Here is a 57,671-nt window from a genome sequence, read left to right as displayed (position 1 = left end):
CGTGGCAATTAGGCGTGTATGTTCTTCCAATACCGTGCTAGGGTCATACGAACCATTTTCTTCTTGGTCTAGCGCGTCTAAGTCATAGGCCATCCACCGCTCTTTTTCCAATTTGACGGTTTCTTTTGTCACATCAATCTTGTTACGAGCGTTGTTTTCATTTCGCTTATAATCAGCAGCAGTGAAACCCTTCATTTTATTGACACGAACTTCTTTTGCACCAACAAAGTCTGCAGGTGTAATATCCGCAGCTCCTTCTTTTAGTACTTCCCAGACTTGCGAATCTGCTGCGAAGTCTTTGTCTAACTGAGCTAAATCTTTACTGTCTAAAATAACTCCCATTTTTATTCACTCTCTTTCACTTTTTGATAGTTTTGACGTGCCCGGTCTCGCCATGATTTGCCTTCTGATTGAGATTCTTTAGGCTTGGGCGGTGTTTTATCTTTCATGACCTCACTTACAATAGAGTCACGATAAGATTTCATTACTTGTTGAAACTCATTGAACTTCTCTTGAGCCTGATCGTCTTTGGTGTCATAGACAAATTTGGCAAATGATTCCGGCAACTTCGCTTCACTAAGCATCTGGCGGGATTTATCAATCGCATCACGTTGCGTTACTGTTTTTTCCAGTTCTTCCAACTTAGCGATACGTTCTTTTTCTTTATCCTCAGCAGAAAGCTTAGCTACTCTGTCTTTTTCTTCTTGCTCAGACTGCCAGCGAGCGAAACGTTCATTGATGATTCGATCCATATCTGAATCAGAATATTTCTTATCATCAGGTTTTGGGTCTTCCTGATTAGGTGGCTTTTCCTCATCGAGTTTTGGATCAGCAGGTGGTGTTGGATCCTCAGCAAAAAATTGTAAGTGCATCGGCATAAAAAATAGTTTCTTCTTCATGTTTTGTTTCTCCTCCCATACCTTTTAGCGAGAATACATGCCTGCTCGTTCCCATAGCTTTTTATGTCATCAATGCTTAGACAAAATAAAAAACCCAGGTTGTTCTAGGCTTTTACTTCTTAATTTCGAAGCTTATCAAGTGCTTCTTTGCTACGTTTCAACTCATTTGCGGCATTATCAATTGCTTCTTGACTGATAACTGGTACCAATGTACACCTACAATTAGGATGAGCTGGAATGTCGGGCAAATTATCAATATCATATTCTTTCCCATTACGATGTTCACAAATGTCAGATGTGCGGTCATCCATTTTCGCTACCCATCGAAGTTTAGAATAACCCTTGGCTTTGTACGACTCTATCTGCCCTTGATTTAATGCGTGCATATATTCCGTTCGAACCAGACGTTGCGTTTGGCTACGGCCTACTTGTAAACGTGCATCCATCAAATTGGCCACCCGATAAATGGACTTTCCTTGTACAACACCGCTCGTTAATTCGGATTTCATACTTGCAATGAGCTGGGCTTTATTGCGCCAAATACGATTGGAGAAATTATCTCCAGACCAAGGTCGTTTTATCAGCTCATCAATCGTACGCTTATTTAAGGCTCCTGTATGCAAAACGGAATCTACGGTTTGACTACCAATTGTTAAGCCTTGCTTGATAGCAGCTGTCATATAGAGTTGTTCTTTCTTTCCAATGGAGAGAATAGAAGCTTCAATTTGCTTCTCAATTTTTTGTAGATGGTTATACAGATAAAAATCCGAAATAAGCGGCTCGGGTTTATTTATCTTTGTATACGCTACAAAAAGTTCAGCTTCAACTTCTTTCTTTGCCTCATCATAAAAACGAAGCCATCGACGTGTGGCTTCTTCATTTTCGTTATACGCTTGATTAAGTGGATTCTGGAGTCTTGCTTGCCAGTACGTTAATTTCATCTTCATTCACCTCAATTACTGGAGCTGGCGTAAATCCGTTTGCGCCTATACGTCGCTGTTCCTTTTCGATAGTGTCTAGTTCAACTTGAACATCTGGCACAATATCTTCTCCAAGTTGCGTAAGCATCGTGGCCTGAGAGGTAATCCCTTTTAACTGTTGGACAAACTGAGCGATTTCTTGCGAGTTCTGTGGAAGATTCGCCTTAAAAGTAATCCCAATTTCTAAAGGGTCGAAAGTATTTCCATGAGCATTTAAAAAAGACTGAATCATATTCAGCCTAGTTAGAAGTGCTTTGCGCATCCATTTAATTTTTTCTAACCTGAGTTGCTCCAGAGCCAATAACTTGTAACGAATGGCGACACCTGATGCATTGCTTGCAAATTGTTCGTCTGACATATCTGGAATAAAGGAAAGCTTGTGAATATCAGAATCCAAACGGTTCTTAATATTTTCTGAGTACCCATCATTGACGTTTTTAATCAGCCAACTAATATCTCCATCTGCCCCAACTTTAAATCCTCCTGCGGCTTTTGCGTCGTCAAAATCTTTCTTTGTAGTAGCAGATAGATTTTTAAACACCATCATAGCGTCCGTATTATCTGTTAAGTCATTCACGCTATTGGACACTGATAGGTTATAAGCATCTACTTGCGAGATAACAGGTTCAAAGTCTCCAATACACCAGCGATTATTTTTAATCTGGATAATAGGACAGCCACCCATTTTGTGAGGTGTTTCCTCTTCGTCCACTTCAAAAGAACCAACAGCGATTTCAGGTTTATTCCGATTGAATGCGCTATCAGCACGAATATAGGAATATACCTTTCGTGACGTTTTGTCGTAACAGCTCATGGTGACCTTTACCTTGTTCCCGGCTAGGTCATCTTCATCAAACACAACGGCATCCGTCACCGTCTCACGTAGCTTTCCATCTGTAATTACCATCACAGTCTGCGGGTCGAGTGCTTCAAAACAATAGTTGCCATTTTCGTCAAGCCACTCGATTTCATAAGCTTCACCAAAGATGGATAAGAATAGCAATAAATCACTATTTACCGATGACTCGCTATTGTAATCAAAAATGGACTTAAGTTCTTCACATTCTTCTAGTTTGGAATAATTCACATTCCCGGTATATCCTGTAGCGATAGTGGAAATATACCGAGGATAGCCATGCACGACCTTCGCATCTTTTTTCCCTTTGCGATTTTTTCGATTGATAATGTCATGCTTTCCCTCGTAATACCGCATGAGTCTTTTGAGTCGTGGCCGTCGGTTCATAATGTGCCCTTCGTATAAGTTCCGGGCTTGTTCAAATGTCAGCATTGGTTCAACTCCTATCTAAATCCTAATTCAGCAATATTTATGGCTTCAATTTTGCCTTGTTTTACCGTTTGACGAATCAACGAAGCTAGGCTATCCGGTGCATCATCATGATCCGCATTTTCCGTGTAGTCTAATATTTCATTAATGTAATCCATATCAGTGCCATCTATAAAAATAATCCTCGACCAATTAGACCGAAGATAGGTTGATATTTTGATGTATTTATTTTCTTTTTCATGGTAAGGATTAACTGGAATATGCAGGTCTTCTACTTTTTTTGCCACATAGCCTTTATCGCCGTTGGTTTCAATGTGCATGGTTCCTGCCCGAAAGTTTTTATGATGAGCATAAATCATAGGTAAACAATCGTCTACGTGTTTATTCCAACGTTTTCCAAACACAAACAAACTATTTTCTCTTTCTTTCAGAATAGTAAAAGCTGTTCCGTCTTCACCGCCATATGCAGGGTCAATGTGGGCAACTCCGTCAAATATTTGTTCTGTCAGTTGACCATCATCGATAACTGGACTTGCAAACATAGAATCTTCATCAGCTATGTGTTTCAATTCATAGTTTGCGGCGAAAAGCGAGGGCGTCATAGTCGCCCTCAATGCTTTCAACTGCTCTTTTGTAATTAGACCAGTCTGATAACAATCAAACCGTTTTACATTCGGCATCATAGAGATTGCGTCTTCTTTATGCCAAGGTGTACCAGTGTTGATGAACCGGCCACCACGATTTTTAACATTTTGCAACTCCTGATACTGTAGTTTAGTCCGTTCACGCTCGGCTTTACTTACTCGGTCATTTACATTCACAATGTCATCAGTCACCACTTTTACAGAGTGTTTACCAGTTATAGACGTTGTAATCCCTAGCCCAACCAATTGGGAAACACCTTTAACATCCGTATGTAAATTAGTATCAATTTCACTTCCTGTATCCTTAATCAGTAACAGGTCGACATTGTAGATGCTTTGAGCTAATAATTTCATCATTGGTGTCTGGAGTATTTTGCTGACTTGTTTGATAATTTCTGTAACTGCAGTATCTGTTTTTCTAAAGAAAAGAATATTTTCAAATGGCTCAATGACAATCATAATAGCTAATGCGATTGCCAGTGTGGTTGTCTTATATGAACCACGATGAGCTAATAGCGTCTGGTCTTCTTCTGCATATAAAAAGGACTTTAACCACTCATTATGCAAGTCGGTTAAGTCCTCAAAGCCAGCTTCTAACCCAAAGATTATCGGCTCGTTATTTAGCATGTCAGCTATTTCATCTAAAGTAAGCAGTTCATTAGCCATCTCGCTCACGCCTCTGTTTCATCCGGTCACGCAGGCTTTCAGCAGCCCCAGTGATATCGACATTGCCAGAGTGTTCAATTTCCTGTTTATCCCGCCACTCTTTTGATTTGCGATTCTTCAGCCAGAATATTTGAGCAGTAGTGTCTGGGACTTGCTGTTTAGTAACTATCTTAGTAATTCGAAGGCCGTCATCAGTTAACTCTTGAGTAGTTTCTTGATATTCATAGCCCAATGCTCTTTTTAGTAAAGCATTCTCAACTTGGCGATCGATTACTTCTTTACCTCTCTTTAAGGACTCCGAAATCTCCGAATATCTTTTTTTCCATTCATAAAGAGTAGAGGGAACAATTCCGATGTTCTCCGCAATTTGTTCGTCGGTGAGGCCATCACGTGCCCAGCCTTCAAGTTTTAATAACCCTTCATCGGTCAACCACCCTTCATATTTGCCTTTTGCCATGACCTCACCACCTTTCCAAAATAAAACAGCCACGAGGACTGCTAATTAATCGGCCAACGAAAATGTAGGTTTCTGGCCATAATAAAAAGACCGCCGAAGCGATCTATATGTAATGTCCCCGCTTGCCACATCATCGAGAGGTGTGCGGGTTCTATCCAATTTAAAGCACGATAAAGATCGAACGACCTCGGGCCATTGCCTTTAACATGCTAATAGCAACCTACACGGCTTATAACGCCTACCTTCACAAAGTGATCAACTTCGCTACCTAAATGTCCCGCTTTCCTCGGTTGCATAACGTGAGCGTCCGGAATCGAACCGGAATCTGAATTGTTTTCGGTGCACATCCTTATGGCAATTCTCCGTCTGCACGGTGCATTATCCATTATGCTACACTCACTAATGTCGCTGGCAAGGAATCGAACCTTGCACGATATAAGATAGGCGTGTGACGACGCCTCGTTTTACTTCCTGCTGAATCTATGGGAACTCATTCCATCCACCGTATCTCCGTCATAGAGGTAACGCACATTTGTGCCTGAAATATCAGGGAGAGTTTCTCGCTATCTCGTTCAGCCTACCCGTTACGCGGTCTCACCGAGACGGATCTCTTATATCTGATTAGCTTTACCCTTTCCGCCACAGCGACAACATACTGTCCTAGGTTAGCCCCTAGGCTTAGCAAACTCATTGAACTGTAGTTGTTTTTCATAATAAACCTACAGACCGCTAACAAAGCCTGCGTAAGGCAACCTGTCGTATGTCTAACAAGTCTATCAAGCATTATCGCCCTTGACTGGCTATGTAATGGAGATAGCTTAGATTAAAGACATTAAATGTTCTTGGACTATCTCCGACAGACTGTTTCCGCAGACTGTTTTGTTTTTTATAGTAACCAAAGTCGCTGATACGATTTCCGGCTACTGTAATCAGTTATCAGTCGCACTAACAGAATCTTTAACCGGTGTATAGTGTTGAGCTGTCGTGGCTGATAACTAATTTATGTACGTGAAACATTCATTTAATCAACACAGCCCGCAAGTCATTACGGGCTGAATTGTATTTCACATCGAAGCGAACTTTACGAGAAAGGAGACTTCCTCCCTTCAAATTTTAAGTTAAGCATCTACAGTGAAACTCTCCTTATATATAGGTTGCTGCCGTATGACAAAAACAGCGATTTTCGAGCGATTTCCGCTAAAATAGGCTAGTTTGCACACCAATCTTAAGATTTTCTTTAACTTTAGCTTCTCCACGCTTCAAATACTGTTGAACTGCTGCCTTAGAAACTTTCAAGTAGATAGCTGTTTGCGTATAAGAATTACCTTGGCCTTTAATTGAAAGATAGACTTCCTTTTCTCGAGGTGTTAACCGAGCTAGATAGTCATTTACTTTTGCCAATTCCTCTTTAGACAATTGGTTATATTGATACTTGAATTGGTTCATAAAAATTAACGCTTGGTCCACATCATAAACTGAAACTGTTCTTTTTTCATAAGGTAATTTACTTTCCCCGGAGTAGCTTTTCGGTTCGTGTCCCGTCTTCAGCCACTTTATAGAAAACTCACTACTTGAGATAATTGAACTAATCTGAGAAGCACGAAGCTCGTAATCTTGATAGTCACTTTCAAAATCAGCTGCAAGTTCCCATTCTTGATTCTCCTCGCATTCAGTTACTAGCTTAAGATAAATATCCCGCCTCGCTTTTAGGTGCTTCAAAATGGCTTTCAGCGGTTTCAAATCGTTTATGTATTCATTGGCTAATTCTTGGTCCATGTTTGTTACCCCCTTTAGAAAAGTAAAAAGCGGACACAAATCAACAGATAAGTCTGTCAATCCGTGTCCGCCAGTCGTCTGGTAGGACTTTATTGAAATAATGTTTCCTTTTCTTCTTTCACTCGTTTCACTTTATTATCTTTGCAGACGATGTTCACTGTTCCAAAATCAGGTAACTCAGCTACTTTCATTTGTCCGTTTGAAATAATTACTACAGCATTCTTACCTTCAAACTTTTCAAGTTCAGAAGGTTCAATATTTTTTAACTCCATTAGCGCCCTCCGTGGTATAATAAATTGACTGATTTATAATGCCGAGCGAGAGCTTGGCTTTTTTGTTACTTGTGCTATAATTTTGTTTGCGTGGATCACTTCAAGTCATAAAGGGATTTCTGATTTTAGGTTCGAATTACACCACGCTCTAACGTCTCTTTGGAGGCGTTTTTTTGTTACTCCCAATCGTTTTTCATATCCGACCACACCAATACTGTTTCACTCGAAACATCAATCAGTATCTTTTTACCAGTATGTCTGTCAGTCGCTGTAAATTGACCATCAGCGTGTTTATCAAATTCTTTTAACCCTTTATAGCCAAATCTCCTAGCGATTGCTCTAACGTGTTTATATGGGATATTTTTGTCAGTCATTTGTTCCGCTCCTTAATTTTATTTGCTGTATCTTTGAACTTCTCCACAGCATTTTCCAAATATGGCTCTAAATCATTTTGCATAATATTAAAAATCGATTCATCCAAAAAATCTAGTGCTGCAGCTAATGCTAACCATTCTACTGCTGTTAATTCGTTTTTCATTCATATCATCCTCTCTTAGTCTGTAAATGGGGTGGTTAATCTACTATGGTCTTGAACTTAAATAGTTCAGCATTAAAGACCTTCTTAAATTTTTTTATAGAATAAAAAAAGAAAACTCTTGCTATATAGTATACTTGAAAACATTTCGGCAATTATCTAATCGCAAGATTAGTAAATTAGCAGATTTTCATCTAGGGTATAAACATATTTAGTCAATATTGAATCGATTGATGATACCACCTCAACCTGGTTTTCCTATACGACTCAATTTGTCTATATATGACTTAGTCACCCATTCTTGGGTGGCTTTTTATATTCAAAAGCGTGAGTTAGTCTACTAACTCATAAGTGGCTGCGAAGATGTCAGGCTTGCAAGGATATATCTCACCTTGAACACCTCTGATAATAAAATCACCTGGAACAGCATAAATTGGACCTTCTAAAGTATTGATAGTTAATTTTCCAGGTATATCAAAAAATTCAATGCTTTTATCATCATAAATTGCTTTCTTTAGCCAGTCAGGGCGGTCATTAAAATTCTTTTTTTTTCCGTTAAACCCCATGAATTTTACTGCTTCAATAACAACAGGTTTTTTTCTATATTTCATTTAAAATACTCCTTTCTCAGTAGGTAAAACCTTCCTTTAGCCGACTCCCCATTGGTTCGCCATTGCAGCCGCTATTCCAGGGAATGTCCTACTTCGCTCTTTCCAGCGATCTTTACCTGGAGCCATTCTGTGAATCCTAGCTTCTCGGCCATCAACGATGTTTTCGGGTTGTAGTGGAGACAATCCTTTGAGCCAAAGGCAAGTCGCTTTTGTTTCCCCATGCCCAAACTGCCAAGGTTGGATAATCTGGTCTGGCTTTCTAATCTTGCTAGAAATTACTGATATAGGATTTTCAATAGCAATCTTTTCAACAGGCAACTCCATCAACCACCTTACAAAATCTAATGCTTCAGCTTGTTCTTGCTGCTTATCCTTAAACCATCTAGCACCACTCACGGCTAGATGAGTACAAGGCGGATGACAAATTGCCAAATCAAATTGCTTGAAGTAATCCGATCCTAAATCTTTAACATCTGCTGTTACATGCGGCCCTGGTCGCTCCGTTTCTAGAAGGTCAAAAGATACAGCCTCATGACCTACATCAATAAAGGAATCTCTCACAATTCCTGAGAACTCACATATTACTGCTACTTTCATATTTTCCTCCTTGAGTGGGCTAAACCCCACGTTAATATAGTACTTATATGTTTTTTTCTTCCTTCGTTAGCAATGCATCAATTTTTATGCGATAATTAAGTGAAATTTTAAGATCGGTAAATATGATTCTCGACATTATTTTTTTAATTGAAAGGGACTTTTATGAGGACTAAATGGAAAAAATATATAAGTAAAACTGGTACAATGTATTCTGTTAGCAACAAAGGAAAGATTCGTAAAGAAAACGATCGTGATTTAAAATCTAAGGGCGAAAACAAAAAGGGTTATGTTTACATAACTATGGGTAGTGAAAAAATGTTTGTTCATCGATTAGTAGCAGAACTATTCTGTAAAGGAAAAGACACAATCGATGAATATGGCGAAATTAGAAATCAAGTTGATCATATTGATTTTCAAAGACAAAATAATCGATCCTCAAATTTAAGATGGATGTCTGAATATGAAAATTCTCGAAGAAAAAAACACTGAATCCCTCAGTCCACTAAAGCCACAGTTTATCTACTCAATACTTTCGAACAGAATCGCATACTCATCTATTTCTAGCTTTTCAGCAATCTTCTATATTTTTTCAAGAGAGATATTCTGCTCGTGGTTTTGCGCACCTTTTGCAATACTTCCAACTAGGTTCGACCAGTTAATTTCTTTGTTCTGTCTGTGCCAATCTACATTTTCCCAAAACAGCTTAATGATTGAGTCACCGCTATATTTCTTCGGATTATCGCTAGGCATTCCGACTTCGAATAACATGTCGTAATCGCCGATATCTAAAATTCTTGCTATTTTTTCGATTCGTTCTAGAGTCGTATTCAGATATATCTCTTTGGATACATCTATATGCTGCCCTTGTATCAACGATTGCCACGATAATCCATTCACTGTTTTGTAATACTCTATGTTTTTCCAAAAAATCAGTTTAATGTTGTGGCTCGCTGACCCTAGACTTTTTTGACTTTTCCCCTCAATACGTTGTTTTGTAATCATATCTTCACATACCCCATTTCAATCAAAAATCCTTCTTTCTTCTCCAGCTTGTTAATCAGCATTCCTTTTCAACTTAGCAGCTTTCAGGGCTTCAAAATCAGATAAAATGCCCTCTAGATACGCTCTAGGATTGGCGCATTTTTCCCACATTTTTTCCAAAACAAATTCTTCACCCTTCTTTTCGGCCGCCTCCATGTAGTAAAGCCAAGAAAATCCCTTAAGATATTTATCTGGATTCTCAGTGAGAATGTTAGCTTTCAAGTCGTCAATTGGGCCTTGCAATCTGGATTGAATTGGTTCTTTCGTAAAGTTAGCTATCATAGTCATTAGCTCCAGCTCCGTTAGCAGCTTGACGCTCTCTGAGAATTCTGTTGGCTTCGTCATCACTCAGCATCTTCCTTTCTGGCGGCTTGCTTAGTTCTTTTGGTTCTACACGGCGTTTACCTCTAAAATTGCTTTTTTGATATCCGCCTTCCAAATGTTTCTGAACTTTTTCTACGGAGTCTAGCTTCTTATCCTCCCAAGATTTCAAAACCTTGTTCAAGTAGTTATAGCTCCTAGCTCTGTTTTTTAGCATTTCATCGATTGCCAAAATGACTAAAGCATCATTTCCGTTGAAATCTTCTACCCACATTGCAATACTTTCGAGAATGGTCGGTGCTTCTGCTGGGTTAACTTGGTTCAGCCAATAACTAACCGCTGTAGTATGATCTACACTAGAAGAAGAAGCATCTATTTGTTTAGTATTGTATTGTATTGTATTGTCTATTAATGTGTTCGGACTGTTAACCGTAGTGCTGTTCGGCCTGTTAACCGCCGTGTTAACCGTAGTGTTGTTCGGAGTGCCGTTCAATATGGTTATCACAAACTCATTTGTTAGCTCAGGTAGACAATATTTTGGTGCCCGATTTGAGCCTCTGTTTTTATAAATGACAATGCCTTTATCGACTAACTGTTTTCGCGCTCGTTGCATTCCGCTTTGAGAAAGCCCGGACAGACCTTGCAATTCAGAAGCTGTTACAGTAAAGAACTCTGACCAATAAAGAGAGTTGTTCTTTTGCAATAAGCTAAGATACAACATTCTTGATTGTGTTGTGAGTTCAAGACTCGCAGCGATTCTGAAAAAAGTGTTTGTCTCATTTATTAGGTTTTTCAAATTAGAGCGCTCCTTTCTACCTATTTAGTAAATCTTCTATCTCAATAAATCCCCTGAGTTGTTTATGACCTCGACAATACTCACATTTACCACACATCGTAGGCTTTTCTTCCCCATATTTCACCGATAATATTCGAGGTAACTCTTTTTCTAAAAGTGCTAGTTCAAATTCGAAGCGCGCCGGATGGATTTCTATTCCAGCTATATCAGGAGGTGATTCCTTAGTTACTGCAAAGATATAAGGCGTTACTTCTTTGTCGTATACTTGTTCCAACAAAGCCTTATACACGCCCATTTGCAAGACATAGCCGTATTCTTCTACGAACGAAACGTAGGATCTGTACTTTGTAGACCAATAACGTTGAGAAAGGCTTCGTGTCGTTTTCAAATCAACAAAATAACCTTTTGCTTCATTAAAACAATCAATACGAGCTTTCCAATCAGTGCCTAAAAATGAATCAGTCAGAATAAGCTCTTTTTGTCCTTGATACACAAAGTTAAAGAAATTATCATATTCGAGCGCTTCAATCATATCCGTTGCTTGAATAAATTCAGCCCGTTCACTTCCGTCTCTTTTTAAAATAGAATTACGATTCTCGCTGATAAATTCCTCGTGAGCTTCGTTTGATTCAAAATATGAATGAACATAATTTCCGACTAATAAAACTATGGGATTCGAAGTGGGTTGCCACTCTTCCTTTAGTTTTGCTAAAGCGGCGGCTTCGCACTTTTGAAAGTCTTTGAATTGACTGACTGACATGTACTGCCAGTCAGCTTCGTTACTATAGTAATTCTGTTTGTTTAGTTTCATCTGGCTCATCTACTTTCGACTTGACAGTTTTACTTCCAGCGGGCTTTTCCTCTTTTTTTGAGGCACTCTCAAATTCTTTTTCTAAGTCGTTAGATTCTGGCTGTTTCTTTGAAGAAGGTTCTTTGAAGAAATCAGCCACTTTACCTACCCCGTCTTTCAAACTGTTGTAAATGTTTCCCATTTCAATAATATTGCGCTCGGTAAACGAATCATATTTCCTTCCAAATCGTTCTTCTAGCATTTCTTGATTTACGTCAAAGTTTTCGAACAGTTGAAGGATTTTTGCTAATCGGTCTTGTAAAGGCTCGTTATTCTGATTATTCAAAGTCTTATCCGCTTCCTCTAACGCTTTTTCAAAGATGTCGGCTGGGATAACTTCCATAATTGCAGCTCTTAAACGTCTGGCCCCATAGTTAGCTACTAACTCATAAATATCTCGTGGATCGGTCACTTTATTAATTCTGTTTCCTTTTTTTCTGGTATGAGATACTTTGAAAGTTTTTTCAACGAACACGTTTGTTTCCAAATCCCACGCATAAGCTTGCGCTAATGATTCGCCTGGAGTCTGTTCCAATTCTCGAACGCCGTAAGTCATATTTCCCCAATTCTGAGCCACAATCTCAGCTAATCTAATAGAAGGGCCCGTTATTGTCATACCTCCACGTGGATAAGAATAGGCTGCTTGTTTCGCTGCTGTTGGACGTTTCATTGCATCAACAATGCGATTCATAGCTTGGAATTGATTCCGTGGGTACTGCTTCGCCATAAATATCTGGCCTTTTACACGTTCCATTTCTTTGCTAGATTCGCTAGAGGCAACTACGGAAGGTGCTATATTTTCTGATTGTTGCATTGCAAATTCATTTGCTAAATTATTTGTCATTTCAATTCCTCCATTTTCTATAACCCGTATTCTTTCAATCTTGCTTGGACAAACTCCTTGCCATATCCAATAAAGACAATATGAGTTAAGTCGCTTGCGCCGTAATTGTCTATGGCATCCATTAGGTCATAATCCGTGACCGTCACAGTGAAATCTTTATCAAATAGTTTTGAGAATGTTAATTCAAATACTCCTGACCTTTCTTCGATGAGAACATTAAAATCATCATGTGTTGCTTTATGATATAGATTATTTTGTATATCATTATTAAACTCGGAAATTTCATCTTCTTTAGGAGGTAGCTGCCTAGCTCCTAAAGAGTCAAATTCTGAAACGGGATAATGCATTGCAAAATCTCCCTTCTGCTGTTAAACTAAAATCAAATATTATTTCTTTTGGACACGATTTTGCTTGCTGGCTATCGTGTCTTTTTTTCTTCTTGCATCATTTTCAATCTGCGCTCATAAGATGCTAAAAACCAATCTCGTAATTCAACATAATGCTGTCTAGCTAAATCATATTCATTTCTAGTCAAGTCGCTATTCAACGTCTTGCCAAAAACATTGACTGCTAATTTTTTGATAGAATTATGAATCTCAGAATTATAGACTTTCGTGTAAGATGTCCCCCATCCATGCGGAAAGCTGATATTCGTTAAGATGCTTTTTTGATCACTCTCATCCAGTACATTAGTCACTTCGTATTTGCTATTAATCAGCTCTATTTCTCTATTATCAATACGAACATCGTTAAATAAGTTCTTAGCTGTCAAGGCATCCGACTTGCTTTCTAACGCTTCTTTAACCGCTGATTTTACAATCTGCTGTAACTGACTATCTGTTAAGCTGTGTATTTTTTCACTCATCAACAACCATTCCTTTCTTAATATGTTTGGCCATATTCCCATTCCAATAAAACATCATCGTCAATTAGTTTCACCTCTACGCCAGCATCCATCAGTTCATCCTCAAAGTCTGCGTCAAAACCAATTGCCGGGATTTTTATATGATGCTTTCTTTCAGCAGCGGCTTTCAAAATCAATCCTCGTATTTCTTCCTGATAACCTTCTTTCATAGTGCCTTGGATTAATTCATTCGTTAAAATCATTTATTAAAACTCCCTTCTTCTAACACAATCTGCTTGTACATTTTGAGCCATTCTCTATAAGCTTTTAGCATCTTTGCCCTCCGTGTCCTCAATGTCATAGGAAATCCACAAAATGCTTGCTAAAGCAGCTAACAGGGCAAGAATTACTCCAATAATCTGTAGTTTGAGAAATTGGCCTAGTGATAATCCAGATAAGATTAAAATCATAAATAGTGCTAGTTGCCGTTTTTCCATCCTTTCGTCCTCCTTATGTTGATTTTAAAAACTCGGTAGGACTGATTTTCTTCGACCTGTAGTTAACTGCATCTTTCCACATTAGATACCAAATGAAAATCTGGATATTAACCCAGGTAATGCTGTGAGAAGGTCTAAGCACACCTTGTTGAAATTCCTCATGTTCATCCATTTCTTTGAGGTAACCATTTAAGGTGCTTTTTTTCAGATTGTGAAATCGCAAATGCAAATCTACAGCACGATACCAATCTTCGGGATGAACCTCTCTCTCCATCTGCTCAATCAATTCTTTTAACGAGGGCTGCTTGATTGTCATTTACTTCACCTCGCTTTTAGATTCAAGTAACTTATCAATTGGAACTTCAAGATAATCAGCAACTTTTTTTAGACTTGATAAATTAGGATAATTTTTATCCCATCGATAGATTGCGTTTTCTCCGACGCCTGATTCTCTACCAATTTGTTTAACAGTCATTTCCTTTCCTTTTCCAATTCTTTTGATATTCTCTACAACTGAAACACCCATTAGCTACACCTCCAATCTTTTTTGATAATCCCCATTGACAAAGCTACCAAATGTGATACCATAAGTATAAAGAAATAAGCATATTAATCCGCCAAGATTTAATACTGCATTTTAGTTAAGTATTATTTTGCTTTTTTCTTAATTCCTGAATTGAGTATACTATCTAATTTGGTAGATGTCAACCGAAAACGGTACTTTTTATTTAGCATGCTCTTTTCTTTTTGAAAGGTGATAACAATGACCACTTTAGAAAGAATCAAATCGTTAGCAAAACAAAGAGATATCACTATTAAGGAACTAGCTTTTCAAATTGGCATTGGAGAAAATTCCATTTATAGATGGGATAAGACTAGTCCACAGTCCGATAAACTTCAAAAAGTGGCCGATTTCTTTGATGTATCTACTGATTACCTATTAGGCCGCACCAATACTAAGTATTATGAACTTTCCGACAAAGAAAAAAACGATATCGCTATTCAGGCGGAAAAGTTGATTGATGGACTCGAAAATGGGGAAAATCAGAATTACTATGGCGAGCCTGCTACCGAAGAACAAAGAGACCGCCTTTTGATAGCGATTCGAACCGCTATGGAAATGAATAAAGAGGAGGCAAAGAAAAAATTCACCCGAAAAGATTATCGAGGTTAATTTCGCTAGGAAGGGAGGCGTTGCTGATGTGAAGCTATTTAGATTACGAGTTTGAAAAGATAATTACAAAATACAGGTCGAATGATCCGTACGATTTAATAAAAGAAGCTCATGTAAAATTGCTATATGCTGATTTGGACGATGAGACTGGCGGATGTACTCAATCAAATAATCGTTGCCATACTATAATCGTGAACATCAACTGGCCAGAATGGTACCAACGTTTTGTTATCCTTCACGAATTTAGTCATCTTATGTTGCATAAAGGCACTAGCACCCCTTTTTTTCGAAGATTAGGTTTGAACACTCTTATATCAAAGATGGAATATGAAGCTAACGCGTTAGCAATGAAACTCCTTATTTCAATGCAAGAAGAAGATTTGGCAGGATTAACTAAATATCAAATTACTGACTATTTAGGACTCCCGCAAGAACTTTCTCAATTCATCTAGCCTAAATCGAAAGGTCTTATTATTTTTTAGAAAAATTAGAACATACGTTCTTTTGGAGGTGCATTATATTGTGGATTGAAGAACTAACAAATGGAAAATTTAAATTTTACGAACGATATAAAGAACCATATTCTGAAAAAACTAGAAAAGTTAGCGTAACATTGAGTTCAAATTCAAGCCGTGCGAAAAACCAAGCTATTAAAATTCTAAACGAAAAAATTAACGAAAAACTGACGACTAAGAATACTTCGGACGTGACTTTTGGCGAGTTATATTTAGAATGGTTTGCCTATTACAAACAGCACGTTAAGAGAACAAGCTGGACAAAAGTTCCTAAAATGATGAAACATATTAATTCGATTATACCCGCAGATGTATTAGTCAGAAATATTGATGAGAATTTAGTACAACAAATTGTCGAAAATATGTATACGTTTGGTTCTTTATCTTTAAACTATACAAAACAAACCAAGACGACTTTGTCTGTAATGTTGAATTACGCTCATGAGAAGAAGTATGTTGACTATAATCCCGCCTTAATAGTAAAAATCCACCCGAAGAAATCGGAGGAAGACAAAAAAAGAAAACAAATGGAGCAAAAATATCTGGAGAAAGAAGAGGTAGATTTAATACTAAAGAAATTATATTCATCTCAAAAGAGAAAAATTCATGGATTGATTTCTGAATTTTTGTATTTAACTGGGTTAAGATTTGGAGAGCTTCAGGCTCTTCAAGTTAGAGACTATAATAATAATCAAATTCATGTCAACGGAACACTGGATTACACATATACAACTATGAAAGAAGCAGTGAAAACACCGCCTAAGAATTCATCATCAAATCGCATTGTTGATCTGTCTGATAGGGCTCAAGAAATTATAGACCTAGTTATAGCAGATGACATTTTCAAATTCGGGAAATGCTCTCCAAATGATTATATTTTTATCTCTAATAGGGGAACCCCATTATCTTTACATTCATATAATGCAGTTTTGCATCGCCTGCAAGAAGAAATTGAGTTTCCTAAAAATTTAACTTCTCATATCTTTAGACATTCGCATGTATCATTATTATCAGAATTAAATATTCCTCTAAAAGCCATTATGGAAAGAGTAGGTCACTCTGACGCGAATACTACTTTATCAATATATAATCATGTAACAAAAAAAGCGAAACAGCAGGTCGTTGACAAGTTGAACGCTTTATAGTTTTGAATTTTTTTGCCCCTCGATTGCCCCTTTTCAGTTAATATAAAGATAAAACAAAAAAAGAACCTTGATTTAACAAGGTTCTTAATCTTTATTACATCATTCCTCCCATGCCCATTGATGGATCCATTGCAGGAGCCGCAGGAGCAGCTGGTTCTGGTTTATCAGCAACAACTGCTTCAGTGGTTAACAATAATGCAGCAACAGACGCGGCATTTTGTAAGGCTGAACGAGTTACTTTAGTTGGGTCAACAATCCCAGCGTCTAGCATGTTCACCCATTCGCCAGTCGCAGCGTTGAAACCAACGCCTAATTCAGCGCTTTTTAGTTTGTCGATAATCACTGAGCCTTCATAGCCAGCATTTTCAGCGATTTGACGAACTGGTTCTTCCAATGCACGTAATACAATTTTAACACCAGTTGCTTCGTCGCCTTCAGCAGCTACAGCCGCTACTTTATCAATAACGTTGACTAAAGCAGTTCCCCCACCGGAAACCATACCTTCTTCAACTGCTGCCCGCGTCGCATTCAAAGCATCTTCAATGCGTAATTTCAATTCTTTTAATTCAGTTTCAGTTGGCGCCCCAACTTTGATAACTGCTACACCGCCAGCTAATTTAGCTAAGCGTTCTTGTAATTTTTCCCGATCGAAATCAGAAGTTGTATCGGCAATTTGGTTTTTAATTAATTGCACACGAGCATCAATCGCCGCTTTTTCGCCGCCGCCTTCAACAACAGTAGTGTTGTCTTTATCAACAACCACTTTGCTGGCAACACCAAGATTTTCGATAGTAGCATCTTTTAATTCTAAACCTAAATCTTCAGTGATTACAGTACCGCCAGTTAATACAGCAATATCTTCTAACATTGCTTTACGGCGATCGCCAAAGCCAGGAGCTTTAACAGCGACAACATTGAAAGTTCCACGGATTTTGTTCAATACCAAAGTAGGTAAAGCTTCGCCGTCCACGTCATCAGCAATGATTAATAATGGTTTAGATTGTTGTAAAATTTGTTCTAACAATGGCAAGATATCTTGGATGTTAGAGATTTTTTTATCCGTGATTAAAATGTAAGGATTGTCTAGGACTGCTTCCATTTTATCATTGTCAGTTACCATGTATTGTGATAAGTAGCCGCGGTCAAATTGCATACCTTCCACAACATCTAATTCAGTTTCAATCCCTTTAGATTCTTCAATGGTGATAACACCGTCGTTACCAACTTTTTCCATAGCGTCAGCAATGTATTGGCCAACTTGTTCTGAACCAGAAGAAACAGAACCAACTTGAGCAATCGCTTCTTTTGAATCCACGATAGAAGAAATGCTGTGTAATTCTTCAACAGCAGCTTTAGTTGCCAATTCAATCCCACGGCGAATACCTAGAGGGTTCGCTCCAGCTGTAACGTTTTTCAAGCCTTCGTGAACGATAGCTTGCGTTAACAAAGTTGCTGTTGTTGTACCATCACCAGCGATATCGTTGGTTTTTGAAGCAACTTCAGAAACTAATTTAGCTCCCATGTTTTCAAAGTGATCTTCTAATTCGATTTCTTTAGCAATGGTCACACCATCATTGGTAATTAAAGGAGAACCGTAAGATTTTTCTAAAACAACGTTCCGTCCTTTTGGTCCTAATGTTACTTTTACTGTATCTGCTAATTTATCTACCCCGCGGAGCATTGCAGCACGAGCATCTTCAGCAAATTTAATTTCTTTAGCCATGATTAATTTCACCTCATAAATTTTTTAGTTCAATCTGTTTTTTATTCAACAATTGCGATGATGTCTTTACCAGACACAATCAAATATTCCGTACCTTCAAATTTCACTTCTGTACCGGCATACTTTTCAAACATCACAGTATCGCCAACTTTTACAGAGGCAGGAACTTTTTCGCCATTGTCTAATAAGCGGCCTTCACCAACAGCAATGACTGATCCAGTTTGAGGTTTTTCCTTCGCTGCAGAAGCGAGAACAATTCCCCCAACAGTTTTTTCTTCTTCACTTGCGACTTGAATAATGACGCGATCGCCTAAAGGTTTTAACACGATAAATCCCTCCATCAAAAATTAGTTTTTAGCACTCTTAACTATCGAGTGCTAACTCACAATTCATATGATACTCATTTCTTTAAAACTTTGCAAGTTTTTCGTTCGTTTTTTTAAGAAAATTTTTAAGCTCCAACTTTTAGCGCGGACTATGCTATAATTCTTCTTATTAAAAAAGTTTGCAGGAATCAAACGAAAAGGAGTTTCACTATGTCAATTCGCAAGTATGGCCTTTTAACCATTATATTGTGGTTTTTTGCTTTCACGTCATCCATCACCTTTTACTGGTTAGGAATTTTCCAATCAGGGAATCAGCCAATCAACGCTTTAACGGCTGTTTACTTGGGAATGGCTTTTGTTTTAATTGCCCTCTACCTTTACCAAAGAAAAAAAGGTTCGCCCTTAGACTTTGAAAAGAAACCGATGCATTGGGTGCTACTGGTTGCTATTGGCTTCTTAAGCATCTGGGGAGCGCTCTTTTTACAGCTGATAGTAAATTCGATTGAATCGGCTATCTCTGGAGAGCTGACGGTTTCAGAGAATACTCAAAATTTAGTAACCTTAATAAAAAGTGCCCCCATCTTCTTATTAGCTACAGCAGTTGGCGGACCGGTTATGGAGGAATTTGTTTTTCGCCGGGCGATTCCCGGCGTTATTGCCAGCTTCCCCTTTCGCTTCACTAATTTTTGGGTGGGAGCGGTCATTAGTTCGATTATCTTTGCCTTTGCCCACGGCGATGGCCATTTAGCTGTTTATTTTGTTTTAGGGATGTTCTTTTGCTTCCTTTATAAAAAAACCGGCAGCATTTGGACGCCGATTATTGCCCATGCGGGAATGAATGCCCTCGTTTTATTTGCTCAAATTCTGCTGCAAAATCTTACTTAAAGGAGTCTGCCATGTCTAGCCAACAAGCTTTATTAGTCATTGATTTACAAAATGGCGTCTGTTACGGCCAAAATGAATTATTTGGCCTTGAGCCGCTTTTAACAAAAGTCAATCAACGAATTGCTGATTACAGAAGGCAACGGCTGCCGATCATTTTTGTCCAGCATCAAGACGAAGAACTGGTGAAGGGCAGCGAATCTTGGCAGTTAGTTCCTCAATTGAATAATCGGCCGGAAGATTATTATGTCGGTAAAACCCACGCCAATAGTTTTTATCAAACGAATTTACAGGAGCTATTGCAAGAATTGGCAATCAAGAACTTAGAGATTGTAGGCGCTCAAACGCAGTATTGTGTCGATAGCACCATTAAGTTTGCCCACGGTTTAGGCTATACTCTTTTTCTGCAGCGAAACGGCACCTCTACCCTTGACAATCCCTTTATGACTGCGGCAACAACCATCGCCTTTTACGAAGATTTATGGGACCAACGCTTTGCAACATTTCTATAAAAATAAAAAAAACGCTGAATGACACAGCTCAACCGTTAGCATAACTAAGCTAATCGGTTGGCTGGCTAATCATTCAGCGTTTTTTAAATTGCAAAGAGACTTGTCGCTTCATCTGGATCGGTATCGTAAATCCGGAAATCATAATTGACTCCTAGACCTTTTTCAGTCAAGGTATTTTCCATTGTCAGATGAGCGAGTTCTTTCATATTGTTTTCTTTACTCAAGTGTCCCAAATAAATTCGTTTTGTGCGGTCCCCTAAAATATCCGTCATCACTAAGGCGCCATCTTCATTCGACAAATGGCCTTTGTCCCCTAAAATCCGCTGTTTCAAACTCCAAGGGTAGCCCCCCATCCGCAGCATTTCTAAATCGTGATTGCTTTCAACTAAATAAGCATCCGCATCCTTGACTACTCCCCGCAGATGGTCGCTGGCATAACCGGTATCCGTCAAAATTACAAAAGATTTACCATCTTTGTAAAAACGATAAAACTGTGGCGCTATCGCATCATGGGAGACACCAAAGCTCTCGATATCCATGTCACCAAGGGTCAGAACTTTGCCCATCTCAAAAATATTTTTTTGCTCTAACGGCACATTGCCAATCATGCCGTCCATCGCCTGCCAAGTTTTTTCATTGGCATAGATGTCCAGCTTATATTTGCGGGCTAAAACTCCGACGCCGTGAATGTGATCACGATGTTCATGGGTCACAAAAATGCCGTCTAAATCTTCGGGATTCCTGCCTACAGAAGCTAAGAGACTAGTAATTTTTTTGCCGCTTAAACCGGCATCTACTAAGAATTTTTTTTCGGCTGATTCAATATATAAGGAGTTGCCGGTACTGCCACTGGCTAAGACACTCACTTGAAAAGCTGCTGCTTGCTTCATGTTCAAAAAAACTTCCTTCCGCTTTGGTTCAGGACTCATTATACACGGCTTTCCCTTAACTTTCTACCACTGTTAAGCTGGAATTTGTAATGACTGAGTTGCTGATGGCATTGACACTCTCATATTGAATGCCCGTTTCACCGCTGCGACTGACCGCTACAAACCAGACCGGCACATAAACACTTTTTTCCCGCAATTGAATAATGCGGGAGTATGCTAATTTAGTCCATAAAATTTCGGAATCTTGCGGCAGTCGACTATTGGTGTATAAAGTCGCCACAGCCTCCCGCTCAGAAATCAATTCCATCCGCTCCCGCAAGGTTTCGATATTGCTGATATGAGTCACACGATAGCTGTCAATGCGATACGTTTCATTGTCACTGCTCTCCGTCAAAGTTAATTCCAGTTGAGCTGTCGGATCGCTACTATCAAAAAAAGAAATGCCTTCATAGCTTTGACTGGCAATCGCCGTATTCGTCTCATCACTAAAGGTTGAGAGGTCTTCTTGATAAGTATAGTCTGTTCCAAAGGGGACGAGATTTCTTTGGGCAATAAAAGCAACAATTCCGTCTGCCAATTCATCGGTGTTGACAATTTGTGGATTGGTCAACTGGTTGGTCAAGATATTGTCCGTCGTGCTGGTGCGGGTAAATAAATCAGTATTGCCACTTTCTTCCCGTAATTGTCTTAAAGCTTCAGGCCAACTAGTTTGTTCTCCACTGAGATAATAACCTTCCATTTTCTCCCGAGAAAAATCTCCTGAGTAGGTGATGTTATTCGTACTCAGTAAAGTCTCGATTGATTCTGTTTGCGGTGTGTTGGTGGCAGTTGCTAAGGCATTGGTATTGTTGCGATACAAAGCGAACAAAAATAAATTCAAGCCGATAAAAGCAATCACAAAAACAATCTCAATTCGTTTGAAATTCACTTAGTTCACCTCCGCATCTGCTAATGTATCCAGCAATTCCCGCATCGAGTACCACTTTTTATCATAGCGAATATACCATTCTGGTTTTAAATCCACCACCCGATCAACGTCACGAATTGCTTCCCAGGTATAGCCGATAATCACCGAAGTAGCTAACGGCAAATCGCCGCCTGCCGCTTGTATTTCACTGCGAACAGTTTCCGTGCTGGGCAAAATTTCCGTTTCATCTGTCGGAATTGGCACTTGAATCGTGCGGGTACTTGTATTGATGGAGACCGATAAATTATCCTCTAAAGGATTATCCTCCACCTCAACGCCCACCAAGCCCTGCCAATTTTGACCAAAAACCGGATAGCCTTCCACAAAAACTCGATAATTTAGCTGGTCATCCTCCCGATCAAAATAACGCAAATTGCCGACATTTGAACCTAGCTTAGAAATGTAAGCAAAGCTTTGATTAAATTCATCCGTTAATCCATCGGTAACCGGCAGTTCGCCATGAAATTCTGCTAGCTGTTGGTCACTGTCAATTTCTAGACGCTCCTGACCACTGATAAAGGTCGTGGCACTCTCATTGGTCACATCACTAGGGTCTTGGAAAAAAGCATTTCTAAATAACGTGGAAGACTGAGTGGATAAAATATAACTATAGTTGCTCAACTCAATCGTTTCACTACTGTTGTATTGCCCCGTCGTCGAAGTTTCATCCAAACTAACAGTTGTCCAATTCAAACTATTGCCGTCTAAAATCTGTTGATAGCTGCTCGCTGTACCTGAGAAAGCCATTTGCATATAGGCATTCTCCCCGTAGCTGATAAATTTCGCTACTTGATTGTCAAAATCTAGCTGGACTTTAGAAAAATAAAACCCTTCACTCTCTTCGCTGTTATCTGCTTCGATTTTAAAAGTTGCTAGATAATCGCTCAATAAATAGCTCCCTTGATAGCTGAATTCCAAGCCGTTTTGAATCATTTGATTGCTGGCAAAATTTTCATCTTCACTTGTTTCTAACGTCAGCTCGCCAAAAATATTCGTCGAGAGCAAATCATGAATTTGGCCAATGGCAGTCTCACTTTGACTGCCGCTAGCTACGCCGTCCACCAGCTGAATCATTTTCAAAGGTAGAAAGACATCATCGGCATTCCGGCTATTTTGGTTTTCTGTGTTGACCGCAGTATTCCGAGTCTCGCTACTAGTATTGGCTGGGCTGAGCCAAATATTATAGGACAAGAAAATGCTGAGGGCAATCAGCAGGACTAACGTCAAACGAATTAATTTATCTGAAAGTTTCATTCCCACCAATCCTCCTCATAAGGCTCATAAGGTAACGCAATGTAAAAGGTTGAGCCCCGATTTTCTTGGCTTTCTGCCCAGATGGAACCGCCGTGGGCTTTGACAACTTCTCTGGATATGGCTAATCCCAGACCGGTTCCCCCCTGAGCCCTCGCTCTTGCTTTATCTACCCGATAAAAACGATCAAAAACTCGTCCCAAATCCTTGCGGGGAATTCCCAAGCCCTGATCAGACACACTGAAAATAATATTGTTGTGGGTCTCGATTAAACGCACGGTAATCGTGCCGCCATCTGGCGAATACTTAATCGCATTGTTCATGATATTGTCGATGACTTGAATCATCTTATCAGTATCAATTTCCACCCATAAATTTCTTTGGGTGAATTCCCGCCGAATCACGTATTCCTTTTCTTGACTGCTGACCATCATATCAAAGCGATCCAAGACAAAATTGACCAACTCAGTGAAATTAACAAATTCTCGTTGCAGTGTCGTGTTGGTCCCCACGTCCATACGGGACAAATCCAGCAAATCGTTAATCATCCGAATCATCCGATCCGTCTCTTCTAAAGTGACCTTTAAAAATTGCGGGGCTACTTCTTCATCCTGCCAAGCACCTTCACTCAGCGCTTCAATATAACTGCGCATACTAGTTAACGGTGTCCGCAATTCATGAGACACATTTGAAACAAATTCGCGCCGCTCTTGTTCTGTCCGCTCTTGTTCGGTAACATCATGAATAACGGCAACCAAGCCGCTGATAAATCCAGATTCTCTACGGAGCATCGAAAAATTGACTTTTAAAATCAATTGGTTTTCCCGCCGGTCAGATTCCGAGCGGTCTAATAATAAGTCTTTGGTTTCTTCCAATAAACGCCGCAGACTGTAATCCTCTTGAATATTTAACAAGGTTAAAATGGATTCACCGACAGCTTCTTCACTGGTTATGCCTAATAATGACAAGGCCGTTTCATTAATCGTGATAACTGTGCCCCGACGATCAGTGGCGATAACCCCATCAGTCATGTGGGTCAAGACACTATCCAAACGATTGCGCTCGGCCTCCATAGAATCTTGAGTCTCTTCAATTCTTTCTGACAACTGATTAAAGCTTTCCCCTAACTGACTCAACTCATCTTTTCCATAAACTTGCACTCGACCAGAATAATCCCCATTGGCAACCCGCATTGCATGCAGCCGCATCTCTTCAATCGGCTGAGTAATCGAGCGGGAGACCCATAAGGCCACAATAATTGAAATCACCGCTGCAATTAAAGACGCACTAAAAAAAATAAAAGCTGTTTTGCTGATTTCAGCATACTGGCTTTCAACATTGCTTCGGATATAGACCGCCCCAAGATTACCGGCGTTAGACTGAATCGGGTAGACGTTAATGTAGACCCGTTCATTATTTTCATCCACCTGCTGTTCATTGAGGACATCAAAATCATTTAAGACGGCATAATCATTTTTCTGCCCGACTAAACTAGTCCCACTGGTTTCATTAGTGGCTAGAATCGTACTCTCGGCATTGATGACCCGTGCTTCAATGATATCGGTCATATTCATATTATTAATGACTTGCTGGACTTCGCTGCTTAAATCATCAAAATTTTCGCCGCTTTCACTGTTGTTTAAAACAGTGCCAACGTTGGATGCTAAAGCCGAAGTCCGCTGGTTCATGTCATTATAAAAAGATGTGATGGTGGTGTTTTCCAAATTACTGATAAAATAGGCCCCGATAATTTCGATTGAAATCACTAAAATCAAAATAAATGTCAGGGCAATTTTAAAGTTAACCGACTGAAAAAAACGCACTCTTTTTTGCATCGCCTACTCCTGTTCTGGACTCCGTAAATAATAACCAACGCCGCGGCGCGTCACTAGGTACGTCGGATGACTTGGATTGTCTTCAATTTTTTCTCTTAAACGACGGACGGTTACGTCAACTGTCCGCACGTCGCCAAAATAATCATAACCCCAAACAGTTTGCAATAAATGCTCCCGAGTCATCACTTGACCGATGTGCTTAGCCAAATAATGCAGCAATTCAAATTCCCTGTGGGTCAGCTCAATCGTGTCGCCGCGTTTGGTCACCATGTAAGCATCCGGTAAAATTGTCAAATCACCAATTGCCAACTCACCTTGACCATTGTCGACTTCTTTAGCAACTGCACCTCTCCGCAGATTCGCCTTCACTCGAGCAATTAATTCCCGATTAGAAAATGGTTTTGTGACATAATCATCCGCTCCTAATTCCAAGCCTAAAACTTTATCAATTTCGGAATCTTTAGCAGTTACCATAATGATTGGCATATCATAGGTTTTGCGAATTTCCCGCGCCACTTCTAAGCCGTCCATCTTCGGCAGCATCAAGTCCAACAAAACTAAATCCGGTTCTACTTCTTTGACTTTTTCTAATGCTTCTTCGCCATCATAAGCGGTGCTGACTTCAAAGCCTTCTTTAGTTAAATTAAATTTCACTATATCTGAAATTGGTTTTTCATCATCTACGACTAAAATCTTTTTCATAGTTGGGTCACCTCATATTTATTCTCAAATTCTGTCACGCTAGTTTTAATTATACCTTATTTTAGACTTTCTTTCATTAGTTCAAGAAATCTGTCGCCTGAGATAAATGAAATATTAAGAAGTCTGGCTCTTCAACTTAGTAACTTATAAAAAAATAGCAAAAAAAATTTTTTTATATCAGCAAACAAAACAACGCCACTTATTACAAATTAATAAACAAAATTTCAAAAAAACTTCAATTTTTTTCCGAAAAAATTACAATTTTATTCATTTTTCGTCATAAACTATTTAAAAAAATCACATATTTGGTTATTATTTAAAAGAGGATATTTTTCGAATATAATGCTTTATTTCAATTTAAGAAAGCATTCAAATCTTCTTAATAATAGCCCGACAGTCAATCAATTAGCATATATTAGTGTTTAGGAGGGTTCCTTATGAAAAAGCTTTTTCAATATTTCTTAATACTTATTCTTGTCCTACCACTATTCTTGAACTCTCTATTGGTTCACGCTCAGTCTGAACAAAATTTTGAAAACGCTATCGAATTTTCTCAACTAGAGGTGCTTTCGCTAACTGAACAATCTTTGCAAACTGAATTAACCTTTGAATATTCCACCGCTGCCAACGAGGAGTTGGTTCTTAATGTTTCAAGTAATCTTCAAGTTCCAGCTGGCGATTATCCGATTATCGATGTAACAATTGGTAACATTTTAGGAGAATTTCGAGCTCAAGGTCAACAGCTCTTTTTAACCTTCAATAGTCCGGATAACTCCAAATTGGCAAGATTGTCATTAAATGGTGAATACCAGCCAAATTCAGGTAATATTACGATTACTAGTTCAACTGATTCAATTGAAGGCATTATTGAAAATCAGCCTGCTCCAGTTGATGAGCTTGAAGTAACAGAAGAGACTAGTGAAGCAATTAATAATTTAGAAACCGACGACTCAGCACCAATAGCAACCGAAGTTTTGCCTGAAGAAGTGCCCCAAGAAACCGAAATTAATCAAGAGTTCTCTCTAGAAAATTTAGAATTCAGCGCAGAAATCGTTGAAACTGATATCACCGATGGAACGGAAAACTTTGATGAAGATGATACTGCCGGAAATGATTCTGGCAACAATAACGGCATTATTCGCTCCTTTGATACAATCACTTATCCTGTAAAAATTACTTTAAATGATGTCGCTGGAGGAACGATTCACAATATTAAAGTTAAAATCTCAGGCAGTTTACCTGATGGCTATGTAGCCGGCAGAGCAAATGCTGTCTTTGGTGAAAATTCACAGGAGGATGCACTTAATAACCGCATAACCTTTGAAACAGAATATACAATTCCTTCGACCGCTAATGCAGTAACATATCCTATTAATCTTAATGTTTTAGGTGCTGATAACGATTTAATCATAAAACCAGAGTTTAGTGTCCAATTATTGAGTATTGACGGAGTCGATATTTCTGGGCAGAACATTCGTCAAGACTTTGATACTATTCTCCCACGGACTGTTAGCAGCCAAGTTAGCATCGAACCAAAGATTTCTGTTGGAACGCCAAAGTTTGCTTCCCAAACCATTTTGACAACAGCTGCCTATCAAACAAACGATCGAACTGTTCCCATCGGTATTGAGCTAATGGCAGTACCTCTACCGGGGAAAAATGATATTAAAGGAGCTGCCTTCCCATCAGGCAAGTTAAATGTCAATTTATCAATGGATGGACGAGTTGTCTGGGATGATGGGCCGACGACAAATTTGGATTTTACAAACAAAAATCGACCGCCTTACATTATTGACTTTCATAATTACGTTGTGAATAGTGGTGCAACTAACTTAATCAGTTCTAATCCAAATACCCTAAGCAATACTCAGAATCTATCTTATAATCAAAAAGAATTTAATGACAGCCGCAATTATTGGGCTGGTTCAAGGATGACAGATAAAAATACCTATAATGCACTAAATTCTATCTGGGATAGCGGCACCTATCAATTAAACAATTTTGATTTAACAACTCCAGTAACCTTTGAGATTCAAGATTATCAGATTGGAGCTACCTATCCTATACGACGAGCTGATGGCTATACCGGCCGCACGATTTACACAGGAAATCAAAAGGCTTTTACCAATCAAAATGTAGATGTACTCGTTGCCAATGATTATGCTTACGGCGGCCTTTTGAATCCCGATAACACTGAAAATACAATTTATTATAAAGCTGCCCTTAGTTATACAGATACTCAGAGTGTTGAAAAAAAAGTTACCACTGAATTCTCTATTCGTAACGAAATGCCTGGTATACGAGGATATCTATCGGCGAATTTCAAAAATCCTGATACAAGAAGGCCGTTTGGCAAATATTCACTCAGCAATGATATCGATCCATACGGAGACGGTCAAACAGTAACTGGCGCCCGTGTTCTTATGGCCGGTGGTGGTAGCTTTGGTGATAGTCTCTGTAAGGGTGGTTATCAATTTTTACAAAAATGGAATACAGATGCCTTTGAGCTGACTCCACAAGATTTTGCGGAAAATGATAAGTTAATCCCTAACTTATCACCCTTTGGTGGGACTGGTCAGACAATTATTAGTCAAGGTTACTGGTATGGTATTAGTCAACTTTCAAATCCAAACTCATTAAATAATTTGGCTCAAGCAACAGTTGAAAACTACAGATGGTACACTCCGTCTGACTTACCGCCAGACCTGTACGCTTCAGTAGGAGCCGTTTTGATGGATGTACAAACTCCTATTGCACGTACATGGAAATATGGCGGAACTTATCTGACAGCAATATCTGAAAAAAATGGTTCTCAAACTGACCAAGGCACACCAAATATTTATGTAGCTGAAATGGCGATTTTCACTGATGAACAGCGAGCTTCCTTCAATCCTGGTTCCCCAGAAGATAGCCAAAAAGATGCGAGTCGTTATGATATAACCAAAAACTACTCAATTTTCACTGAAACTAAATACAATGATGAAAATAAATTACTCACTTTGCAAGAGCCGGTCAATGGTCACACCAAATTTGATACACTGGGTATTGTGCCCATTAAAGTATCAAACAGTTTGACTGCAGATAAAAGTACCTATCGTAGTACCGAAACCGTCAACTGGACAATTCAAGATAACAGCTTGCTTGCTAGTCAAAATTATCACGATTCCGATGAAATCAGCTGGAATGTTATTTTGCCCAAAGGAGTTTCCTATGTCTTAGACTCTGGAAAATATGGCGGCAATAGCTTGGTTCCCGAAGTTACGATAAATCCTGATGGTACTCAAAAACTTCTCTTTAGAGTAACAGCTGTCTCGACACCTGAAGTAACAGCAACTCTGAAAAATATCAATTTCGATACTCAATTTGATGATTTGAATATCAACTTTATCAATAACACGGCCAGTTTAACTGCGCAGTCAGTTATCAGTACCTCAAAGGATACTAGTGATGAAGCACTCCGACTAGCAACTGCAACAATCGTAGTCAACAGAATCGGTAGATTAGGTTTATATGAAAAATTGTCACCAAGTAAAGGAGAGATCAATCAAGAATATCAATTGTCACTTTCTCCTTACACCACTTCTCTTAAAGAACCAAATGTTCGTGGATTGGTTATTCTACCGAAAGATGGTGACCATTATGGATCTACTTTTAACGGCACAAGTCAATTATCAGCTATCACTACCCATTTAAATGATGAGCAAGAAGTCAAATTTTATTTGAATACTCAGCCAGTCACTTACGAAAATCCAAACAACATCAATGTAGCAGCTGATGGCTGGCAACTTTATACTGGACAATCTTTGACTGGAACACAAGCCGTTTTATATGAATTCCAAGAAACACTATCTCCAGGAGATTCAGCAGAGATTATTTTAACAATGGTGAATCGAGATAATCAGCCAGGAGATATTTATCGTCATCGAACTTTAGGAAATTCTGGCAGCAATTATCCGACAGCAATTTCTTCGAACATGGTGGAACATCGCATTTTTGGTCGGGAAATTAGTGGCGTCGTTTGGTTAGATGAGAATCAAGATGGGCAAATACAAAGCACTGAAAAAAAATTAGCAGTGTGCCAGCTAGCCTTTACAAAAAAACATCATCCGGTTATAAACTAATGACTGAAAATTTACGAGGAGAATCCTTGGAAGATATCAAAACAGCTGAAAATGGAGCATATCTCTTTGACTATTTACCGTCTGGCATCTATTCAGTAGCTTTTGACTATTCTTCAATTCCACTGGCTGATATGGAGGTTACTACTTATAATATCGGTGATGAAGCTACCAGTTCCAAAGTTGATTTAACTGAGCAACTACAAATTGATTATTTTTGGAATACAGTCGATACTCAAGAGCTTCCTGAACTGGCTGACTTAGTTAGTCCACTATATGAGCAAAACTACTTAAACTCAGGAGTATATCCAAAAAAGCCAGATTCAAGCGAGAGCGAAGAATCCACCACAACGGCTAGCTCTACTGATACAGAAACGACATCGACGACAAGCTCGAGTATCACAGAAGATACAACAACTAACACGACTACTACTTCTAGTTCAACTGACACTGAAAGCACTAGTTCGACTAACTCTAGTTCAACTGACACTGAAAGCACTAGTTCGACTAACTCTAGTTCCACTGACACTGAAGGCACTAGTTCAACTAACTCCACATCTAATTCCAGTGATACTGAAGATACTAACTCTGCTTCTAGTTCCAGTACCAGCGAAGAAACAAATGATTTAAATATTAGCTCAAGCACAAATCCACATGCTGCTAACGAAAACCCAAGTTCTGGAAATTCAGAGAATCCAGCTTTCTCTAATAATAATTCCAATAATAGCAATAAAAAACTGCCGCAGACAAATGATCGTTACAGTAGCTTAAGCCTATTAACAGGGATTTTGATTATTTTCTTCTTAATAATTGCTCAACTTTATAGAAGAGATCAGCGACAATAAATATCTAGTCAAAATTTTCAAATAATATTTTGCACAATATTTGCACAATAAAAGAGGCTAAGCATAAATAATTTTGCTAGCCTCTTTTTAGATTTCATAATAATCCAGATGATTTTCGATAGCTCTTTCAAAAGTACACTAAAATTAGAAAGAAGAAATTAGCTGCGTTAATCACTTTCCATTTAATAGTCTAGACTCTTGGCCTCTTTGATTCCCGTTCCAGCGCATCCTCAGCCAACAACAAACAGCCGATAATCCCACTTTCATTCGGCAAGCCCCAGTGAACAATATAGTCTTCCACTGCTGGCGTTTCCACGTAGCCTGCCATCTGAACGACAAAGGCTTGGCGAATTCTCATTAGCATATGCTCTTGATTCATTACGCCACCACCGAGAACAATTTTTTCCGGCGCAAGTGATAAAACGTAGGTCATCAAGGCTTGACCGATATAATAAGCTTGCAACTCCCAAATTAGGTGGTCCTCCGGTAAGTCTTGCCCTTTAATACCTGTTCTTGCCTCCAAAGCCGGACCTGCTGCCAGCCCCTCCAAACAGTCCTTATGATAGGGACAGGTTCCTTCATAATCATCATCGGGATGGCGCTTCACATGAATGTGCCCCAGCTCTGGATGCGTGATGCCAGAGAAAATTTTCCCATCCAATACGACGCCGCCGCCAATCCCAGTACCGACAGTTATATATAAGCAACTCTTTTTTCCTTGAGCGGCTCCCTGCTTCAATTCGCCAAAGGCTGCGGCATTGACATCTGTCGTCCAGACAATCGGAATCGAATAACGGGCTTTGATACTGCCTAAAAAATCAAAATCTCTCCAACCGGGCTTGGGGGTCGCTAAAACATAGCCGTAATTCTCCAGTTCAGGATTAATGCCGATTGGACCAAAGGAACCTATACCCATGGCCGCAAGCTGATACTGTTGAAAAAAAGCAAATACTTGCGCCAAGGTTTCCTCAGGCGTGGTTGTCGGAATACTCACTTTATCAATAATTTTCTGCTCTTTATCGCTGACAGCACAGATAAATTTGGTCCCGCCAGCTTCAATACCGCCAAAATACATCAGACTTACCCCTTTATCTCAATTGTTTTAATTTCATAGGGGCGCAAGTTTTCAGTGAAATCGCCCCACGGTTCCTCCAATAAATTCAATAGTTGAACAGCTGGGTGGCCATTTTTTTCAATTTTTACAGCAGCCTCTTGATCGCTTAAATTATAGCCCCGCAAAATTAAAGCCTGATCACTTTTCCGTCGTTTCAACGCCGTCACTTCAAATAAGTGGCCATCGATTTCCAAAAATTGCTCTGCAGTCGCTAAGTTTCCTCCATGAATTTCTGTTTGTGCCGTTACAAATGGCACTTGGACATTATGGGCCTGTTGATAGGTAGCGTAGCGGCTGGCCGGTTTTCCATGTAACTCAATCCCATAGCTGAAAGTCTGCTCGCCCAAACATTGAGCTTCCGGTGTTGGGAAATAACCCCAATCGCCTAATTCACCGACACAACGCAATAAAGTCACCGCAATTGTATCCTCGACAACCTCATATTCTGTCAGACCAAAGTTAGAAACTGTTACACCAAAATTTTCATCATGGAGATTAACAAAGGCGTGCTGATGTTGTGGATTAGTCGGATTCTCCCAATTTTTTGAAACTTGGTTGGGACGAGTGACGGTTTCGTAAATACTGTCTGCCTCATGGGTTTGCGTCTGAATCGTCGTTGGAAAAAGCACCCGCAGCCGATGATCTTTGGCTTGATTATTGACTTTAGTTTCAAAATTGATTCTCTTGCTGCCAGCTTCAAGGGTTATTTCAGTAGTTAAAGTAAACGGCATTAACTCCTGTGAACGCTGAGCCTTTCGATAACGAAAATCAACGACCATTTGCTGTTCTAAAGTCAGCAAATCTTCGGCGGATTTTGGAATTGCTAGCTCATGGGTCAAGCGGATTTTACCGTGTAAAGGCGTATCTTCAACTACTTCAATATGATGTTCAAAAGAAGTCGATAAAATGGCCTGATCATGTTTTGGTTGTTTAAAAATATACTCATTGGCAATATCACCAACATCTTCAAAAACCAGCAGATTTTCCAGTTTCCGATTCAACTGTTTATCCGTTAAGCTCACAGAACCATCTGCTTCAACAGTCAATTTTACTTGATCATTTTCTAAAACTCGGCCGCTTTCTTTAACGATAGCAGGGCGGGGCAGTTGGTTCTGTCCTTCTACTAAGGCAAAGGTTTCCCAGGAAAAAGCGTTCAATTCTGCTATTTCAATGGTCACAGTCACATATTTTTCCATGTAGGGAATTCTGAAACGATCTATTGGCAGATCGTAATCAAACCGAATCTGCGCTTCACTGATAACGGCCGGCACAACTTTTCCTTCAGCGTTGATTACTTGATAGCTGTTGTTCACTTCTTCGGCCAGTGTTTGATAGCCCTCAGACGGATATTGCTCCTTAAAGGTGATACGTTTTAATTCGATATCCACCTGAGCCGTGCCGTGCTTTTTAGAGCCGGCGGTATTGAACACAATAAATGGAAAACTGTCTTCAGGAAATTTGCTCGTATCAATGGCTCTAGCTAATTGCTCAGTGGCTTCTGTCGCTAAATATTTGCCAACTTCATTGGCTTTTTCAAAGCGAGGCAGCATTTCCCGATGAACTTCATCGACTGAACAGCCGCAAATGCTATCATGGGGATGATTTTGCATCAAAGTTTTCCAAGCGTAGTCCAGTTGGTCATGGGGATATTCACCTGTCACGCTATAGGCCATCGCCGCTAAGGGTTCCGTGATATTTTCTAATTGACGGCTGACTAAAGTATTCCACTGCTTTAAATAAATTCTTGCAGAAGCTGTATTGGCCAGAGTAAACCAGCCGTCGGTTTCTTGACTAGTTAATTCACCGCTAACTTGGCCAAGGTCTGCTGGTAAATCCTGTTGAGTAGCCGTTAGATAATCCGTAAAGTTTGAGTGAATAAACTCATAATCTGGATACAATTGATTAGCTAAAGCAATCGCTTTTGAAATATCCTTTTGAACCGGTTGATGATCAACACCATTCATCATCAACAGATGATTGGTGGAAGCATAGCGTTCTGCCTCTTTAAGTTTTTGGTCCCAGAAAATTTTAGCGGCTGTCGCTTCGGCGGGAATTTCATTGCCGTTACTGTACCAGTTGGCAAATAACAAACCAAAAATTTTACTACCATCAGGACCTTGCCAATCCATTTCAGAATATTGGGAAGTATAATTATCTGCTAGCACTTCATTGTCAAAGCCAATTGGTTTCACTCCCCGACCGAAAGCCGCTGCTTGTAAATTGGCCTGTTGCATCATTTGCGGAGTTTGACCCATATTACCAAAAGTATCTGGGAAATAGCCCAGCATCACTGGCGTCCCCCACTTTTTGCTTTCCTCCATACCAATCAGCATATTCCGCACGTTGGATTCAGCACTGATTAAAAAGTCATCCTGCAAAATATAAAAGGGGCCAATTTGTAATTTGCCGTTGTCAATTGCCCGCTGTACCTCAGCTCTTCTTTCAGGGCGAACTTCTAAATAATCATCTAAAATAATCGTTTGCCCGTCTAAATGAAAGCTGCTGAAATTTGGGTCCGTTTCAAATAAATCCAATAAGTCATCCATCAATTGGACTAAGCGCATATGATGCTGCTCATAGGCCATATACCATTCACGGTCCCAGTGGCTGTGGGAAATAATGTAAACTTTTTTCTTCATATCATAGCTCCTGCTGTCTTTAATTTTTTCTTATTTTTCAACGCGAATATCAAAATAATCCATTACCAATTCACAAAACATCATATTGGCCCAAGAGAACCATTCACGGGTGTATTGATTAGGGTCATTCACATCAAAGCCTTCATGCATCAAATGAGTTCCGCCATCGGTTGCTACCAACTGATTTAAAATGCGGACTTTTTCATTTTTATCTTTGGTAGTCATCCCCTCCATAGCTAAGGCAATCGGCCAGACATAATTTTCCGGTGTGTGGGAAGAACCGATTCCGCTGGCAAATTTGCCGCTATAAAAATAGGGATTTTCTGGACTCAATAAAGTTTTTCTGGTAGTCAGATAAGTCTCGTCATCGACTTGGCCATAGCCTAAGTAAGGGGCTGAAATTAAATTCGGCACATTGCTGTCGTCCATCACGGTAGCGTTCCCTTGTCCATCAACTTCATAGGCAAAAATCGCTTCACCCGCTTGATTTTTCGTGTGGCCAAATTTTTCAATGCCGGCTTGAATAGCTTCTTTCAATTTTCTTGCTCTAATCACCAACTCTTCATCAGGGATTAGCTGACTAAAAATTTCTTCTAAATAGCCCAAGATAACAACGGCAAACATATTGGAAGGCACTAAATAACCGTATTGACAGGCATCGTCACTTGGTCTAAAGCCAGACCAAGTCATCCCAGTGGGCACTACTTTAGCACCTCGGCCGTCATTGATTAAAGTATCCTCTTGGCGTGTGGTATCCCGTTCAAATACATAAGGTGATTGATTGTGATCTTGCTCCGTTTCAAATACGGTTAAGATTTTTTTTACTCCTTCAAGGAAATCTTCATTGAATTGGTCGGTTCTGCCAGTATTTTTATAAACAAGATAAGCTAGCTGCACAGGATAACAAAGGGAATCAATTTCATATTTCCGTTCCCAAATCCAATCGTTCATCTCTGTATCGTCGCTTTGGTGTCCAGCATGATTGGCCGTTTCATTAAAGGCGTTAGCGTAAGGATCGATATTGATATAGAAAAATTGTTTCTTCACTAGACCGGCAATCATTGCGGCTAATTCTTCATCTTCCTTGGCGACTACTAAATAGGGACGAACTTGAGCGGTTGAATCCCGCAGCCACATCGCTGGGATATCACCGGTTAATAAAAAAGTAGTGCCGTCTGTTTGACGCTTAACAGTGGTTAACAAGGTGTTGGCAAAGGCTGCATTAAAATTTTCTGCCCAATCGGCATGCTCTGTCCCACATTTTTCAGTAATTGTTTGCATAAAATTCTCAACTGATTTTGGTATATCTTTGTAAGCCATTTTAGTAAATCCTCCATAATTTGATATATCATTAATTCGTTTTTGATTATACGATATAAAAACCACTTTGTCTACGCTTTCAAAAAAGTTTTTTTGGGTATTTACAGGAAAAATAAATGTGATAAGATAGAAAATATGATATATCAAATAGGAGGAGTTATGGAACCTTTATATCAAACCATTTTAAATGATCTAAAAGAAAAAATTCTCAGTGGAACTTTACAGCCGGGTAGCCAAGTGCCCACCGAAAAAGAATTATCTGATAGCTATCAGGTTAGCCGCATTACTTCTAAGCGGGCGTTGACCGAACTGGAGCAGCTGGGGTTGATTGAACGGACTAGAGGCAAAGGTAGTTTCGTTAAAAAAACAACGCAAAAAAAAATAATCACCAAACGAATTTTATTTTTGCTGCCTTTTTCAAATGACCTTTCTTTAGGTAATTTTTCAGAAGGCCTACTGCCAATTGTTCAGGCAGAAAAATTCGAAGTAATGATGACCAATTTTGATTTTCTAATGAGCCATCATGCCAACGAAATTACCCAAGAATTCGACGGCTTGATTTATTATGCTGATGATGAAAATCAGCATTTAGATTTATTATTTGAACTGTCACTAAAACAATTTCCAACAATTATCTTGGATAAGCAGCTGCATGATTTAAATCTGCCGGCAATTTATTCTGATAACTTAGCCGGTGGGCAAGTCGCCTGCGATTACTTGATTGCATTAGGCCATCAAAAAATCGCTTATATCTTTGGCAATGACCGGCTACCCCAGTCAACCCGCCAGCGCTATCTCGGCTACATTCGCAGTACGAGTGAACATCAGCTGAGCTTCCATACAACTTTAGAAGATCAGCGGGCAACTTTGAACAATCTTTTGGAATATGTCACAACCAATCAGATTACCGCCCTAGTTTGTGAAAATGATTTGGTGGCCATTGAAGCGATGCGGATTTTAAAACAAGGGGGGCTTCAATTACCAGAGGAGCTGTCGGTGATTGGCTTTGATAATATTCAAGCTGCGGCCTTGGTTGATCCTAGTCTCACCACCATCTCGCAAAATTTTAAAGAAATCGGGGCGCTGGCTGGTCAAGCCCTCATTACTTGGATTACAACTAGTCAAGTACCAGTCAGTCAAAAAGTCGCCATTCATTTAATTACACGTCAATCGACAAAGGAGCTTATACATGATTGAAACAATTGATACCCGCCACGGAACAGCTAATCAGCACAGCTTTTCAAACGGAAATTGCCTGCCTTATACTGGCGTCCCCTTTGGCATGAATTATTTTGCAGCGCAAACGACGGATCAAAAAGGCAGTTGGTGGTTCCATCCCAATGACCGCATCTTTCAAGGCTTTCGCTTGACCCATCAGCCAAGTCCTTGGATGGGAGACTTTAGTCATTTTCTTATGACACCTTATAGTGGGGAGTTAAGCGAGCTCTCATTGTTTCACGCACAAAGTTCCTATCGTCCAGAAGAGGCGACCTTTGCTCCCTATCAACTTATTATTCAGCAGCTGCGTTACAATATTACCTCAACGCTAGTGCCGAGCATGTATGGTGCGGCTCTTGAAATTAATTATTCAGAAGAGCAAAATAATCTGCTCCTGACTTTTCCAGGCTTGAAAGACCTAAAACAAATTAATGATCATGAGTTGCGGGCTAGCGTGGTCAATTTTAGCGGCTGTGAAGACCCAGACTTTACTTTTTATTTGACCTTCCATTTTTCTGAACCGATTGTGGCGCTGACTAAAAAAAATCAAGAAGAACAAACTTTGGTTAGTTTGGCTTTTGGCACTATTCAAAAACAATCTATCCATTTAGCGACTTCTTTTATCAGTCAAGAGCAGGCTCAGCTCAGTCTTGAAAGGGAAAAAGAACTTACCTTAGCTGATTTCCGTCAAAGGAGCACAGAAGAATGGCAGTCTTACTTTAAGCGCATTGAAGTCGAGCATACTGATCCGGTCCATACAAAAACCTTCTATCACAATTTATACCGGACTTTCTTGTTTCCTCAGACTTTTTATGAGCTAGATGCAGACAACAAAAAAATCCACTATGATACAGTAGGCCGACAAGTCAGAGCCGGCAGTTTATACACCAACAATGGCTTTTGGGATACCTACAAAACGGTTTATCCCCTGTTTTCTTTAATTGCTCAAGAAAAATTCGCTGATATGCTGGAGGGTTTTTTAAATAGTTATCAAGAAACCGGCTTTTTACCAAAGTGGTTATCTCCGGATGAACGAGGACTAATGCCTGGTACTTTGATTGATGCCGTGATTGCTGATGCGGCTGTTAAAAAGATTCGCCCCGATTTAATGCCTCATTTTTTAGAAGCAATGAAAAAAGGTGCGACGGTGCAAAGCGACAACACTAATTATGGACGCCAAGGAACGTTGGATTACTTAAAATACGGATATGTGCCAAGCACTTATCATGAATCAGTTAACCATACTTTGGATTATGCCTACAGTGATTTTTGTATCAGCCAAGTGGCTCAAACTCTGCAGGAGACGGAGACCGCTCAAAAATATGCGGAGCAAGCCTTAAACTACCGCAATATTTTTGATCCGAAGGTCGGCTTGATGCGGGCCAAAGATCAAGCAGGAAACTTCAGAGCTGATTTTTCACCGATTCGTTGGGGCAAAGATTATGCTGAAGGCAGTGCATGGCAAAGCAGCTTTGCTGTTTACCAAGACTTTGCCGGTTTAGCCCAGCAAATGGGCGGTCCCTCTGCCTTTACTGAAAAATTAATTACCTTGTGCAATCAAGCGCCGAAATTTGATGTTGCCGGCTACGGTTTTGAAATTCACGAGATGAGTGAAATGGCCGCCATTGAATTTGGTCAGCTGGCGATTTCAAATCAGCCGAGCTTCCACTATCCTTATCTCTTTAGCTATGTGGGCCGTCCTGAAATGGCCCAGCCCTTAATCAAAAATTTACTAACAGAATGTTTTAGTGCGGGGATTGACGGCTATCCCGGTGACGAGGATAATGGCAGCACCTCAGCTTGGTACATCTTTAATTCGCTGGGCTTTTATCCCGTTACTCCTGGTACCGGTGAATATGTGATTGGCATGCCGCTAGTAAAAAAAGCGGTCATGCATTTATCTAACGGTCAAAAATTGACAATTAGTGCAACTCCCAATCAGCCGCAGCAACAATTTATCCACCAGGCACTGCGAAATAATCAGCCTTATCAAAAATTATTTTTCAGTCATGAGGACTTAATGGCCGGTGGCGACATCCAATATCAACTGGGAATTGTGCCAAATCCGCAGAATTATCAAGCGGAAGATTATCCCTTCTCCTTGACTCAAAATTAATATTTTTTGTAATAAAATAGCCGAGCACTTTAGCGACAGTTCCTGATTACAGAGGGCCTTTACATGGCCCTCTTGCGGAATTTGATAAAGTGTTCGGCTTTTTGATTTTTATAATGCTGCGCTTATATCAGATTCTTGTGACAAAATACAATGGGCTTGGCTCTCAATAGCTGACTATAGCACAGAAACTGACTGTAACACAGAACTTGTTTTCAAGAAAAATTTTCTTATCCCTAATGTCCTACCCGTTTCAAAAACTAAACAGCTTCCCTTCGCTTCAATCTAATGTTCCTTTCCAAGCTCTCCACGGAGTTTCACAACCATTTTCCCTCTTGTTTGACTTCAGAATAATCCGTTAGATATTGTTCTCTAAATTCCTTTGGCGTGATACCATTGAGTTTTTTAAACATTTTGGAAAAATAATTGGTATTGTTGTAGCCAATTGCCTCCGCAATTTCATTGATGTTTTGATTGCTGTAGAGTAATAGCTGTTGCGCCCGCTTAATTCGAACTTGGTTTAAATACTGGGCGAAGCTGCTATGAAGCTCTTTTTTAAAGAGCTGACCTAAATAAACTGCATTTAAGTGTAATTCATCTGCGACATTTTTTAAGTTGAGCTCTTGTTTATATTTTTTTCGAACGATTTCAATTACCTGCTGACTTACCTCAGACAGCTGCTTTTCCACCGGTTGTTCACTAACCAGCTGCAAAAGTTCTTCTAAGACCTTTTTAAGTTGATAAAGAGTCGTACTGCTGCGAATCTTTTGAATCGTCGCCTCATAGACCGCTTTAGTAATCACCGGATATTGACGAGAAATATCCGCAAATAATAAAAAGGCAATGTAGCGGGCATTTTCTGGCCGCAGATGCTGACTTTGCACCTCTGCAAAAATTTTATCCAACTCCTGTTGAATCGTCTTGGCATCGCCAATCATTAAGGACTTATTAAAACCGAAAAAGGAAAATTCCGGTTCGGTCATTTCCTCCAGCATGTCCAAATGCTGGCTTGGCAACAGCTCGGGATAAAACTGATTCAACTCTTCAATCTGCAGAACCTTTTCATAACTTTCATACACATTTTCCCAGTCTTGAACGGTCTCCCCTGGATAGATAATGATGTTTTCGTTGAAACGGCGTTTTAAATCCGCCAAAAAGAGCTTAAAGCTAGAGGTTGCCCCTTGAAAAATAATTGTCAGCTGTTGGTCTTGTTGAGGCCCGCTAGTAATCAAAAGCTTTTGCCCCTTGAGCTTTAATTCCTTCATCAAAAGCAGCAGCTCTTTTGCTGTTCCCGTTACCTTAACAGCTGTATAGGGACCGGTAGTTTTCAGCATTAAGTTATCCATTAGTTCAAAGAATTCATGCTCGCTGAGTTCATCATTTAACCAGCGGCTGATGGAACTTTCTGTATACAATTGTTCCTGTTCTTTACGATATTGTTTATCGTCTAGTTCCTGACGAATTTTTTTGACAATTTCCGTCAATTCCTCTTTGTCTACCGGCTTAACTAGATAGTCCTTCACTCCTAAGCGAATGCCTTCTTTGACGTATTCAAATTCTTGATAGCCTGAGAGAAACACCGCTGAAAAATCATAGCCTAAAGCGTAGGCTTCACTAATCATTTGAATGCCGCTTAATTCTGGCATCGTAATATCGCTGATTATTAAATCCACCGGTTGCTCTTTGAGATAATCTAACGCTTCACGACCGGTACGGGCAGTCTTAACAATCTCAAACCCCAAATCCTGCCAAGGAATAATCTGTTTAAGCCCTTCTAAAATCATGTATTCATCGTCAACTAGCATGGCTTTATACAAGCTGTTTCCCTCCTTTGATGCGAATGGTGATGGTTGTTCCCTGTCCCAATTTTGAATTGATGGTCATAGTAAAAGCCTCACCGAAAAAGTGCTGCAGCCGTTCATAGACATTTCTGAGGCCAATCGAAGTGGTGAGCGGTGCCTCTGTTGCCGCTAATTTTTCTTGTAGCTGGCTCAAAGCTGGCTGACTCATGCCTTTGCCGTTATCAATCACCTTGATGACAACATCCTCTTTTTCAAAAAAGCTCTTTAAACTAATAGCATTATCATTGCGGGTGTAGTCAATGCCATGAACAAAATAATTTTCCACTAAAGGCTGCAAACTAAATTTAGGAATAATTAATTCCTCTAGTTCCGGCGCAATCGTAAAACGGTAGGCTACACGATCAGGATAGCGCATCTGATAAAGATAAACATATTTTTCGCAAAAAGATGTTTCCTTCTTTAACGAGGTGGTTTTCTCCTGGGTAGTATTATTTCGCAATAATGCAGAAAAGGCGTAGACAACATCCGCCAGTTCATCTTGTTGCTTACTTAAGGCATACATTCTGACATATTCCAAGGTATTGTATAAAAAATGCGGGTTGATTTGCGATTGCAGCGCCCGCATGTGGGCATCCCGTTGCTTAATTTCCAGTTCATAATTGTCTTTGATGTATTGATCCAAGCTTGCAATCATGAAATTAATCGCTTCGGAGAGATCAAATAGCTCATCTTGAACTTGCCCGACATCAATGCGTTCAGCTAGATTTCCTTCGGCAACACTGTGGGTGATGCCGACAATCGTTTCAATTTGTTGAAAGTAGCGATTAAAAGTTCGTTTCAACGTATAGAGTAAAATCCCTGCTAACGCCGTCCCCAAGAGAATAATTAGACTAAAGATTTGCAGATTTTTTGTCCACAAAACTTTTTTACTAGCGGTTAAGACATAGGAATTATTTTTACTGGTTTCTTTTTCCAGTACGTAATATTTTTTCTTAAACGTTGCTGGAATCACATCTTCTTGAATGCCCGTCAGCAACGCTTGGTACTCATGTGCAGAAACCTGATGCTGTGAAGAAAACATCACTTGATCAGCAGCATCAAAGATATAAGCGTCAATTCCTTCTGTCACCATGGTCTCAGCAAAAGTTCCTAAAACAGCCTCCTCTGAAAAGACTCCGTAAATCTGCCCGACAATTTGTGAGGTGTATTGATCAATAATCGGTCGATTGACAATAAAACCACCGGAAGGGGCGATTTCCCCCTGTGCTTTGACGCCGTTGTGATTGATCCGGTCAGCCTTCAGATAATTTTGCGAATCCTCCAAAGTGACATACAGCTCGTCTAAATCCGGAAAGGCTGTAAACAAGCCGCTGACCGTTGAAGAGATGCTGGTATCTTTTTGGTACTCCTCCCAAAATTTTTCCGTGTAGTTAAAATACTCTGAAGGAGACAACGTTAAATATTTACGGACATTGTCAATTGCCGTGTTGGAACTAGCCAATTCCATATATAAAAAGCTCATAGTATTGTCCTTATCCATCACATAGCTGCTAATCCGGTTTTCTAAAATGACCATCTCCGCCTGCAGTTTTTTGTAATTGGAATCCGTCGTAAAAACGCACAAAGCAGCCACCATTAGCAGGATGATTCCCACTAACAGAAGGCTGTAAATTTGCATCAAACGATTCATTAAATATTTTTTTTTGCCAAATCGAGGCCACCATTTACCCATGAGCCGCCAACTTTCTTTCTACTAATGTTCGACTTTCTTTGGTGGCATAGCCGCTCCAAATAATCAATAAAGCAAAGGTAGCAAAAAGTACCAATCCTTTGAAAAGCCAAGTGATGAACAGGATACTGACAACACCAAAAAGAATTTTTAGAAAAGTCCCGAAGTTTAAAAAAACACTAACGAAAGCTAATTTTACCACATTTAAAAGGGAAATGTCGTAGCTGGTTTGATAAAGCGTGACATAGATAAATAACACACTGACTAAAAGAATGGTAAAAAACAAGGCAAAATCAATCACCAGCCACACCAGTCCTTGAATTTGTACTGACAAGTACAAATTGTAGCTTAACAGACTAATGATTCCAAAAAATAAGAGAAAGTGCTGATTGCCTCGTTTAAAATTCATTTTCCAGCCGGCTAAAAATTTTTTAAAGGTAATCTCTTGATAATTGAGGCCGTGTTCTGCTAATAAGTCGTTCATCGTTTGAAAGGCTGGTCCGGCACCTAGCAAAATCCCCCCCATCAGAGAAAAAAGGATAAAATACAAATTCAATTTAATAATCATCCACAATACATAAAAAAGACGTTGAATACCACTGCTTTCCATTTTGTTCCCTCCATTGTTCTTCGAAATATCCAAAGACTGTGACACAAGCCTTTCAACAGAAGCAATCCTGAACTATCTTGTATTTGCTTTGTGATTCAATAAGTCCACGCCGCAAAATCATATTATCTAGCAGTTCTACTTGAAATGCTCACCAAGTTCAATTCTGTTTTTAACTAATGTCATAGTCTCTAGCTATTTACAAATAGCTAATAATGTTTTTTCGCCGATTGACCGGCTGCTGCGGGGATTTGCCAATGAATTTCCCACAGCAGCCGATAAGTCAGCTTGCTTCATAAAGATAGTTAAAACCTACTGTATTACTTAATTTATTGACTAGTCTTGGCTAGCACCAAACTCATCTAATTGCGCTTGCATTTTTTCCTGAACATCGCTCCAGCCAGCTTCTTCTAAAGCATCAATTAATTTCGGTAGATTTTCCTCTGGATCAATTGAACCGGTATTTAAATTCGCCCGGTAGCGATTCATTACGTTCATGATATTCGTTAATTCTGTTTTAAAATCATCCGTTTTTACATTGAAACCAAGAATTGGTGAGGACTCAGCATTTTCAATACTTTGGTCCCGCTCAGCAATCATTTCATCTGTCACAGTATCTGCAGTGTATAAAATCATGTTGTTACCGGTATTCCAAGCTGCCATGTGGGTTTTTGGCTGATAACCATCTAAAACTTCGACTTTATCATCGCCAACTTTTTCCCAGGCTTCACCTTCAATGCCCCATACCAAACCGTTTAATAATTCTGGGTCAGTGTTTAAAAGATTTAAAAATTCTACTGACTTTTCTTTATTTTTTGAAGTGTTTGACACGACAAAGTTCGCCATCTGCGCTTGACTAGTTGTTTGCAATTGAGTAGTCAACGGACGAGAAACTAATGGCTGACTAGCTGCTTGCGTTAAAATTGTATCACCGTAATCCAATGGTCCTTGGGTTTCTTCCCGCATAAACCAAGTATTGCCTTCTAATGGATAAGCTTGTGTACTAGTTGCGGCATCCGTTGGAATCAATCCTTCTTGATACCATTCATGTAAAACTTTTAACGTTTCTTGGAAATCAGCATCGGCATATTGATTGATAATTTGTGGATCGCCTGCTGCATTTAATTTCACGGCAAAAGGATAATCTTTACCTAATGGATAATCATAAGCACCTGAAGCTTTAAAATCTTGACCAATCGCAAAGGCTGCAATATTCGGCTCTTTTTCTTGGAATTGTTTCAAGACTTCCGTTGCAGATTCGTAGGAACCGTCAACTCCGCTGATATCTAAATCATACTTGTCGACATATTGTTGGTTAAAGGTTAATACTTGTTGGCCCCAAGTATTGCCATAAACTGGAATCGCATACAATTTGCCATCGACTTCATTGCCGACTTTATACATTTCCGGCAGCTGATCCATGTACTCTTTGGCATAGGTTTCTGCTAAATCCGTTAAATCCGCAAAGGCGCCTTTTTGGGCATTTGCGACATATTGAAAAGCAAAGGCGATATCATAACTTTCTCCTGAGTTGATGATGGTCGGCATTTTTTGCTCCCAATCGCCCCAGCTGATATATTGCAAATCAATCGTCACGCCGATTTTTTCTTCAATTTGCTTATTGGCAATCTCCATTAATTCGTCATAATTATCAGGTTTGTCTCCGACTTGATACATTAAAAGTGAGGTTGAACTGCTTTCTCCTTCTGTAGTCCCTTCAGTGTCGCTGTTACCACACGCAGCCAAGCCTAATGTCAATGAAGCTGCCGCTGTAATCCCCAATGCTTTCTTCCACGTTTTCATTATTTTGTCCACTTCCTTCTATTTTTATAAAACTATTCTTTGACACCACCAAGCGTTAAGCCACCCACAAAATATCTTTGGAAAAATGGATAGGTTAAAGCAATCGGTAATGTTGATACCACCACAATCGCCATCCGAGCTGACTCACTCGGCAAAGCAGCTAGGCCGCCTTGAATCTGCGCCCCCATCCCAGCATTACGAGCTAGGAAGTCTAAATTATTTTGAATTTTCATCAAGAGATACTGTAGCGGAACCAGCGTATCTTTTTGAATATAAAGTAACGCGTTGAACCAATCATTCCAATAACCTAAAGCCGCAAACAAACTAATTGTCGCAATCCCCGGAACCGCCAGTGGCAACACAATACTCCGGAAAATCCGCATTTCTGTCGCCCCGTCAATGCGGGCTGACTCGATAATACTATCTGGCACCGTTTTGATAAAGAAGGATCGCATAACAAGTATATTAAAAGGTCCTAAGGCTAAAGGTAGAATCAAGGCCCAAACTGTATCTTTTAAAGATAACAAGTTGTTGACCACTAGATAGGTTGCCACCATCCCCGGTGTAAATAACATCGTAATCAGAGCAAAGACGGTGAAAAATTTACGAAAGGGAAAATTCGAGCGGGAAATCGCATAGGCATATAAAGAAGTCATGCTTGTGTTGACTACCGTCCCTAAAACCGTCACAAAGACCGTTACGCCCAGCGCTCTAAAAATTTTGCTGCTCATCTCTCCGGCAAAAATATACTTATAGGCCTCAATCGAAAATTCTTTCGGCCAAAAACGATAGCCCATTTCTGCCAGTGAGGCTTCCTGCGTTAATGAAATCATCACCACGAAGAAAAATGGCATAACACAGGAGATTGCAAACAAAGCAATTACAATATTAAAAATCACATTCGCCGTTGGATTAAAGGAACGGATTTCAACTTTATTAATTTTTTTCTTTTTCATTGAAGTCCCTCCTTTAAAATAGTGCTGAATCCGGTTCAATTCGACGGACAATAAAGTTTGCCACCAATAAAAGTGCTGCCCCGACAACTGATTGATACAAACTAGCCGCCGCTGTCATACCTAAATCTCCAGTAGCAGTCAATCCATTATAAATGTAAGTATCCAGCACTGACGTTACTTGATACAAGGCCCCTGAATTACGCGGCACATTATAGAACATCCCGAAATCGGCTCGGAAAATCCCGCCAATATTCATAATCAATAGGACCATCATCATCGGAACAATTTGCGGAATGGTTACATTTTTAATCTGTTGCCACTTGCTGGCACCGTCCACCATCGCCGCCTCATAGTATGTCGGATCAATCCCCATCACCGAAGCGTAATAGATAATACTGTTGTAACCAAGACTCTTCCAAACGTTTAAAATGACAAAGATTAATGGCCACCAAGTTGGATCGTTGTACCAATTAATCGGATTCTTGCCGCCATTGGTTAGCCATTGATTGATAATCCCTTTGTCTGGACTTAAAAAGGCGTAGACAAAGTAGCCAATAACTACCCATGATAAAAAATAAGGCAGTAAAGACATCGTATGATAGACCTTCACCAATTTTTTATTGCGCAATTCACTCATAACAATTGCAAAGGTAATCGCAAAAAACAGGTTAAAAGCCAAGAAAACAATGTTGTATAATAGCGTATTACGGGTAATCAGCCACGCATCACTCGAGGCAAATAAGAATTTGAAATTCTCAAAGCCAACCCACGGGCTACTCAGCAAGCTATCAATAAAACCGTTTGGTGAAATATGAAAGTCCTTAAATGCAACCACATTGGCAAAAACTGGTATATAAAAGAAGAAAATAAACCAGATAAATCCCGGCAGCGCCATCAAAATCAACGCCTTATAGCGCCAAACATTCTGCCAAAACCCCTTTTTCTTTTTTTTGTTCATCCCTCCAGCTCCTTTCATGAGAAATGATACCGCTTCCCAAAAGAGATAGTAATGAACAAATTTAAGGTATCATGAAACAAATTAAAGAAGTTAACGGGAAATTTTTTTCATGAGACTGTGAGACTAATTAAAACAGAACTGATTTTTCCAAACAATATCAGCAAGCATCGCCAATTATTAAGAATTAGCGATGAGAATCTATTGAACCACTGTCTGACTTGTACTTTCTGTATCGAGGAGCCATTGGATTACAGAGACAAATACAATTTAAATTGGGATTCTATCTGTTAACAAGACTAAGGTCCCAACCATTTTTGAGGGCAAAAAAATAGAACAGCGCAAATTGTTTTCTAAATGCTTTCGCACCAACAATTTGCCTGTTCCGTGGGTTTGGCACCCAATGCCCCCTGTAGGGCTCGAACCTACGACCCATAGATTAAGAGTCTACTGCTCTACCAACTGAGCTAAGGAGGCGTTATTCAAAAATCGTACTTCAATATCTTAGCACTTCATTTTTTAAAAAGCAACTAAAAAATGAGGTCAATGATTAGATAATTTTTTCTATTAATCCTTAAAGATTATCAGTAACAATACTTTACACAGTAGCGAATCTAATCTATTGCATCTGACTGCTAAAGCCGTTAGTTCAAAGCTTTGGTTGCTTCTGCTTAACTTTATGTAATCCCATCAAAAATGGGTGTCACAACAGAGGATTGCAAACCTAACCAGAATTAATTCTTCTCGAGGGCTGACTCTTCAATCCGAAAATTAAAAATATTCTGAAAAACAAACAAGGGATGTAAATAATCTCCACTCAGATATAAAAAATGGCAGTTCTGTAAACCGACGCTTACCAACTTTCCTCATGAAAAAAACAAGCTGTGTCAGTTGTCTCTCAACAGATGCAATCCCAACTTTCTTGCATCCATCTCTAAGGTTCAATTTAATTCGTAAACACAATATTAAATTGTCCTTACTGAACAGAATCCAGCTTTAGTAGGATTCTGTTTAGGATAATGCCACAGCTTATTTAACTTTAAATAAGTAACCTGAGATATAAATTAATCCTCTCTCTAGTCTTCTGGTAGTGAAAAGCCAAAATATTCCGCTGCATTATGGTAGGCTATCTTAGCTAATATTGGTCCAATTACAGCTGTATCTGCAGGTAATTGGCCATCTTCTACCCATTCACTGACTAGCTGACATAAAATTCTTCTGAAATACTCATGCCGCGGATAAGACAAGAAGCTTCTAGAATCTGTCAACATACCGACAAAGTTGCCAAGAATACTACCTTCTGCTAAAGCTGTCAATTGGTGACGCATACCACTATAAGTATCATTAAACCACCAAGCAGAGCCAAACTGAATTTTATTTTTAACTTCTCCTTCAAAACAACCCATTAAGGTAATTAATGGAATAAAATCATTCGGATTAAGAGAATATAAGATTGTTTTCGGCAGTTGATTCGTTTCATTGACAAAATTAAAAGCTTTGCCAATAGCTTCAACAATACGCCCATCATTCATCCCATCACCGCCAACATCAGCACCAACTTGTCGGAATAACTGACTATTGTTGGAGCGTGTCGCCTGCAAGTGCAACTGACAGGTCCAGCCTTGATCATGGTAAAGCTTCATTAAATCACATAGTAGCTGATAATGATAGCTCGCTTCTTCCTCAGGCGTTAAAGTTTGCTGATTCAAACCCTTTTTAAAAATACTATCCAGCTTCGCTTCAGAGGCCTCGGCGTATACAAGTTCAGTGAAACTATGGTCAGATAAGCGACAGCCGTTTTCATGGAAATAGGCAATACGTTTCTTTAACGCAAAGAGCATTTCTTGATAGGTAGTCACAGGTAATCCAGTAGCTTCAGCCAAACTTTTTTGATAGGCGGAAAAAGTAGTTGCTGTAATATTAATTACTCCATCAGGTCGAAAAGTTGGAAAGACCCGAAATACTTTTTCTTCTTTTGCCAACTTTTGATGAAAACTTAAATCAGAAAGAGGATCGTCCGTTGTGCAGATAACTTTTACTTTCATTCCTTTAATCAAACCTCTAGTGCTCATCTGGTTCTCTTGGAGTTTTTGATTAGCTTTTTCCCAAATAAGGGCTGCCGTCTTTCTTGATAGGACTTCTTTGATACCGAAAATCCGCTGTAATTCTAAATGCGTCCAAACATATAACGGATTACCCAAACAGCCCTCAATCGTTTCCGCCCAGGCGAAAAATTTTTGATAATCATCACCTGCTCCGGTAATTAATTCTTCAGGCACACCATTAGCTCGCATAAGGCGCCATTTATAATGGTCGCCACCAAGCCAGGCCTGGGTAATATTGTCAAATTTTTGATTCTCGTAGATTTCTTGAGGATCTAAATGGCAGTGATAATCAATAATTGGCATGTCTGCCACATAGTCGTGGTAGACCTTTTTAGCGAAATCATTTTTTAAAACAAAGTTTTGATCTAAAAACATTGCTTCATCCCTTTCATCTTTCAGTCCATTGTAGCTAGTTACTAAAAATCCTTACCTCTTGCTGTCTTTTAGTTGGTATAGACACTTTGAAAACTCAGAGCACCGATTGGCGATATCTAATGCTAGCATTTTTTACCTATGCTTTAGTGAGTGCCTCCCATAAACCTTGCAGGTAGGACGCTCCAATTGCACGATCGTAAAGACCGTAACCCGGACGACCAGTTTCTCCCCAAATCATACGGCCATGATCTGGACGGATAAAACCGTCAAATCCATTGTCGTACATTGATTTTAATATTTTATACATGTCCAATGAACCTTCTGAAGAGAGGTGGGGTGATTCATAAAAATCCATATCATGCCCCATGTATTTGATATTACGTACATGAGCAAATGGAATCCGATCCCGTTTACAAAATTCTGCTAAGATAGCATAAACATCATTATTTGGATCTTCACCAATTGAACCAGTACAAAGAGTAATACCATTTGAAGGACTGTCCACCACATTACATATCCAATCTAAGTCATCACGGTTTTTAACAATCCGTGGTAAATTGAAAATCGAATACGGTGGGTCATCTGGATGGATTGCCATCTTAATACCGACTTCCTCACAAGTCGGAATAATGGCCTGCATGAAGTATGCAAAATTTTCTCTTAGTTTTTCTTCATCGACATCGTGATAGGCTTTAAATAATTCCTTCACATGGGCTAAACGCTCTGGTTCCCACCCCGGTAGCGAATAACCACCACTGCTTTCTTCAACTTCTTTGACAATATCTTCTGGGTCACGATCAATACCAGCTTTTTCAAATGCCATGGTAATGGAATCATCAGGTAAAACATATTCTAAATCCGTTTTAATCCAATCGAAAATCGGCATAAAATTATAACAGATAACTTCGATACCAAATTCTGCTAAATTGCGAATCGTTTCTTTATAATTCTCAATATAACGATCTCTAGAAGGTAAGCCAATTTTTATATCATCGTGAATATTAACACTTTCAATAACTTTTAAAGTTAAACCTGCGGCTTCAATCTCTTCTTTTAAAGCTCTGATTTGCTCTTTAGGCCACACCTCTCCTGCCGGAATATCAAACAAAGTGCCTACGATTCCTTTCATACCCGGAATCTGTCGAATATCTCCTAATTTTATTTTGTCATCATTTTTGCCGAACCAACGAAAAGTCATTTCCATTACTTACTCACCTCTAGTGTATTTTTTTAAAGTTGTGCGAATAGCTCCAGGACCCTGTAGTAATTCCGAAGTGTAACCAATAATTTTATCAGCCAAATCAGCTTGATATAAATTGACACCAAAAATTTCAGCATTGCTTAAAATGGGTTGTAGAGCTGCAGCTAAACCATCGGTCCTACCTAAACCGATTCGTGCCAACTGCTCTGTCAAACTAGCCAATAAAGGATCAGGACTGAGTTGGATTGGCTCTCCATAATCATCAACACCGACTAAGTAACGGAACCAGCCTGCAATTGCCAATGGAATATAGGTCAATTCAGCTGTTGAGCGGGTTGTTGATTCCATATATTTTCGAATAGTTTCACCAAATCGAATTCCAACCTTTTGAGAAGTATCACTGGCAATTCTTTGCGGAGTGTCAGGGATTAATGGATTTGGTAACCGCTTGGTCAACAGCTCATCAATAAACTGTTTGGGATTAATAATTTTTGGATCATCCACCACAGGTAACCCTTCTAGATAGCCGACACCTTTAATCAAAGCCACAAGTTCAGGGTCCTTCATTTCCGCTGCAATCGACTGATAATCAAGCGCACAGCCATAAACTGCTAAAGTTGTATGCAGAGGATTTAAACAAGTGGTCACCTTCATAGCATCTGTGCGATCGACAGTTTCACGATCTGTCAAAATCACCCCAGCTTTAGTAAAATCAGGACGCCCATTCGGAAAACTATCCTCAATCACCAAATAATGTGTCTCCTCTGTATTGGCAAAGGTTGCTAAATTTGTCCCTTTTTCAGTCCGAATCAGCTTTGCTGGTTCAATACCAGCTTTGTTTAAAGCATCAGCAACCACTTGGGAAGGATTCGGTGTAATTCGATCAATCATCGACCAAGGAAAACTGACTTGTTGAGGATTAGATAAATAGTCGATAAATTCCTGTGTTACAAAATTATGCTCTAGCCAACCGGTTGCAATCGTTAAAATGGCCTCTTGAAATTTCAGGCCATTTCTTGAGAAATTGTCCGTTGAAACTAACGCAATCGGTGCGGCATTTTTAGTAAAGCGTCCCCATAAGAGGCTCGCAATGATGCTCATCGTATGTTGACCAGCATCAGGCCCCGTCTTTAAATCCTGTTGGATGATTTTTGAAAAATCACCTGTTAAATCTCTCAGTCCATACCCTTTTTCTGTAATTGTCACTGTGATAAATTTCAAACTGGGATTTTCGAAGACCTCTTTCATTCTTCTGTACGATGCTGGTCGATTCGGATGGCAAAAATGACTTTCCGCTGTTACAACATTCAAAATTTTTTCTAATTGACCTGATTCATGCATAATAACTTCAAAAAAACTATTCTCATACGGCTGATAAACACGGTCGATAACCTGTTCATCGAAGGTTTCGCAAACAATCACACCACTGCTTATTTCACCAGCTTCTGCTAATTTTTGAGCAATTTCACCATGAAACGCACGATATAAGTTGCCACCACCAAAATGAACCCACTCTGGAGCTATATGTGTTTGTTCAAGAAGCATTTCAGGATTTAATTGGGGAATCAGGACACCCTGCTCTGCTAAAATAAACCGTTCTTCCCAAAGATTTTTTGTAGTCACTGATATCTTCCTCCTACATATTTTTAGCTGCATCATTTTAAATGCAGACTCTGACACAATTTCTCTACTTCTTTTCCTTAATTTTTTGAAAAAGTCCGACTAATCGATACCTAATCAAAAGATTTAGCTAAACAAATTTTACCTGCAGATGAATGACTAAAATGTTATAATACTTGAAAATATTAAATGGTAGGGACTATTGATGACAATTAATTTACAGCAACAAGCCTTTCAAGCGATTCGCAGTCAGATTATTCATTCGGAACTTGCCCCCGGTTCAAAAATATCTGAAAAAGAGCTCGAGGAACGTCTGCAGATTGGACGAACACCGATTCGTGAGGCATTAATCCAACTGAGAAACCAAGAATTGATTTATACCATTCCCCAGTCAGGAACTTATATCTCTCAAATTGACATCCAATCTTCGGCAAATGCTCGCTACACGCGAGAAGTGTTGGAAAAGGCCGTTTTGCAAGAATGCAGTGCAAAATTAACCGCCGATGGTCGAAAAATTTTAGAAACTATCCTTAACCAGCAGGAAGCTACCGCTTTAAAAAGGAATAAAAAAGAATTCTTTCACTGGGACAACACCTTCCATAAAACCTGCTTTGAGCTAGCAGGAAAAGGAGATATCTGGACCTGGCTTGAAAACTATAGTGTCCATCTCGATCGCTTTCGCTGGTTAAGGGTTAACATCGTTGATTGGAGTTGGGAACGTCTAATCAATGAACACAGTATGATCTTTCAAGCGATGATTGATCATGACCTAGATGAAATCAGTTTCCTGACATCACTTCACTTGCACATGATTATTGAAGAACAAGATTCAATTATTGATAAATATCCAGATTATTTTACTGGAGTCTAAATTGGATGACCCGACGAACAATTTCAGGCTGTGCTACAAGCATTAATTGCTTAGGCACAGCCTGATTTAGCTTGTCAATCGGTTTAGTTATTATGTCGCTGATAAGAGATAACTTCTTGATACATCTCAATTGCTTGATCTTGGTTATAGGGCCAAACCAATAGAATATCTAACATGAATGGGGAAAACTCTGTTTGGTTCAATTCCTTAGAAAAGCTCATAGCGGCAATCTCACTAAGAGAGCGAATTGTAGACCGATGTTGATAACCAAAAAATTTCCACAGAACAATTTTTTTGTTTTGCGTGTAACTATTTGAATCATGGGACTCAATGTGATGATATAACTCATGGCTCAAAATAAGCGATTCTAATTTTGTTCTGGTAAATAACTGATCTTGAGTAGAGTCAAGAAATTTTTCTAACGGCCGATCCATCAGTAAAATCCCCCGAGAAGAATCATATAAAGCAAAGAGCAGACGGCTACCAATTTGTTCCTCCTGTTGATGAACAACAGTAACCTTTAACTCCTCCAAAATTTCTTGAACTGTTTTGTTTGGGAACTGTTTGCTAATTTTACGAGCCGCTGCTTGACCGCTTACAAAAGCTTCTCGGCTCATTAGTTGTTGCTCCTCTGGTGAAATCTTTTTTTGCAATGGGTCCCGCGCAAACTGAAAGGCACTCCACGTTTCATCGGAAACGGCTGCTAGTTGGGTGATTAGCTCCTGCAACTCCATCTTAAGTTTGCTTAATATTAGCTGCTACAACAATGACCTCTTCTTCTGGTTCCAACGTTGAAACTTCCAAATCGGTCAACAACTGTAATTGATCAAACTCTGTAGCTGAAAAATCTGATACACGAGCTCCTAAGCATAGGTAGAATTCTGGACGAGCAATCAACTCTGTTTGATAGACAGCCATTTCATCCCATAGTTGGCTCAAGGCATCTAAATAATTGGCTGCTGTTGTCTTCAAGCAACGAGCATGGCCCCGTTGAACCTTGATAAAACCTTTTTTATCAATGATTCGCAAGGCACTCGCTTTATCCGCCTGTCCTTTTTCACCGTAAACATAAAAGTAATCTGATTTAGCCATTAATTCCACATCAGTAGCTGTCATCCGCAAATCTTCAGCTGCAATTTCAGCTGCTTCCGCCTCATCTACTTCTTTTGTCAAATCGGTCGCTTTTACTTCAGTTGAACCTGTTGCAATCGCCGTAACTTTTGATGTTTGAGGATCAATTTCAATATGGATTTCCACCGATTCAGGTGTTGCACCGGATTCAATTGCCTTGTTCATTGCTTCGTTTTTGATTGAGCGGATATCTTCTTTACTAGGGGACGGCATAATCCGTTCGACTACATCCCGGACCATTGCAAGAGCCACTCCTATTGATGAGATTACTTCAGCATTCTCAGGTATTGAATACTTGACGCCCATCTTATCGCTAAAGTAGACAATTAAGGAAGCTGCTCCGCCACCTACTCCAACTAAAGAAATCTGATCTTTTTCTAGCTTATACTTTTCAGCTAATTCTAAAATCACTGGCTCGATTTTGGCATAAGCTCTTTCCATAATTTGTTTAGCAATATCTTCAACAGTAGTTCCACAGTAATCAGCCAAAGCCTGTATAGCCTTTCTGGCAGATTCGACATTTCCATATGAGAAATGTTCAGGATTTACTAAACCTAAAACATTGGCCGCACAAGAGTTGGTTATGGTTACCTCGTCACCATCCTCTAAAACAATTTTGACATAATCTGCGGGATCACCCTCTTTAGGCGAGAAAAATTCTACCCGCGGACCTTTAATTTTTTCCTCTGGTGTAAAGACTGCATAATCTAGACCAGCAATGTGGGCTGAACGGGGACCAACATCAACTACACCTTCTTTGTTAGCCCGCACCATAGACCCGCCAGCTACTCCTAAAACACGAACGTCTAATGAAGAAATATATGTCGGATGACCCCCAACAATAGAATAATCAATGGCAGGACGACCGTTTTTGATGACTCCAATATTTGTCGTAGTACCACCAACTTCAAAATAGACTCCATTTGATGCTCGCAAATACATTAGTGAACCCATCACAGAAGCAGCAGGTCCGGATAGCATTGTTAAAACTGGCCGCTTTTTCATTTCAGTAATTTCCATTACACCGCCGTCGCCCCGCATAATCATTAAAGGCACATTGACGCCGGCTTCCCGCACTGAACCTTCAGTTGAATTGGCAGTGTCCAGCATTTTAGGTAAAATTGAAGCGTTAATTGCAGCTGTTCTGGTCCTTCTGGTCAAACCATAAAGCTTTGTAATATCTGATGCCATAGTCGTTGGAATATCTAGTTTGGTGGCTGCTTCGTACACTACTTTTTCCGGTTCCCCATTATCGACCCCAAAAGCCATCGAAGAAACTAGCACTTTTGCACCCTGGGTTTCCAACTCAGCAATACTTTGTTCCGCCCGATCAAAGCTCAATTGCTTTAATGGGATGAAAGAATTTGCAATACTAATTTTTTTATTATTACCTAAGTCAATATCCTCTAGTTTTGTTTGCCGTTTAGCTAAGAAACCCTCAAGGCCGCCTTTGGCAATGCCAATTACGCCGACTTTAGCTACGTCCCCTTCAATTAATGCATTCGTAGCCTGGGTGGTTGAATGAGCTACAAAGACAACATCATCAGGACTAATATCATTTTCCTGTAGACAATTTTGAAATGATTGAACAACACCAGCTGCTACCCCGCGAGGATCATCGTGGGTTGTTTTAACTGATGACTTTCCAATAATATCATGGGTAGCATTATCAATAGCTACTGCTTTTGTGTGGGTTCCCCCCACGTCGATTCCCATTCTGACAGAGCGTTCCATAGATAATCCTCCTTAATTTCAATTACTGCTTAAAAATTTCCATATAAAGCATAAACAATTAGACAAACAATAATCCCGATAATCCAACCAGTTGGAATTGATTTTTGCATATAGTCCCGTGATGAAACTTTTGTATAGCCTAAGCCCCAAGCAACCCAAGACTGCGTGATATCTAAATGTTGTGGTGCAACGGTTGTCGTCGCAAATAGTGGATATAAGAAACTCACTGGCATCGTTGGATTGACTGCCAGCACGACAGCTAAAATTGCCGATCCGGAACCAACCAAATTTAATGGTCCCCGGAAAAAGCCCAACGGTGTTAAAATAGCAAAAGCAATAGCCAACACTAGTGCAGAGGTTGGAATAAAGTCACCTAAAACTGCTGAGAAATAAGGGGCAGCATAGGTAGCCGCATTATTAAACATTGATAGTGTTAATAAAAATCCGACCATCGGTGCAACATCAATAGCGCCATCTGTAAAGAGTTTAGCAAAACGTCGACAAATTTCAGTATAGCCTCCACGAAGTTTTCCAGTAAAGAGCATCGCATAGATACCAGCGAGTAAGAATCCCAATATAATCGGAATATTTAAAACGACAACTCCCAGAACAGGCAAGAGAACCGCAATCCATGAAATTGCTGGTGCATTATCATCACCTGATTTTAATTCGGCAGCCATTGCGTAAGTTTTTTTCTTTTTCATGCCGAGATTAGCAACAACTAAAACCACAACTAAACTGACAATCATGCCAATGATCCCAATCGTAAAGTAATCATTGTAAGTGTATGATTCTGCCGCTGGGTTAAAACCAGCAAAAATAGTGATGTATTGCTGGAAGTTCACAATATTCCCAAAAATCCCTGCCATGATTGAACCCATAAAGGCAAACAGAGCAATTGGTGCTGAAATACCTAATGATAATAGTATTGGCAATACAATAACCGCAATTGAAATTACTGGTCCAATTCCTGTCATTGACATAAAGATAACCGCTGTCACAATACATAATAAACTCATAGTAATACGTGGTTTGTCGCCGCCCAGCTCAACTACTTTACGAATCAAAGTAGCGGCAATACCAGTATCGACTAAAACTCGTCCAAAGAAGGCGCCGAAGAATACATTAACTAAAATTGAGCTTGCATAATTCGCTGGACCTGTTGCATAAATATAGGTTAATACATCAATTAACGACTGTCCCTCCATTGCTGGATTTGGTGAAGAAGAATTTCCAATAAGTGCTAGTATCATCCAGAGCGTTGCCATGAGAGTAAAACCTACCATTAAGTTAAACCCTTTAACACAGTACCAAACCATAAAGAAGAATGACGCAATCAACAGTACCCCAATTAAAATCTCCACTTTATTTCCTCCGTTCTTTCTACTTTTCTAATATACTCTAATTGATATATCAGTTAATTCTATGATACCCGGTTTTGTAATCGCTATCATTAATATAATATTAAAAAAAAGATAAAAATTACACATAATTTCAAAAAAATCATCTGTTTTTCTAAAAAAACACCAAAACTGAAATACCAGTTTATTGCTATGAAATATAATTTACATAACAAAA

General features: G+C 39.5%; 56 protein-coding genes and 1 tRNA gene (1 of these 57 only partly in view). 11 read left to right on the top strand and 46 right to left on the bottom strand.

Annotated elements, in window-relative coordinates; genetic code table 11:
- The 12 genes from AC1Z3S_RS10080 to AC1Z3S_RS10025 all read right to left on the bottom strand — a co-directional run.
- Window positions 1-342 carry the start of a capsid protein gene (locus AC1Z3S_RS10080; RefSeq protein ID WP_461740269.1) on the bottom strand. Its footprint begins 552 nt before the window's first position, so 342 of the gene's 894 nt are visible here — the first part of the coding sequence; the start codon lies at window positions 340-342; the stop codon falls past the left edge of the window.
- Between the two features lie 2 nt (window positions 343-344).
- Window positions 345-899 carry a capsid assembly scaffolding protein Gp46 family protein gene (locus AC1Z3S_RS10075; RefSeq protein ID WP_461740268.1) on the bottom strand — a complete coding sequence of 185 codons (555 nt, stop codon included), beginning with the start codon at window positions 897-899 and terminating at the stop codon, window positions 345-347.
- A 119-nt stretch (window positions 900-1,018) separates the two neighbouring features.
- Complete coding sequence (locus AC1Z3S_RS10070) at window positions 1,019-1,840, bottom strand: minor capsid protein (RefSeq protein ID WP_461740267.1); 822 nt, start codon at window positions 1,838-1,840, stop codon at window positions 1,019-1,021.
- On the bottom strand, window positions 1,797-3,167 hold the full coding sequence (locus tag AC1Z3S_RS10065) for a phage portal protein (RefSeq protein WP_461740266.1): 1,371 nt from the start codon (window positions 3,165-3,167) through the stop codon (window positions 1,797-1,799). Before AC1Z3S_RS10065 ends, AC1Z3S_RS10070 begins: the two co-directional genes overlap by 44 nt.
- 11 nt (window positions 3,168-3,178) lie before the next feature.
- Complete coding sequence (locus AC1Z3S_RS10060) at window positions 3,179-4,474, bottom strand: hypothetical protein (RefSeq protein ID WP_461740265.1); 1,296 nt, start codon at window positions 4,472-4,474, stop codon at window positions 3,179-3,181.
- Complete coding sequence (locus AC1Z3S_RS10055; protein WP_461740264.1) at window positions 4,467-4,931, bottom strand: helix-turn-helix domain-containing protein; 465 nt, start codon at window positions 4,929-4,931, stop codon at window positions 4,467-4,469. Before AC1Z3S_RS10055 ends, AC1Z3S_RS10060 begins: the two co-directional genes overlap by 8 nt.
- Before the next feature lie 1,197 nt (window positions 4,932-6,128).
- Window positions 6,129-6,707 (bottom strand): sigma factor-like helix-turn-helix DNA-binding protein, encoded by a 579-nt coding sequence (locus tag AC1Z3S_RS10050; RefSeq protein WP_461740263.1) that lies wholly within the window; start codon window positions 6,705-6,707, stop codon window positions 6,129-6,131.
- An 89-nt stretch (window positions 6,708-6,796) separates the two neighbouring features.
- Window positions 6,797-6,979 (bottom strand): XtrA/YqaO family protein, encoded by a 183-nt coding sequence (locus AC1Z3S_RS10045; protein ID WP_461740262.1) that lies wholly within the window; start codon window positions 6,977-6,979, stop codon window positions 6,797-6,799.
- Window positions 6,980-7,155: 176 nt separating this feature from the next.
- A complete protein-coding gene (locus AC1Z3S_RS10040; RefSeq protein WP_461740261.1) occupies window positions 7,156-7,353 on the bottom strand; it encodes a hypothetical protein in 198 nt (65 codons plus the stop codon).
- Window positions 7,350-7,517 carry a hypothetical protein gene (locus AC1Z3S_RS10035; protein WP_461740260.1) on the bottom strand — a complete coding sequence of 56 codons (168 nt, stop codon included), beginning with the start codon at window positions 7,515-7,517 and terminating at the stop codon, window positions 7,350-7,352. The genes AC1Z3S_RS10040 and AC1Z3S_RS10035 overlap by 4 nt, the downstream gene beginning before the upstream one ends.
- Before the next feature lie 329 nt (window positions 7,518-7,846).
- Window positions 7,847-8,125, bottom strand: a complete 279-nt coding sequence (locus AC1Z3S_RS10030; RefSeq protein WP_461740259.1) for a hypothetical protein — start codon at window positions 8,123-8,125, stop codon at window positions 7,847-7,849.
- Window positions 8,126-8,161: 36 nt separating this feature from the next.
- Window positions 8,162-8,722: a DNA cytosine methyltransferase gene (locus AC1Z3S_RS10025; RefSeq protein WP_461740258.1), complete on the bottom strand. Its 561-nt coding sequence runs from the start codon at window positions 8,720-8,722 to the stop codon at window positions 8,162-8,164.
- A gap of 162 nt (window positions 8,723-8,884) precedes the next feature.
- Here AC1Z3S_RS10025 and AC1Z3S_RS10020 point away from each other — a divergent pair, with 162 nt between their 5' ends.
- Window positions 8,885-9,211: an HNH endonuclease gene (locus AC1Z3S_RS10020; protein ID WP_461740257.1), complete on the top strand. Its 327-nt coding sequence runs from the start codon at window positions 8,885-8,887 to the stop codon at window positions 9,209-9,211.
- A gap of 90 nt (window positions 9,212-9,301) precedes the next feature.
- On the opposite strand, the gene AC1Z3S_RS10015 is transcribed toward AC1Z3S_RS10020, so the two are convergent.
- The 11 genes from AC1Z3S_RS10015 to AC1Z3S_RS09965 all read right to left on the bottom strand — a co-directional run bounded on the left by AC1Z3S_RS10015 (window position 9,302) and on the right by AC1Z3S_RS09965 (window position 14,441).
- Complete coding sequence (locus tag AC1Z3S_RS10015; RefSeq protein ID WP_461740256.1) at window positions 9,302-9,724, bottom strand: hypothetical protein; 423 nt, start codon at window positions 9,722-9,724, stop codon at window positions 9,302-9,304.
- A 51-nt stretch (window positions 9,725-9,775) separates the two neighbouring features.
- Window positions 9,776-10,045 (bottom strand): hypothetical protein, encoded by a 270-nt coding sequence (locus tag AC1Z3S_RS10010; protein WP_461740255.1) that lies wholly within the window; start codon window positions 10,043-10,045, stop codon window positions 9,776-9,778.
- Entirely contained in the window at window positions 10,035-10,880 is an 846-nt protein-coding gene (locus AC1Z3S_RS10005) for a DnaD domain-containing protein (protein ID WP_461740254.1), read from the bottom strand. The genes AC1Z3S_RS10010 and AC1Z3S_RS10005 overlap by 11 nt, the downstream gene beginning before the upstream one ends.
- A 16-nt stretch (window positions 10,881-10,896) precedes the next feature.
- Entirely contained in the window at window positions 10,897-11,691 is a 795-nt protein-coding gene (locus tag AC1Z3S_RS10000) for a PD-(D/E)XK nuclease-like domain-containing protein (protein ID WP_461740253.1), read from the bottom strand.
- Window positions 11,663-12,574 carry an ACT domain-containing protein gene (locus tag AC1Z3S_RS09995; protein WP_461740252.1) on the bottom strand — a complete coding sequence of 304 codons (912 nt, stop codon included), beginning with the start codon at window positions 12,572-12,574 and terminating at the stop codon, window positions 11,663-11,665. The genes AC1Z3S_RS10000 and AC1Z3S_RS09995 overlap by 29 nt, the downstream gene beginning before the upstream one ends.
- Window positions 12,575-12,591: 17 nt before the next feature.
- The gene (locus AC1Z3S_RS09990) at window positions 12,592-12,921 is read right to left on the bottom strand and encodes a hypothetical protein (RefSeq protein ID WP_461740251.1); all 330 of its coding nucleotides are present in this window, start codon (window positions 12,919-12,921) and stop codon (window positions 12,592-12,594) included.
- Window positions 12,922-12,992: 71 nt separating this feature from the next.
- Window positions 12,993-13,439 carry a hypothetical protein gene (locus AC1Z3S_RS09985; protein ID WP_461740250.1) on the bottom strand — a complete coding sequence of 149 codons (447 nt, stop codon included), beginning with the start codon at window positions 13,437-13,439 and terminating at the stop codon, window positions 12,993-12,995.
- A 17-nt stretch (window positions 13,440-13,456) separates the two neighbouring features.
- A complete protein-coding gene (locus tag AC1Z3S_RS09980) occupies window positions 13,457-13,681 on the bottom strand; it encodes a hypothetical protein (RefSeq protein ID WP_461740249.1) in 225 nt (74 codons plus the stop codon).
- 54 nt (window positions 13,682-13,735) lie between these two features.
- On the bottom strand, window positions 13,736-13,915 hold the full coding sequence (locus AC1Z3S_RS09975) for a hypothetical protein (RefSeq protein WP_461740248.1): 180 nt from the start codon (window positions 13,913-13,915) through the stop codon (window positions 13,736-13,738).
- A gap of 13 nt (window positions 13,916-13,928) precedes the next feature.
- A complete protein-coding gene (locus tag AC1Z3S_RS09970) occupies window positions 13,929-14,231 on the bottom strand; it encodes a hypothetical protein (protein ID WP_461740247.1) in 303 nt (100 codons plus the stop codon).
- Window positions 14,232-14,441, bottom strand: a complete 210-nt coding sequence (locus tag AC1Z3S_RS09965) for a helix-turn-helix domain-containing protein (RefSeq protein WP_461740246.1) — start codon at window positions 14,439-14,441, stop codon at window positions 14,232-14,234.
- A gap of 237 nt (window positions 14,442-14,678) precedes the next feature.
- On the opposite strand from AC1Z3S_RS09965, the gene AC1Z3S_RS09960 reads away from it, so the two are divergent.
- The 3 genes from AC1Z3S_RS09960 (at window position 14,679) to AC1Z3S_RS09950 (ending at window position 16,749) form a co-directional block, all read left to right on the top strand.
- Window positions 14,679-15,089 carry a helix-turn-helix domain-containing protein gene (locus AC1Z3S_RS09960; protein ID WP_461740245.1) on the top strand — a complete coding sequence of 137 codons (411 nt, stop codon included), beginning with the start codon at window positions 14,679-14,681 and terminating at the stop codon, window positions 15,087-15,089.
- Window positions 15,090-15,148: 59 nt separating this feature from the next.
- Entirely contained in the window at window positions 15,149-15,541 is a 393-nt protein-coding gene (locus AC1Z3S_RS09955) for an ImmA/IrrE family metallo-endopeptidase (protein WP_483548162.1), read from the top strand.
- A gap of 68 nt (window positions 15,542-15,609) precedes the next feature.
- Window positions 15,610-16,749, top strand: a complete 1,140-nt coding sequence (locus tag AC1Z3S_RS09950) for a tyrosine-type recombinase/integrase (RefSeq protein WP_461740243.1) — start codon at window positions 15,610-15,612, stop codon at window positions 16,747-16,749.
- 94 nt (window positions 16,750-16,843) lie between these two features.
- Here the strand turns inward: AC1Z3S_RS09950 and groL are convergent, their stop codons facing one another.
- A complete protein-coding gene (groL, locus tag AC1Z3S_RS09945; protein WP_265458345.1) occupies window positions 16,844-18,472 on the bottom strand; it encodes a chaperonin GroEL in 1,629 nt (542 codons plus the stop codon).
- 41 nt (window positions 18,473-18,513) lie between these two features.
- The gene (gene groES / locus AC1Z3S_RS09940) at window positions 18,514-18,798 is read right to left on the bottom strand and encodes a co-chaperone GroES (RefSeq protein WP_461740242.1); all 285 of its coding nucleotides are present in this window, start codon (window positions 18,796-18,798) and stop codon (window positions 18,514-18,516) included.
- A 210-nt stretch (window positions 18,799-19,008) separates the two neighbouring features.
- Here groES and AC1Z3S_RS09935 point away from each other — a divergent pair, with 210 nt between their 5' ends.
- Both AC1Z3S_RS09935 and AC1Z3S_RS09930 read left to right on the top strand, forming a co-directional pair.
- A complete protein-coding gene (locus tag AC1Z3S_RS09935) occupies window positions 19,009-19,683 on the top strand; it encodes a CPBP family intramembrane glutamic endopeptidase (protein WP_461740241.1) in 675 nt (224 codons plus the stop codon).
- Window positions 19,684-19,694: 11 nt separating this feature from the next.
- Window positions 19,695-20,192, top strand: coding sequence for a cysteine hydrolase family protein (locus AC1Z3S_RS09930; protein ID WP_461740240.1), 498 nt, complete (start codon window positions 19,695-19,697; stop codon window positions 20,190-20,192).
- A gap of 83 nt (window positions 20,193-20,275) precedes the next feature.
- Here the strand turns inward: AC1Z3S_RS09930 and AC1Z3S_RS09925 are convergent, their stop codons facing one another.
- Genes AC1Z3S_RS09925 through yycF form a run of 5 tightly spaced genes read right to left on the bottom strand, consistent with a single transcriptional unit; the run spans window position 20,276 to window position 25,837 of the window.
- Entirely contained in the window at window positions 20,276-21,082 is an 807-nt protein-coding gene (locus AC1Z3S_RS09925) for an MBL fold metallo-hydrolase (protein WP_265458337.1), read from the bottom strand.
- Between the two features lie 55 nt (window positions 21,083-21,137).
- Window positions 21,138-22,010: a two-component system regulatory protein YycI gene (locus AC1Z3S_RS09920; RefSeq protein WP_461740239.1), complete on the bottom strand. Its 873-nt coding sequence runs from the start codon at window positions 22,008-22,010 to the stop codon at window positions 21,138-21,140.
- A complete protein-coding gene (locus tag AC1Z3S_RS09915; RefSeq protein WP_461740238.1) occupies window positions 22,011-23,303 on the bottom strand; it encodes a YycH family regulatory protein in 1,293 nt (430 codons plus the stop codon).
- Window positions 23,300-25,135: a cell wall metabolism sensor histidine kinase WalK gene (walK, locus tag AC1Z3S_RS09910; RefSeq protein ID WP_461740237.1), complete on the bottom strand. Its 1,836-nt coding sequence runs from the start codon at window positions 25,133-25,135 to the stop codon at window positions 23,300-23,302. The genes AC1Z3S_RS09915 and walK overlap by 4 nt, the downstream gene beginning before the upstream one ends.
- 3 nt (window positions 25,136-25,138) lie before the next feature.
- Window positions 25,139-25,837: a response regulator YycF gene (gene yycF, locus AC1Z3S_RS09905; RefSeq protein WP_461736347.1), complete on the bottom strand. Its 699-nt coding sequence runs from the start codon at window positions 25,835-25,837 to the stop codon at window positions 25,139-25,141.
- Between the two features lie 437 nt (window positions 25,838-26,274).
- On the opposite strand from yycF, the gene AC1Z3S_RS09900 reads away from it, so the two are divergent.
- Both AC1Z3S_RS09900 and AC1Z3S_RS09895 read left to right on the top strand, forming a co-directional pair.
- Window positions 26,275-29,958, top strand: coding sequence for a hypothetical protein (locus AC1Z3S_RS09900; protein WP_461740236.1), 3,684 nt, complete (start codon window positions 26,275-26,277; stop codon window positions 29,956-29,958).
- A gap of 26 nt (window positions 29,959-29,984) precedes the next feature.
- A complete protein-coding gene (locus AC1Z3S_RS09895; protein WP_461740235.1) occupies window positions 29,985-30,800 on the top strand; it encodes a hypothetical protein in 816 nt (271 codons plus the stop codon).
- Between the two features lie 190 nt (window positions 30,801-30,990).
- On the opposite strand, the gene AC1Z3S_RS09890 is transcribed toward AC1Z3S_RS09895, so the two are convergent.
- Genes AC1Z3S_RS09890 through AC1Z3S_RS09880 form a run of 3 tightly spaced genes read right to left on the bottom strand, consistent with a single transcriptional unit; the run spans window position 30,991 to window position 35,873 of the window.
- Window positions 30,991-31,875, bottom strand: a complete 885-nt coding sequence (locus AC1Z3S_RS09890) for an ROK family protein (RefSeq protein WP_461740234.1) — start codon at window positions 31,873-31,875, stop codon at window positions 30,991-30,993.
- A gap of 5 nt (window positions 31,876-31,880) precedes the next feature.
- Entirely contained in the window at window positions 31,881-34,553 is a 2,673-nt protein-coding gene (locus AC1Z3S_RS09885) for an alpha-mannosidase (RefSeq protein WP_461740233.1), read from the bottom strand.
- A 30-nt stretch (window positions 34,554-34,583) separates the two neighbouring features.
- On the bottom strand, window positions 34,584-35,873 hold the full coding sequence (locus AC1Z3S_RS09880; protein ID WP_461740232.1) for a glycoside hydrolase family 125 protein: 1,290 nt from the start codon (window positions 35,871-35,873) through the stop codon (window positions 34,584-34,586).
- Between the two features lie 159 nt (window positions 35,874-36,032).
- On the opposite strand from AC1Z3S_RS09880, the gene AC1Z3S_RS09875 reads away from it, so the two are divergent.
- Both AC1Z3S_RS09875 and AC1Z3S_RS09870 read left to right on the top strand, forming a co-directional pair.
- Window positions 36,033-37,070, top strand: coding sequence for a GntR family transcriptional regulator (locus tag AC1Z3S_RS09875; protein WP_461740231.1), 1,038 nt, complete (start codon window positions 36,033-36,035; stop codon window positions 37,068-37,070).
- Complete coding sequence (locus AC1Z3S_RS09870; protein WP_461740230.1) at window positions 37,063-39,207, top strand: GH92 family glycosyl hydrolase; 2,145 nt, start codon at window positions 37,063-37,065, stop codon at window positions 39,205-39,207. Before AC1Z3S_RS09875 ends, AC1Z3S_RS09870 begins: the two co-directional genes overlap by 8 nt.
- A 314-nt stretch (window positions 39,208-39,521) precedes the next feature.
- On the opposite strand, the gene AC1Z3S_RS09865 is transcribed toward AC1Z3S_RS09870, so the two are convergent.
- The 10 genes from AC1Z3S_RS09865 to AC1Z3S_RS09820 all read right to left on the bottom strand — a co-directional run bounded on the left by AC1Z3S_RS09865 (window position 39,522) and on the right by AC1Z3S_RS09820 (window position 52,282).
- On the bottom strand, window positions 39,522-41,021 hold the full coding sequence (locus AC1Z3S_RS09865) for a response regulator transcription factor (protein ID WP_461740229.1): 1,500 nt from the start codon (window positions 41,019-41,021) through the stop codon (window positions 39,522-39,524).
- The gene (locus AC1Z3S_RS09860; protein ID WP_461740228.1) at window positions 41,014-42,738 is read right to left on the bottom strand and encodes a sensor histidine kinase; all 1,725 of its coding nucleotides are present in this window, start codon (window positions 42,736-42,738) and stop codon (window positions 41,014-41,016) included. Before AC1Z3S_RS09860 ends, AC1Z3S_RS09865 begins: the two co-directional genes overlap by 8 nt.
- Window positions 42,731-43,345 carry a YesL family protein gene (locus AC1Z3S_RS09855; protein ID WP_461740227.1) on the bottom strand — a complete coding sequence of 205 codons (615 nt, stop codon included), beginning with the start codon at window positions 43,343-43,345 and terminating at the stop codon, window positions 42,731-42,733. Before AC1Z3S_RS09855 ends, AC1Z3S_RS09860 begins: the two co-directional genes overlap by 8 nt.
- Window positions 43,346-43,678: 333 nt before the next feature.
- On the bottom strand, window positions 43,679-45,145 hold the full coding sequence (locus tag AC1Z3S_RS09850) for an ABC transporter substrate-binding protein (RefSeq protein ID WP_461740226.1): 1,467 nt from the start codon (window positions 45,143-45,145) through the stop codon (window positions 43,679-43,681).
- Between the two features lie 32 nt (window positions 45,146-45,177).
- Window positions 45,178-46,101 carry a carbohydrate ABC transporter permease gene (locus AC1Z3S_RS09845; RefSeq protein WP_461736337.1) on the bottom strand — a complete coding sequence of 308 codons (924 nt, stop codon included), beginning with the start codon at window positions 46,099-46,101 and terminating at the stop codon, window positions 45,178-45,180.
- Window positions 46,102-46,114: 13 nt separating this feature from the next.
- Window positions 46,115-47,077: an ABC transporter permease gene (locus AC1Z3S_RS09840; protein WP_265458311.1), complete on the bottom strand. Its 963-nt coding sequence runs from the start codon at window positions 47,075-47,077 to the stop codon at window positions 46,115-46,117.
- Between the two features lie 383 nt (window positions 47,078-47,460).
- Window positions 47,461-47,533, bottom strand: a tRNA-Lys gene (locus AC1Z3S_RS09835).
- A gap of 599 nt (window positions 47,534-48,132) precedes the next feature.
- Entirely contained in the window at window positions 48,133-49,536 is a 1,404-nt protein-coding gene (uxaC, locus tag AC1Z3S_RS09830) for a glucuronate isomerase (RefSeq protein ID WP_461740225.1), read from the bottom strand.
- Between the two features lie 136 nt (window positions 49,537-49,672).
- Window positions 49,673-50,740, bottom strand: a complete 1,068-nt coding sequence (gene uxuA / locus AC1Z3S_RS09825) for a mannonate dehydratase (RefSeq protein WP_461740224.1) — start codon at window positions 50,738-50,740, stop codon at window positions 49,673-49,675.
- 3 nt (window positions 50,741-50,743) lie between these two features.
- A complete protein-coding gene (locus AC1Z3S_RS09820) occupies window positions 50,744-52,282 on the bottom strand; it encodes a mannitol dehydrogenase family protein (protein WP_461740286.1) in 1,539 nt (512 codons plus the stop codon).
- A gap of 277 nt (window positions 52,283-52,559) precedes the next feature.
- On the opposite strand from AC1Z3S_RS09820, the gene AC1Z3S_RS09815 reads away from it, so the two are divergent.
- The gene (locus AC1Z3S_RS09815; RefSeq protein WP_461740223.1) at window positions 52,560-53,228 is read left to right on the top strand and encodes a GntR family transcriptional regulator; all 669 of its coding nucleotides are present in this window, start codon (window positions 52,560-52,562) and stop codon (window positions 53,226-53,228) included.
- A gap of 83 nt (window positions 53,229-53,311) precedes the next feature.
- Here AC1Z3S_RS09815 and AC1Z3S_RS09810 read toward each other — a convergent pair whose 3' ends face one another.
- The 3 genes from AC1Z3S_RS09810 to AC1Z3S_RS09800 are packed head-to-tail and all read right to left on the bottom strand — an operon-like array spanning window position 53,312 to window position 57,412.
- Window positions 53,312-53,962 carry a hypothetical protein gene (locus AC1Z3S_RS09810; RefSeq protein ID WP_461740222.1) on the bottom strand — a complete coding sequence of 217 codons (651 nt, stop codon included), beginning with the start codon at window positions 53,960-53,962 and terminating at the stop codon, window positions 53,312-53,314.
- A 1-nt stretch (window position 53,963) separates the two neighbouring features.
- Entirely contained in the window at window positions 53,964-56,093 is a 2,130-nt protein-coding gene (locus AC1Z3S_RS09805) for a hydantoinase/oxoprolinase family protein (protein WP_461740221.1), read from the bottom strand.
- Window positions 56,094-56,122: 29 nt separating this feature from the next.
- The gene (locus tag AC1Z3S_RS09800; RefSeq protein WP_461740285.1) at window positions 56,123-57,412 is read right to left on the bottom strand and encodes a citrate transporter; all 1,290 of its coding nucleotides are present in this window, start codon (window positions 57,410-57,412) and stop codon (window positions 56,123-56,125) included.
- Window positions 57,413-57,671 lie beyond the last annotated feature (259 nt).

It is taken from the genome of Enterococcus sp. LJL90 (assembly GCF_056924355.1).
The sequence above is the reverse complement of the archived record's forward strand: the minus strand, read 5'-3'. Positions and strand labels throughout refer to the sequence as shown.

Excerpts from the sequence above, each read along its gene's own strand:
- AC1Z3S_RS10075 (WP_461740268.1), bottom strand. The coding sequence starts at position 899 with ATGAAGAAGAAACTATTTTTTATGCCGATGCACTTACAATTTTTTGCT.
- AC1Z3S_RS10070 (WP_461740267.1), bottom strand. The coding sequence starts at position 1,840 with ATGAAATTAACGTACTGGCAAGCAAGACTCCAGAATCCACTTAATCAA.
- AC1Z3S_RS10065 (WP_461740266.1), bottom strand. The coding sequence starts at position 3,167 with ATGCTGACATTTGAACAAGCCCGGAACTTATACGAAGGGCACATTATG.
- AC1Z3S_RS10060 (WP_461740265.1), bottom strand. The coding sequence starts at position 4,474 with ATGGCTAATGAACTGCTTACTTTAGATGAAATAGCTGACATGCTAAAT.
- AC1Z3S_RS10055 (WP_461740264.1), bottom strand. The coding sequence starts at position 4,931 with ATGGCAAAAGGCAAATATGAAGGGTGGTTGACCGATGAAGGGTTATTA.
- AC1Z3S_RS10050 (WP_461740263.1), bottom strand. The coding sequence starts at position 6,707 with ATGGACCAAGAATTAGCCAATGAATACATAAACGATTTGAAACCGCTG.
- AC1Z3S_RS10045 (WP_461740262.1), bottom strand. The coding sequence starts at position 6,979 with ATGGAGTTAAAAAATATTGAACCTTCTGAACTTGAAAAGTTTGAAGGT.
- AC1Z3S_RS10040 (WP_461740261.1), bottom strand. The coding sequence starts at position 7,353 with ATGACTGACAAAAATATCCCATATAAACACGTTAGAGCAATCGCTAGG.
- AC1Z3S_RS10035 (WP_461740260.1), bottom strand. The coding sequence starts at position 7,517 with ATGAAAAACGAATTAACAGCAGTAGAATGGTTAGCATTAGCTGCAGCA.
- AC1Z3S_RS10030 (WP_461740259.1), bottom strand. The coding sequence starts at position 8,125 with ATGAAATATAGAAAAAAACCTGTTGTTATTGAAGCAGTAAAATTCATG.
- AC1Z3S_RS10025 (WP_461740258.1), bottom strand. The coding sequence starts at position 8,722 with ATGAAAGTAGCAGTAATATGTGAGTTCTCAGGAATTGTGAGAGATTCC.
- AC1Z3S_RS10020 (WP_461740257.1), top strand. The coding sequence starts at position 8,885 with ATGAGGACTAAATGGAAAAAATATATAAGTAAAACTGGTACAATGTAT.
- AC1Z3S_RS10015 (WP_461740256.1), bottom strand. The coding sequence starts at position 9,724 with ATGATTACAAAACAACGTATTGAGGGGAAAAGTCAAAAAAGTCTAGGG.
- AC1Z3S_RS10010 (WP_461740255.1), bottom strand. The coding sequence starts at position 10,045 with ATGATAGCTAACTTTACGAAAGAACCAATTCAATCCAGATTGCAAGGC.
- AC1Z3S_RS10000 (WP_461740253.1), bottom strand. The coding sequence starts at position 11,691 with ATGAAACTAAACAAACAGAATTACTATAGTAACGAAGCTGACTGGCAG.
- AC1Z3S_RS09995 (WP_461740252.1), bottom strand. The coding sequence starts at position 12,574 with ATGACAAATAATTTAGCAAATGAATTTGCAATGCAACAATCAGAAAAT.
- AC1Z3S_RS09990 (WP_461740251.1), bottom strand. The coding sequence starts at position 12,921 with ATGCATTATCCCGTTTCAGAATTTGACTCTTTAGGAGCTAGGCAGCTA.
- AC1Z3S_RS09985 (WP_461740250.1), bottom strand. The coding sequence starts at position 13,439 with ATGAGTGAAAAAATACACAGCTTAACAGATAGTCAGTTACAGCAGATT.
- AC1Z3S_RS09980 (WP_461740249.1), bottom strand. The coding sequence starts at position 13,681 with ATGATTTTAACGAATGAATTAATCCAAGGCACTATGAAAGAAGGTTAT.
- AC1Z3S_RS09975 (WP_461740248.1), bottom strand. The coding sequence starts at position 13,915 with ATGGAAAAACGGCAACTAGCACTATTTATGATTTTAATCTTATCTGGA.
- AC1Z3S_RS09970 (WP_461740247.1), bottom strand. The coding sequence starts at position 14,231 with ATGACAATCAAGCAGCCCTCGTTAAAAGAATTGATTGAGCAGATGGAG.
- AC1Z3S_RS09965 (WP_461740246.1), bottom strand. The coding sequence starts at position 14,441 with ATGGGTGTTTCAGTTGTAGAGAATATCAAAAGAATTGGAAAAGGAAAG.
- AC1Z3S_RS09960 (WP_461740245.1), top strand. The coding sequence starts at position 14,679 with ATGACCACTTTAGAAAGAATCAAATCGTTAGCAAAACAAAGAGATATC.
- groL (WP_265458345.1), bottom strand. The coding sequence starts at position 18,472 with ATGGCTAAAGAAATTAAATTTGCTGAAGATGCTCGTGCTGCAATGCTC.
- AC1Z3S_RS09935 (WP_461740241.1), top strand. The coding sequence starts at position 19,009 with ATGTCAATTCGCAAGTATGGCCTTTTAACCATTATATTGTGGTTTTTT.
- AC1Z3S_RS09930 (WP_461740240.1), top strand. The coding sequence starts at position 19,695 with ATGTCTAGCCAACAAGCTTTATTAGTCATTGATTTACAAAATGGCGTC.
- AC1Z3S_RS09925 (WP_265458337.1), bottom strand. The coding sequence starts at position 21,082 with ATGAAGCAAGCAGCAGCTTTTCAAGTGAGTGTCTTAGCCAGTGGCAGT.
- AC1Z3S_RS09915 (WP_461740238.1), bottom strand. The coding sequence starts at position 23,303 with ATGAAACTTTCAGATAAATTAATTCGTTTGACGTTAGTCCTGCTGATT.
- walK (WP_461740237.1), bottom strand. The coding sequence starts at position 25,135 with ATGCAAAAAAGAGTGCGTTTTTTTCAGTCGGTTAACTTTAAAATTGCC.
- yycF (WP_461736347.1), bottom strand. The coding sequence starts at position 25,837 with ATGAAAAAGATTTTAGTCGTAGATGATGAAAAACCAATTTCAGATATA.
- AC1Z3S_RS09900 (WP_461740236.1), top strand. The coding sequence starts at position 26,275 with ATGAAAAAGCTTTTTCAATATTTCTTAATACTTATTCTTGTCCTACCA.
- AC1Z3S_RS09890 (WP_461740234.1), bottom strand. The coding sequence starts at position 31,875 with ATGTATTTTGGCGGTATTGAAGCTGGCGGGACCAAATTTATCTGTGCT.
- AC1Z3S_RS09885 (WP_461740233.1), bottom strand. The coding sequence starts at position 34,553 with ATGAAGAAAAAAGTTTACATTATTTCCCACAGCCACTGGGACCGTGAA.
- AC1Z3S_RS09880 (WP_461740232.1), bottom strand. The coding sequence starts at position 35,873 with ATGGCTTACAAAGATATACCAAAATCAGTTGAGAATTTTATGCAAACA.
- AC1Z3S_RS09875 (WP_461740231.1), top strand. The coding sequence starts at position 36,033 with ATGGAACCTTTATATCAAACCATTTTAAATGATCTAAAAGAAAAAATT.
- AC1Z3S_RS09870 (WP_461740230.1), top strand. The coding sequence starts at position 37,063 with ATGATTGAAACAATTGATACCCGCCACGGAACAGCTAATCAGCACAGC.
- AC1Z3S_RS09860 (WP_461740228.1), bottom strand. The coding sequence starts at position 42,738 with ATGGGTAAATGGTGGCCTCGATTTGGCAAAAAAAAATATTTAATGAAT.
- AC1Z3S_RS09855 (WP_461740227.1), bottom strand. The coding sequence starts at position 43,345 with ATGGAAAGCAGTGGTATTCAACGTCTTTTTTATGTATTGTGGATGATT.
- AC1Z3S_RS09850 (WP_461740226.1), bottom strand. The coding sequence starts at position 45,145 with ATGAAAACGTGGAAGAAAGCATTGGGGATTACAGCGGCAGCTTCATTG.
- AC1Z3S_RS09845 (WP_461736337.1), bottom strand. The coding sequence starts at position 46,101 with ATGAAAAAGAAAAAAATTAATAAAGTTGAAATCCGTTCCTTTAATCCA.
- AC1Z3S_RS09840 (WP_265458311.1), bottom strand. The coding sequence starts at position 47,077 with ATGAAAGGAGCTGGAGGGATGAACAAAAAAAAGAAAAAGGGGTTTTGG.
- uxaC (WP_461740225.1), bottom strand. The coding sequence starts at position 49,536 with ATGTTTTTAGATCAAAACTTTGTTTTAAAAAATGATTTCGCTAAAAAG.
- uxuA (WP_461740224.1), bottom strand. The coding sequence starts at position 50,740 with ATGGAAATGACTTTTCGTTGGTTCGGCAAAAATGATGACAAAATAAAA.
- AC1Z3S_RS09820 (WP_461740286.1), bottom strand. The coding sequence starts at position 52,282 with ATGCTTCTTGAACAAACACATATAGCTCCAGAGTGGGTTCATTTTGGT.
- AC1Z3S_RS09810 (WP_461740222.1), bottom strand. The coding sequence starts at position 53,962 with ATGGAGTTGCAGGAGCTAATCACCCAACTAGCAGCCGTTTCCGATGAA.
- AC1Z3S_RS09805 (WP_461740221.1), bottom strand. The coding sequence starts at position 56,093 with ATGGAACGCTCTGTCAGAATGGGAATCGACGTGGGGGGAACCCACACA.
- AC1Z3S_RS09800 (WP_461740285.1), bottom strand. The coding sequence starts at position 57,412 with ATGGTTTGGTACTGTGTTAAAGGGTTTAACTTAATGGTAGGTTTTACT.